Origin of the sequence: Nostoc sp., from assembly GCF_036917575.1 — a bacterium.
In the GTDB taxonomy this organism is placed as follows: Bacteria; Cyanobacteriota; Cyanobacteriia; order Cyanobacteriales; family Nostocaceae; genus Nostoc.
The window spans coordinates 1-57671 of record NZ_JBALDC010000038.1; the positions used below are offsets into that span (position 1 = coordinate 1).

Here is a 57671-nt window from a genome sequence, read left to right on the forward strand (position 1 = left end):
TTAATTTCAGCAATGCCCTCTGGATACGCGACTTTAACATAGTACGTAAATACTATAAAATTGCGATCGCGCTGTGCCAGTTGCGTAAGTCCTGAGTAGTGATGAGTGACATTGACAATTCCATCGCATCCTTTACTTAAGGCAGGTAGGCGCTGATTGGGCACAAGAGGCAGAGGGGAAAGACTTACTACTCTTTTTCTCCCCTGCTCTCTTATCCCCAATCCCGACTCACTCAGATAACCGCCAAATCTTAATAGTGTTATCTTCACTACCGCTAACAAGGGTTTTGCCATCAGGAGTGAAGGTAACAGATGTGACGGTGTTGGTGTGCCCGGCTAATGTGAGAATTTCTTCTCCTGTAGCTGTATTCCACAGTTTGATAGTGCGATCGCGGCTACCACTAGCAACAATTTTACTATCGGCACTGAAGGCTACGGATGTGACAGTGTTGCTATGTCCCGCTAATGTACGAAGTTCTCTTCCTGTAGCTAAATTCCAAAGTTTGATGGTGCGATCGCGACCAGCACTAGCTAAAATTCTACCATTTGGGCTAATAGCCACAGTTGTCACTGTTTGAGAATTTCCTTCTAGTGTGCGGATTGGGTATCCCTTTGTTAGATTCCAGATTTTGATCGTCTTGTCAAAACTGCCACTGGCCAGAATCACACCATCGGGACTAATAGCCACTGACCGCACCCAGAATGTATGCCCTGCTAGTGTCCGAATTTGCTCTCCTGTTGCCAAATCCCAGATTTTAATGGTGTTGTCATCACTACCAGTAACTAGAGTCTCGCTATCAGCACTGATGGCTAGGGCATGAACTGAGTCAGAATGCCCCATAAGAGTACGAATTTGTTTTCGCGTTGCCAGATTCCAGATTTTAATGGTGTTGTCATCACTGGCACTAACCAGAAGTTTGCCATCTGGACTAATTACTACAACATTCACCTGCTGAAAATGCCCGTTGAGTGAAGAGATTAGTTTTCCGGTTGCGAGATTCCAAAGTTTGATTGTGCGATCGCTGCCACTGCTGGCTACAGTTTTGCCATCGGGGCTGATGGCGACAGATAAAACTGAGTTTTCGTGTCCTTGGAGGGTGTTAGCTAAGGAAACCTTACTCAAGTTAATCTGACTCCAAATCGCGTCATTTTTACCAGGACTATTGTGTTGAATCAATCTAGAGACCAAACTGGTTTGAATCCGGCGAAAATTTTTATACCAAGATTCGCTGAATCCAAACAACAGAATGAAAGCACTGATTAAGATTAAAATTCTTAGTAAGGGATAACTTTTTGATAAAGATGGTGCTTTCGTTGGTGGTAATTTCCCAGATGACTTACCCGCAGGTGGCAGGGCCAGGAGTTGTTTTGGAGTCAAGTCTCTAAGGACTTCTTCGGCTGACTGGTAACGTTCATGGATATCTTTTTTCAAAAGCTTGTCGATGACAAAATCCAACTCAGGATTTAAGGGACTTTGCAAATACTCCCGCCAATTACTTACCCAGGCGTATCCAGATTCCATCCACAACTGAAACGGCGAATTTCCCGTTAGCAGATGAAAGCAGGTAGCTCCTACACCGAACAAGTCGCTGGCCGGGAAAGCTTTCCCATCTCTAATTTGTTCTAGGGGAGAATAACCATGCGAACCAATAGATGTGCCAGATTTCTGTTGAACTTTGGCGGTAAATTGTTTTGAAGAGCCAAAATCAATCAGACTTAATCGCCCATCATTTTTATTGCGAATAATATTTTCTGGCTTGATGTCTCGGTGAATAATTTTGCGATCGTGGATAAATTTTAGGATGGGTAGTAAATCTAGCAAAATAGATTGAATGTCTCTAGCGTTATAAACCTTGCGCTGTTGCAACTCCTTTAATAAATTTTCCCCATTGATAAACTGCTGCACCAAATATAGGCAGCCGTCTTGCTCAAAGTAAGCTATCAAAGTTGGAATTTGGGGATGTTCTCCAAGGTCTTGTAGTCGCTGCGCTTCCTCTGCAAACAACTCCATCGCCTTTTTTTGCGACCAAGTTCCTTGGAATTTTGGAGCTAACTGCTTGATAACACAGCGTTCATTGAGTTTATCTACATCTTCTGACAAATAGGTTCTGCCAAATCCCCCCTCATCTGAAAGGACTCGGATGACACGGAAGCGATTTCTTAAAAGTGACACCAGCGGGGTGTTGCAACTTTGGCAAAACTTCTTTCCATTAGGATTCAGGGGATTTGAGCAATCGGGATTTAAGCAGCAGATCATGATCTGACAGGCGCGACTGCATGACAACTTAGGCTAAGTTTGCCCCGAACTTTCCCTTAAGATAATTGACTCTCGCTTACTTGTGGTAGATAAACCCTTTTCTGGGGATTGGGGAATTACTTATATAATTAGCTTTTGTAAATAGTAGTCAGTCTTCCTCATCTGTGGAAAACTACGAGAGCCATGAGATTAATTATTCTATCGATTATATAATAATCTGAATAAAAATATTTTTTTGAACTTTTAAACCTAGTAATTTTGCTTGTATCTTCGCAAGCGATAACTGACTAAGTATTGAAGATAAATCCTGATTAATTAATGATTACTGACTATCAAATCTAGTTAAAATGCTTACTAAATTTGATTTGGGTATTTGGAATCGTCCATAATTAATTATTCCTTTGATACTTTAGCTAAAAAAAGCTGCAATTTACAGCAGATTTCAAGTTGGTAAAGTAAACAACAATTCATCTGTTACTCAGAGATAAAGCGTGTTTTACTCTTGTTAAGTAGCGGGGCGTAGCCCATTCTGAATTCTGCTGTATGTGCTATCTTGTTTCCTTGAATTTTGCTCTCCATTTCCGAATGGCACTAGCAGTTCTGGCTACAGGCGGTATATATACATCATAATTTTCCTGTTGTATAATTTCCTGCTGTGTAATTTTGTGTTGTGTAATTTCGTGTTGTGTAATACTTTTATTATTTAATTTTTGGGTAGTTAGACAGTTAGCCAAAGTAGGTGAATAACTTTCACTACTTAAAGCTCTTATCACTTCATCGGTAGTCTTAAACCGCTCCTCTAAGGTAACTTTCACCATTTTTCCTAAAATTTGGGCGAAACTATTGCTGATATTTACCTGTTTTTGCCAAAATATTTCACCAGTTTTTGGGTCGTAATCCAATTCTAAAGGACTTTTAGCAGTCAACATATAAATACAAGTTACACCCACTGCATAAATATCACTAGCATAAACTGGACGTAGAGAAAACTGTTCTGGTGGTGCAAATCCCCTAGTTCCGATAAAGTTGGTATTTGCCACTGGATTGATTGAGTTTTCACAAGCATCAACTAATTTCTCTTTCACTGCACCAAAATCAATCAGCACTATCCGCCCATCATATTCACACCGCAATAAATTTTGGGGCTTAATATCCCGATGAATCACATGATGTTTATGAAGATACTGTAATACAGGTAATAATTCCTGTAAAAACTGCTTAACTGAGGCTTCGCTTTTGGGCCCAGTTTGCCGTACTTCTCGCGCCAAAGTCAAACCTGGCACATATTCTTGAATTAAAAAGAACTCTCCATTCGCCTGAAAGTAGTCTAATAGCATGGGAATTTGCGAATGACTACCGAGTTGTCCCAAAGTTCTTGCTTCTTTTTCAAAGCGGATACATGCCTTTTGCCAACTTTGAGGAGTAGTTACTTTTGGACAAAGTTGTTTAATGACACACAGAGGATTCCCAGGTAATACGGCATTTTTGGCTAAAAATGTCACACCAAAACCACCTCTACCCAAAATTTGTAGTATTTCATAGCGATCGCGAAATAGCCGTTTAGAACCAGACATCTGACTCAACTGAGTCTGTTGTAAAATGCTCTGTTGAGAATTCGTTGTTTTTTGAGAAAAACGATTCATTAGTATAAAATATCTGCTCTTAAATGTCTCTAATTCTATGACAATTCTTTATTGACAACAGTAAGATTACTGAATCTTTGCCAAATCCTCATTACTCTTCAAAAAGTAAAAATAAATTTTTATAGAATTAGTCCTTTCACGGATGTGTAGCGGGCTAATTTGTCGTTTAGTAGAGGTGAAAATCTGTTACGTGAGTACTTGTACCCATTTGGTATGAAGATACACATAATAAAACCCCTCTGGTTTAGCAAAAGGGGAACGGCGTAGCCGGGGAGTAAAAATATATAGTTTTATGGTTTAGTACATTATAGGGATGCAAGGACTTGCATCCTGACGATAAAATGTTTTTTAACTATAAGTGCCATTCGCTGGTGGAGTTTGTGAAGAGAAAATATCTGTGAGATTCTCCTCAACCAATAAATCTGGTGTTTGCATAATAAATGGGAGTTCGGCTCCTACAAGGCCTCTTTTGATACGTTCTAAAGTCTCACTAAAAACAACAAACAGAGGATATATAGTATTAGCTCCCTCACTCAAAATATGACTGTGACGCAGAGGCATCAACCACTCATAATCATTGTCCAGATAAACTTGGGTTTGTCGCCAACGTCCTAACAAATCAGAAAAGTCTTCGTGAGCGCGATGAATAAAGACTAAAATTTCGGCTCCAGTTTTGATTTTCCACTCTGGATCGCACATCAAAATTGCTACATCACAGGGTAAGCAAATCGTTTGTAGGGTTGTTGTAGCAGTATTGCGAAGCCGGACAATTGGCAAAGGTATAGTGATGACACTTTCATCTGGACGGCGCAGACTGGGAATCATCTCCAAGTATGGCCGATATTGCTTTAGTAAGGCGATCGCAGCTAGATGACTGCTATACTCTGCCAAACTCGCTTCGTACTGAGATTTTTGCACAGTCATAGTTTATTAAACAGTGAGGAGTATAGACGCGATTAATCGCGTCTATACAGGAGTTAAGAATAAAATTAATCAGTTAGGAGTTAAAAGTTACGAATAAAAGTTTTAATTCCTAACTTGTAACTATTAACTATTAATCCTTTATCCCAGCTTTTCAAATACCGCAAACATAGGCAGATACATTGCTAGCAAAATAGTTCCAACCATTCCCCCTAGAACTACAATCATCACCGGTTCCAAAATACTGGTCATTGCTTTTACTGCTTGCTCAACTTCATCTTCATAGAAATCGGCAACTTTCATCAACATTGCATCTAATTCTCCAGTTTCTTCTCCGATACTAATCATCTGAATTGCCATAGCCGGAAAAACTGCATCTTTTTGTAAAGCAATGCTAATCATACCTCCTTGTTGAATCTCCATGCGGGCTGCGTCTATGGCATTGGCAATCACTTGGTTTCCTGATGTATCTCGGACAATTTCTAAGCAAGTTAAAATTGGTACACCTGAACGAGTCAAAGAACCAAAAGTCCGGCTAAAGCGGGCAACTGAAGATTTTTGAATTAAGTCACCAAATAACGGCATCTTCAGGGAAAGGCGATCAATTGTGATGCGGCCAACAGGAGTTTTACCATATTGTGTAAAGGCAAATTTTAGTCCTATAAGAGCAGCGAGAAGGACGAAAGCACCCGGACTTCTCAAAAATTTACTAGCATCCATCAAAAATTGCGTCAAAGGTGGTAACGAGATTCCAATTTGTGTAAAAATCGTGGCGAAAATTGGAATAAGAAAAATCGTCATACCCAGAAAGATTGCAACTGCGATAAAACCCACGACCGTTGGATAAGATAATGCTGATTTAATTTGGTTTTGTAAACGGGCAACATCTTCTAACAACTTAGCTAAACGATTTAATACTTCGTCTAGAACACCACCAACTTCGCCAGCTTGAATCATACTTACGTATAATCCATCAAAACAGTCAGGATGCTTCCGCATTGCCTCTGAAAGATTCATTCCGCTTTGAACATCGGTGCTAATTTCCACAAGGGCTTGTTTCAGTTTAGTATTACTACATTGGTCGGAAAGCACCCCCAGACTTCTAACGATCGCAACTCCCGCATTCATCAAAACGGCAAATTGACGCGAAAAAACGGCTTTGTCTTTCACAGAAACCTTAACTAAGGAATTCTGAAATTTTTTGAAGGCAACATCTGGCTGAAATCCTTGAGATTGCTTGAGTTCTTGAATTACAAAACCTTGATCTCTAAGATTAGTACGAGCTTGTACCAAGGATTCAGCAACAATTTTTTCTGTTCGGGATTTTCCTTGGGAATCGCGAACACGGGCAACGAAGTTTGGCATAAATAAATTCAAAATTCACGCATTCAAAATACTCAAGGGGATGAAATATTCTTCATCTCCCCTATCCCCAATTCTTTTAATGTGCTTTGGCAGCCACACCGGGTTTAGCACCTGCGGCAGCTTGTGGTGCAGAGTTACCAATGAGACGTTGAATTTCATCTGGCTTAGAAGTCTTAGACATAGCCGCTTCAAAGGAAATCGTTCCGGCTTTGTAAAAATCGGCTAAAACCTTTTCTAAAGTTTGCATTCCCAATTTGCCGCCAGTTTGAATTGCTGAGTAAATTTGAGATGTTTTACCTTCTCGAATCAAGTTGGAAATAGCAGGAGTGACAATCAAAATTTCTTGAGCCATTACCCGACCATATTCACTGGGTTTAGGGTTTTTCTTAGACACCAAGGTTTGACTAAATACCCCCACCAGTGAGTTAGACAATTGCACCCGCACTTGGGTTTGTCTTTCATGAGGGAAAACGTCAATAATCCGGTCAACAGTTTGAGCGGCGGAACTAGTGTGTAGCGTACCAAATACCAAGTGTCCTGTTTCCGCCGCAGAAATTGCCAAAGAAATCGTTTCCAAATCGCGCATTTCCCCTACCAGAATAATATCTGGATCTTCCCGCAGGGCTGCTTTCAAAGCATTAGCAAAGCTTTTAGTATCTTCTCCTAGTTGCCGTTGGTGAACCAAGCTTTTAATAGGTTCATAGACAAATTCAATTGGGTCTTCCACCGTTAAAATATGCTCTGCCTTAGTGCGGTTAATCAAGTCAATCATTGCCGCTAGGGTAGTTGTCTTCCCCGAACCTGTAGGGCCTGTCACCAGAATAAGTCCTCTGGGCTTATCGCACATTTCTCGTACAATATCTGGCAGACCTAATTTTTCAAAGTTAGGAATCTTAGAACTTAATGCTCGTAAGCAAGCAGCATAAGCACCACGCTCTTTATAGACATTGACCCGAAAACGAGCCAAACCTTTGACACCATAAGAACAATCCAACTCCCAGGTTTGCTCTAGGGTTTTACGCTGGGTATTGTTGAGCATACTAAAAATCAGCCTTTGACATTGATCGGCTGTCAATACATGCTCACCTATGGGGGTAAGTTTGCCACTGATGCGGAAGTAGGGAGGTAAACCTGCGGATAAATGCATATCCGAGCCACCCAATTCAATCAACTGCTCCATCAAGTCTTCAATCATCATTTCCATAGTTTTACTTCCTTTTAATGTTTTTTATTTGTCATTAGTCATTTGTCCTTTGTTTAAAGTTACTAAGCATCAACTAATGACCAATGACCAATGACTAATGACCAGTCTTAAAACCGAGGTGTCATACAGTAAGGACAATCCAGCCATTCTTGTTTCAATGTGGCATCGCAACTCCGACAGGTAAGACCAGTCTTGCGTTTGGCTTTTAACTCTGCTTCCAAGCCAGTATCAGTAAACGTTACTCGTTCTACTTCTTCTAGAGTGGTGGAACCTTCACGCACTAAATCCAAACTGTAAGCCAGCAAGGTTTTCATCCCCTCTTCTATTGCCACTTCCTTGATGCGTTCCGTGGGTGCATCTTCGTTGATCAGAGTTTGCAGGTTTTCGGTGACTCGCATGACTTCATAAACACCACAACGCCCTTTGTAGCCGACACCATTACATTTTGGGCAAAGCTGATTTTTGGCTTTGGCTTCAGCGATCGCATCTAATGTCAAGGTGTTAGCTTTATAGAAGGTGACTCCCACATCAGAAGAAGCTGATAGACCATAACGAGCCAGTTCCTCGGTTGTGGGAGTGTAGGGAATGCGACATTCAGAACATACACGCCGCACCAAACGTTGAGCTAATACACCAATTAGGGAACTAGAAACCATGAAAGGCTCAATCCCCATTTCTCCCAAACGAGCGATCGCTCCTGGGGCATCATTGGTATGTAAGGTAGTTAATACTAAGTGACCAGTCAAGGCAGCTTCAATTGCTGTTTTTGCCGTTTCCTTATCCCGCGTTTCACCCACCAGTAGCACATCTGGATCTTGCCGCAAGAAAGCCCGCAGAGCGGTAGCAAAATCTAACCCTTTTTCCCGAATCACTTGAACTTGAGTAATCCCTGGAAGACTGTACTCAATTGGGTCTTCCACAGTACTGATATTAATTCCGGGATCGTTTTTTTCTGAGAGTGCAGAATACAGCGAAGTTGTTTTCCCAGAACCAGTTGGCCCAGTCACCAAAATTAGTCCAAAGGGACGGCTGACCATATCCTTGACAATATCTAAAGTCTCTGGATCGGTAATTAACTTATTCAATCCCAGCTGGGTGGAGGAGTTATCTAAAATCCGCAGTACCACCTTTTCCCCGTAACGACTGGGTAAGGTATTCACCCGGAAGTCCACCTTACGTCCCTCAAACAGCCGCCGGATGCGTCCATCTTGGGGTAGACGGCGTTCAGCAATGTCTAGATTGGAGATGATTTTAAATCGGGCTGTCACCGCCGGAATGATTTTTTTCGGCATTGCGGGAAAAGCTTCACGCAGTACGCCATCTTTGCGAAAGCGAATGCGTAAGTTTTCTTCTTGGGGTTCGATATGAATGTCAGAAACGCCCTCATGTAAGGCTTTAGCTAGGATTCTATTAACTAGATTGATGACTGGAGCATCCTCTGCGCCCTTCATCGCTGCCCCTAAATCAGCCTCCATTTCTTCAGGAGCATCCGAAATATCGAGATTTCCGAGATTTTCTAAATCTTGACTAATATCTGTAGAGTTTTCTCGTTCTAGGTGCTTCTGCTTAACAGCCATTTCATCCAAATATTGGTTGATTAACTGCTGGTAGTCTTCCTGGGTAATCACCATGCGCTGTAACGCCAAGCCTTGGGGGCGCAAGATGCGGTTCAGGTCATCGGAAGCCTCTAAATTATCTGGAGCAACCATCGCCACTAAAACTGACGGCGGGGTTTGGTCTTCGTGTTTCGACAGTGGTACTAAGCGATGGCGACGGCAAATATCCACTGGGATGAGGGTTTCAATCAGGTTCCCCATCATCGTGTTGCCAACAGAATTGACTTCTGGATCGAGGAATTCAACTCCGTATAGTATTTTCAGTTCAAATAGCTGCTGTTTTTTATATTGCCTGAGCAACTCAGGTGATAGTTGTTGACCAGTGATTGACTCTAATACTTCTGTTAAGGGTCTGCCAGATTTGCGGCTTTCAATTAGTGCCTGCCTCATTTGTTCGGTATCGACATAGCCAGATTGCACTAGCTTGTTACCGAAGGGCGAAAACTCTGTTCTGGTAGTTAGAGCGGTACTGCGCCGTTGTGCTGACGAGTAAGTCATAAATGAGCAATTGAGTAGGGGAAACCTCTGCTTAAAGTATTCCCCTAGTGTGAGATAGAATTCTCATTTACTAAAAAAGTCCTGAGTCACCCAATTTCTAAGGAACCCAAGCTGCCTCTGGTTTAACAAAATTAAGTTGCACACGGCGTTAATTAGAAATCTCAGCTAATTGTCAAGTTTTTCCACATGAGGTAAAAAGTCAGGATTCAAAAAATTTGACTCAACACTCAACACTTAGCACTTTTGAAGGAATGACAATTTTTGATAAATGGTTAAATTTTAAGTAGTAATTCATTATAAAACTGACTCATGAATAAGATGAGTGGCGAATCATATTCAGCGCTACTCGTTCGGGTTACGGCCTTAATGGCGTCTGGGCTAACGTGTTCACCATTTGTCACAATAAGAGGACGGTACATCATTTTCAGAAACCTGTCGGCAACAAAATCAGCCTCAGTAGCAAGTCAGAAATGACGACGGTTGCAAGCTGTAGAGATACACTGCCATCAAAAGTATCTGGAATGAGTGGACAATGATGGATGAAAATAAACAGATAAACAATACAAGCCAGCAATTGGGTGAACCAATAGAGGTAAAGTAAGCAATGAAGAGTGACTTCCCAGCCCAAATTAATTTCAATGAATCTGGTAGCGAGGTGACAGAGCAAGTCACAGCCCAAACTAATGTATCGGGGGATACGGCTAATCTCAATCCAGAAAATAGCGTCGCCGCAAGTGAGAGAACTGGAGTGGAAACAGCAGCTTTGGCAGAACTGACTCAACAAATTGACTCTCTCAAAACGCAACTAGAAGAACGTAGTACTCAATATATGCGGATTGCCGCTGATTTTGAGAATTACCGGAAACGTACCAGCAAAGAAAAAGAAGAGTTAGAGACCCAGATTAAGCGGAACACCATTTTAGAATTGCTGCCAATAGTCGATAATTTTGAGCGGGCGCGATCGCACCTGAAACCGCAATCTGATGGCGAAATGACTATGCACAAAAGTTACCAAGGCGTTTACAAACAATTAGTAGATAGCCTGAAGCGCTTGGGTGTATCGCCAATGCGTCCCGAAGGTCAAGAATTCGATCCGAACCTGCACGAAGCAGTAATGCGCGAACCTACGGATGAACATCCTGAAGGAACAGTGTTAGAAGAGTTAGTGCGCGGATATTACTTGGGCGATCGCGTGCTACGTCATGCAATGGTTAAAGTAGCTGCTCCCAAAGAAGATACACCTTTTGCACCAGAAGATCAGTCGAGTTCAGCTAGCAGTTAAGCTGTAGTCGCTCGCCTCGCTGACCTCAAGTGCCTGGGTTATAGCAAGGACGAGCATCGCGTACCTAAAACTTGGACAAGGCTTTGGATAACTCTGTTGTGTTTCAACTTCTTTGTTGCTACCAGCAACAGGGGTTTCACAGACGTTATCCGCTAGCCTTTGTTTTTAATAAAAAAGTTAGTCCGCGATATATTACAGCAGAAATATTCAGTAAAAATACTGACAAATATGGGAAAAGTTATTGGGATCGACTTAGGCACTACTAACAGTTGCGTCGCAGTTTTGGAGGGTGGTCAACCACTTGTAATCTCCAATTCTGAAGGTGGACGAACTACTCCAAGTATTGTGGGATTTGGGAAAAGTGGCGATCGCTTGGTTGGTCAATTGGCAAAGCGCCAAGCCGTAACCAATGCTGAGAACACAATTTACAGTATTAAACGATTTATCGGGCGGCGTTGGGAAGACACCGAAGTAGAACGCGCTCGCGTCCCCTACAACTGTGTCAAAGGTCGAGACGAAACCGTTGATGTCCAAATTCGCTCAAAAAACTATACGCCCCAAGAATTATCTGCGATGATTCTGCAAAAGCTCAAGCAGGATGCGGAAAACTTCTTAGGTGAGGAGGTCACTCAAGCAGTGATCACCGTACCAGCATATTTCACAGATGCCCAAAGACAAGCAACTAAAGATGCTGGCACAATTGCTGGATTAGAAGTTTTGCGAATCATCAATGAGCCAACAGCTGCGGCTTTAGCTTTTGGATTAGAAAAGCAAGACCAAGAGCAGCTAATTTTAGTATTTGACTTGGGAGGCGGTACGTTTGATGTATCGATTTTGCAACTTGGGGATGGCGTTTTTGAAGTTAAGGCGACTTGTGGTAACAACCACTTAGGTGGAGACGATTTTGATAATGCGATCGTCCTTTGGATGATGGAACGCTTCCAGCAACAAGAGAAAATCGACCTTTCCCAAGACAAGATGGCATTGCAACGTCTGCGAGAAGCAGCGGAAAAGGCAAAAATTGAACTCTCCAGTATGGTGAATACCTCCATCAACTTGCCCTTCATCACTGCTGATGACACCGGGCCAAAGCATCTGGAGATGGAACTTAGCCGCTCGAAATTTGAAGAACTCGCTGCAAAATTAATTGAAGCGACCATTGAACCAATGATTCAAGCGCTTAAAGATGCGGATCTCAAACCACAATCCATAGATCGGATTATTTTGGTAGGTGGTTCTACCCGTATTCCCGCAGTCCAAAACGCGCTGATTAAGTTTTTCAACGGCAAAGCTCCCGATCGCTCTATCAACCCTGACGAAGCCGTAGCATTAGGAGCAGCTATTCAAGCAGGTGTGTTGGGTGGTGAAGTCGATAATCTTTTACTACTAGATGTCACCCCTCTGTCTTTGGGAATTGAAACTTTGGGTGAAGTGTTCACTAAAATCATTGAACGCAACACCACAATTCCTACAAGTCGGTCACAAGTTTTTTCCACCGCAGTGGATGGACAAACCTCGGTGGAAATTCATATCCTTCAAGGTGAACGGGCGATGTCACGAGATAACAAGAGTCTCGGCAAGTTTCTACTCGCAGGAATTCCCCCATCTCCCCGTGGTGTACCGCAAATTGAAGTATCTTTTGAAATCGATGTCAACGGCATTCTGAAAGTTTCTGCTCAAGATAAAGGTACAGGTAGAGAACAGAGTATCAGAATTACCAATACAGGTGGTTTGAGTAGCAACGAAGTCGAACGGATGCGTCAAGAGGCAGAACTTTTTGCCGAAGATGATAGAAGACGTAAAGAACTGGTTGAACTCAAAAACCAAGCAGATAATTTGTTGTTCAGTTATGAATCCACCATCAAGGATAATAGCAACTTTATCGGCGACCAGATGAAAACTTTGGCCAGTGAAAAAGTTGCACAACTCCAAGCTGCAATGACTGATTCCAGCATTTCCACAGTGGAATTTAAGCAGCGCTTAGATGACTTCCAACAAACCTTGTTTGCAATTGGTGCTGATGTCTACAATCGAGCTAACAGCCAAAGTGATGAGATTGAGGAGGCTTCATCTGGTAACTTTACTCCAGAAGTAGACTCACCAATGAATGGCACGCTAATACCACAATTCAACTTTGATTTTGACGAAGAAAGTACTGCTCAGGCTGATTATGAAGCGATAGATTAGGGGTTGGGGATTGGGGACTAGGAACTGGGGACTGGGAAAGAAGGAGGAAAAGAGCGAAAATGCCTCTGAACCCTTCTCCCTTACACCTCTAACCCTTTAGACACTGCCCACTCCCTATCTCCCTAAGTTGCAAATTTTTATTAAGATATTTTAATATATCTAAATATTTTAGATTTAGCGAAGTTTTACAAGACCCCAGCGGTTTGCTAGATTGTAGAAGCAAATTACTTTGGGCTAGGCAATGTGTAAGTTCAAAGCCAATCCAAAGCATAAGGGTGGTTTTCCACACCTAATGGTGCGGCTAGCCCCTCTGGTTGATGGGCGAGTTTTCCTCTCCTACGTAGCACAATTGTAAAATAGACAGCCGACTCGGCAGTGAGAAGTCTGAGCAAAGGCTTACAACCAGCTCTTAACTTCTATAGCTTTTGTCGTCTCCCACGAGGAAAGCACCTGTTGCTCAAGATTTGTCGGTGATTTTTGTAAAAGGTAAAGGGTAAAATCAGTTATTAACAAAAATTAATTTTATCTTCTGCCTGCCCTCCGGCAAGCCACCCTCTAAAGATAGTGTATTGCTCTTGCATATCTGTAGGCAAAACACTTAATCCATAGGGTAGCAAGTGACCGTGAATGACGTTCTACTGACCGAAGAGGGGGAAGGGGGAAAGGGTACAAGCCCCTGTTTTTAAACATGGAAAAGAAAAAAGATGTATTTCGAGACACATAGTGCGAGAAATGCAGCGTCCTTGTATCAAGCCCCTAACTTTAGTTATGGGGAACCCTAAGACCCCTTTCCCCTTATCCCCAGAGGGGGCCCCACCTTCCCCTTTAACCTTTTCCCTGCCCGAAGGGCTTTGACTTCTGCTTTCTTCCTCTAACTTTTACCTTTGCTATATGGCCCGCGACTACTATGAAATCCTGGGTGTCTCTCGTGACACTGACAAAGAAGAAATCAAACAAGCCTATCGCCGTCTAGCCCGGAAGTATCACCCAGATGTGAACAAAGAACCGGGGGCGGAGGATCGCTTTAAAGAAATTAACCGCGCTTATGAGGTACTCTCAGAACCCGAAACCCGCGCTCGTTACGATCGCTTTGGCCCAGAGGGTGTATCTGGTGCTGGCGCGGGCTTTCAAGATGTCGGCGATATGGGTGGTTTTGCCGATATCTTTGAAAGCATTTTCAGTGGCTTTGCTGGCGGTATGGGTAATCCCACGCAACAAAGACGGCGCAGTGGGCCAGCCAGGGGTGATGACCTGCGGCTAGACTTGAAGTTAGACTTTCGAGAAGCGATATTTGGCGGCGAAAAAGAAATTCGCATTTCTCATCTAGAAAATTGTGAAGTTTGTAGCGGTTCTGGTGCTAAACCTGGAACCCGCCCTCGGACTTGTTCGACTTGTAGCGGATCGGGTCAAGTACGCCGTGTGACCAGAACACCCTTTGGCAGTTTCACTCAAGTCTCGACTTGTCCCACCTGTAATGGCACAGGGATGGTAATTGAAGATAAATGTGATGCTTGTGATGGTAAGGGCGCAAATCAAGTCACTAAGAAACTCAAAATAACCATTCCAGCAGGGGTGGATAATGGCACTCGCTTGCGGATTTCTAATGAAGGCGATGCTGGTCAACGTAATGGCCCTGCTGGGGATTTGTACGTTTACTTGTTCGTGAATGAAGACGAGGAATTCCAACGCGATGGCATTAATATTCTTTCGGAAATCAAAGTTAGCTACCTGCAAGCGATTTTAGGTTGTCGGTTAGAGGTAGATACCGTAGATGGGCCAGTAGAACTGATAATTCCAGCAGGAACTCAGCCGAATACAGTAATGAAATTGGAAAATCGCGGCGTACCTCGCTTGGGTAATCCCGTAAGTCGTGGCGATCACATGCTGAACGTATTAATTGATATTCCCAATAAAGTTACCCCGGAGGAGAGGGAACTGTTGGAGAAGCTGGCTAAAATTAAGGGGGATCGAACTGGTAAAGGCGGTTTAGAAGGATTCTTGGGAAATTTATTTAAGTGATCATGACCTCTTCTGTTTTAACTCCCGATGCTCAACTTGATTTACGCGGCACCCCTTGCCCAATTAATTTTGTGCGGACAAAACTACGTCTAGAGAAAATGCCATTGGGAGGTTTGCTAGAAGTCTGGTTAGACCCAGGTGAGCCGATTGAGCAGGTTCCTGATAGTTTGGCAATGGTAGGTTATCAAGTAGAACAAATTACAGACTGCACTAGTTATTTTTCTCTATTAGTGCGCCGTCCAGTTGCTGGCCAATGACAGGGGAAATTTTTGCCGCAACTGGACAATTATTGGGTACGGTGGTGGCTGTACAGGCTAATTTTTACCGAGTACAGCTAGATCGAGAGGATGGGGAGCACAGAAGCAAGGGAGCAGAGGAGAAACTGAATTTAAATGCCTCTCTGCCCCCGTGCCCCTCTGCCCCCTTACCTTCTCTTTTGCTTTGTACTCGCCGAACACGCCTGAAAAAAATTGGACAACAGGTGATGGTAGGCGATCGCGTTGTGGTTGAAGAACCAGATTGGGCTGGAGGACGGGGTGCAATCGCTGATGTTCTACCCCGTCAAAGTGAGTTAGATCGTCCGGCGATCGCCAATGTCAACCAAATTCTATTGGTATTTGCTGTTGCCGATCCACCTTTGGAACCTTATCAGCTAAGTCGGTTTCTAATTAAAGCTGAGTCTACTAACTTAGATGTACTTTTATGTTTGAATAAAAGTGATTTAATTTCACCGTCGGAACAACAACAAGTTAGCGATCGCCTGCTCGGTTGGGGCTATCAGCCGATATTTATTAGTGTTAGAGATGGTATAAATACTGAGCAAGCAGCCAAATACCTGAGCAATAAAATTACTGTAATCGCTGGGCCTTCTGGTGTAGGGAAATCCAGCCTGATTAATACACTAATTGACTCTCTTGAACTGCGAGTTGGAGAAGTTTCTGGAAAACTAGCTCGTGGTCGTCATACTACTCGCCATATAGAATTATTTGAGTTACCTAGCGGTGGTTTACTGGCTGACACTCCCGGTTTTAATCAGCCGGATATGGATTGTATCCCAGAAGAATTAATTTATTATTTCCCAGAAGCAAGAAAGCGGTTAGCAGTTGCTAGGTGTCGGTTTAGTAATTGTCTGCATCGAGACGAGCCTGAGTGTGTGGTGCGGGGAGACTGGGAGCGATATGAACATTATTTAGAATTTTTGGACGCTGCGATCGCTCATCAAACACAACTGCACCAGCAAGCCGATCCAGAATCCACTATGAAGTTAAAAAGCAAAAGCAAAAGCAAAGGGCAGAGTCAATACGAACCCAAGCTAGAAAGTAAAAAATATCGCCGGATTTCCCGAAAGACTCAGTTACAAGACTTGCAGGAGTTATATCGGGATGAGGAATAAGGAATGCGATGTCTACGAAGAGTTGCACCTTTGCATTCATAATGCAAAGGTTGGTCACGATAGCATAGATACAAACAGAAAAAGTATCTTGTATGTCTCAGCCCATTGCTACCACCCCTAGTTTACAAGCTGTCACTGAGAGTATAATTTTCCCACCAGGTGATATCTATAGTGACGAACACCCTTTAGAATCTGATTTACACCGCGAACAAATTGATTTACTCATCCGCCTGATGAAATGGTGGTGGCGCGATCGTCAGGATTTTTATGCTACCGGCAACCTGACGATCTATTTCAGTCCCAACCAGAAAAAGTCAGAAGAATTTCGAGGCCCTGATTTCTTTGTGGTTTTAGATACAGAGAAAAAAGACCGCAAAAGCTGGGTTGTGTGGCAAGAAGATGGCAAATATCCCAATGTGATTATTGAGCTGTTATCTAATTCCACTGCCTCGGTTGATAAAGGTTTAAAAAAGCAAATTTACCAGAATACATTTCGCACTCCAGATTACTTTTGGTTTGACCCAAATAACTTAGAATTACAAGGATTTCACATAGTTGATGGGCAATATCAAGACCTTGTACCTACTGAGTTGGGTTGGTTGTGGAGTCAACAGTTAGGGCTGTATTTGGCAGTATATTTGGGCAAATTACGCTTTTTTACACCAGATGGACAGTTGGTGATGTTGCCAGAGGAAGAATCAAATCAACAATTAGAGCAAGCAAATCAACAATTAGAGCAAGAACGTCAACGGGCTGCAATATTGGCCGAACGCTTGCGAAATGCAGGTATTGACCCTGACCAAATACTCTGAAAAATAGAATTTTATCTCTAAACTAGGCATGGGAAAATAATGCTATGAGCCAAACAATATTTGATAAAGTCCGTTGGATAACCTCAGACTTAGAATTACGAAGCTGCCCAATTAAATACCAAGTGCAACCTTACTGGCTGATGACGAAATAACATCACCATTGTTACAAGTTTCAGCGTTCAAGTTCAGCGTTCTTTTGTATAATTCTGGCAATCGCTCATCAAACTCAACTTCACTAGAGAAGGCAAAATTAACAATTCAAAATTCAAAATTGTACCCTTACAGGGAAGCAAGCTACGCGTATCGTCTCAAATAAAAGAGAATTTCAGACGTGGATTTAAACCCTTTGACTGAGAGTCTCCGTACTGAGCTTGTCGAAGTGTCATGCCGAAGCTTTGATGGTTCTTGAGCCTGTCGAACGCAAACAGCATCCCGCAAGGAAGGAATGAAACTGAAAGTACGCGAAAGTGGCTCAAAAATAATTATTAAACTGCCAAAGCACAAAGATAACAAAAATACTGTAACTTAGAAACCCGATTTTTCTACTGCAATAAGCCAACCAACAACTAGAAGAGGAATGATAAGGGGCTGAAAGATTGGTACAAGGCTTTTAAATTCATTTAAAACTGCTACAAATCTACTTTACAATTCCCATAAAGTCTTAAAATATTGTTAATTTCAGCCAAACCTCTCGACCTTCAACTTACAAGTATCACCCCAAAATCACTATGGCTATCGGCTACGTCGCGCTTGTACTCCATGCACATCTGCCCTTCGTTCGTCACCCAGAAAGTGACTACGTGCTGGAGGAAGAATGGCTCTATGAAGCCATCACAGAAACCTACATCCCCTTATTAAAAGTATTTGAAGGCTTAAAGCGAGATGGTATCGACTTTAAAATCACCATGAGTATGACACCACCTCTGGTGTCGATGCTCCGCGATCCTCTACTTCAAGAACGCTATGAAGCACACTTAGCCCAACTAGAAGAACTTATACAACTAGAAGCAGAACATAATGTTAACAACGGGCATATTCGTTATTTAGCCGAATATTACACTACTGAGTTTAAGGAAACGCGTCAGCTATGGGAACGTTACGACGGTGACTTGGTGACAGCTTTTAAGAAGTTCCAAGACAGTAACAACCTAGAAATCATCACCTGCGGCGCGACTCACGGCTATTTGCCGTTGATGAAAATGTATCCCCAAGCGGTGTGGGCGCAAATTCAAGTAGCCTGCGAACATTACGAACAAACCTTTGGACAAGCACCCAGAGGCATTTGGTTGCCGGAATGTGCCTATTATGAAGGTTTAGAGCGGATGCTGGCTGATGCTGGGTTGCGCTACTTCCTCACTGATGGGCATGGCATCCTTTATGCTCGTCCCCGTCCCCGCTTTGGTACTTATGCCCCAATTTATACAGAAACTGGTGTTGCGGTCTTTGGTCGAGATCAGGAATCTTCCCAACAGGTATGGTCTTCTGAGGTAGGCTATCCTGGGGCGGCGGAATATCGAGAATTTTACAAAGATTTGGGCTGGGAAGCAGAATATGAGTACATCAAGCCCTACATTATGCCCAATGGTCAACGCAAAAACACGGGCATTAAATATCACAAAATTACTGGACGTGGTTTAGGACTGTCAGATAAGGCACTTTACGATCCTTATTGGGCTAGGGAAAAGACCGCAGAACACGCTGCTAACTTTATGTATAACCGAGAGCGGCAATCTGAGCATCTTTATGATCTAATGCAGCGCCCACCAATTATCGTTTCGCCTTATGACGCAGAGTTATTTGGACATTGGTGGTATGAAGGCCCTTGGTTCATCGATTACCTATTTCGCAAGTCGTGGTATGACCAAGGAACATATCGAATGACCCATTTAGCAGACTATTTGCGAGAGCAACCGACGCAGCAAGTCTGTCGTCCTTCGCAGTCGAGTTGGGGTTTCAAGGGTTTCCACGAGTATTGGTTGAATGAAACGAATGCATGGATTTATCCGCATTTACACAAAGCTGCTGAACGGATGATTGAAATCTCGGACTTGGAACCAGAAGATGAGTTGGGGTGGAAAGCCTTGAACCAAGCAGCGCGAGAATTGTTATTAGCACAATCTTCCGACTGGGCATTTATTATGCGGACGGGAACAATGGTCCCCTATGCTGTTAGACGGACGCGATCGCACCTGATGCGGTTTAATAAGCTCTATGAAGATGTTAAAGTTGGCAAAATTGATAGTGGTTGGCTAGAAAAAGTCGAATTAATGGATAATATCTTCCCCGAAATCAACTATCGCGTTTATCGTCCACTATCAGTCTGACAAAAAGTAATTAACAGCAGTAAGGTGGGCAATGCCCACCTTATATTAGTAGTGAATATTAGTACTGAAGTTTATCATTTACTCACTAGTACAGGCGTTCCGATTTTCACAAATTCATAGAGTTTACGCACATCCTTGTTATACATCCGAACGCAACCATGAGAAGCTGCTTGCCCAACAGATTTTACATTCGGAGTACCATGAAATCCAATTTCGTCCTTTCCATCCGTCCAAAATCCAATCCAACGTTCTCCTAGAGGATTATTTGAACTTGGAGCAACAATTTCTCTATTAGGAACGAAAGGGTTCTCCCAAGCTGGGTTTTGTACCATGTGAATAATTTTAAATTTGCCTGTAGGTGTTTCCCATCCAGGTTTACCAATAGCTACTGGGTAGCTGGCTTGTAAACTATCACCCCGATAAACGTAAAGTTTTCGTTCATTAAGTTTAAGTAGCAAATGGATTTCTTGCTCAGAAGTATTGGGAATTATTGGCTTTATGGGATGCTGGAATTTGAGTAATAATCGGCGCTTTCGCTCAGAGTAGTCAGGAATATTTGACTGTAATGGTAAAGGATTTGATTTAACTTGAGGAGAAACTTGAGAATAGTTTGGTTGACTAATAGTGACTTGCGCAGTGGCATACGATTGAAGCGAGATCAATACTGCTATTGTTGTTAAACTAAATTTGAAAGTACTACAAAAATACATACTACGTATCATTTTCTGTTGCATTAATTATTAATATTATGATTAATTTTAGTCACCAGTAAGAACTCAGAACTCAGGTATCAACTAGCTTAAAACTAGCTTTAAATCTGAATTCTGAATTCTCTATCTCCAAATTACTAAATATTGTAAATCAAAAAGTTCTACCCTCGTCCTCTAATTACAGGAGATGAAGGTGCTGGTTGGGAGTTTGGAGTTGAGCCTGAGTCTGGTGTTCGAGTTGGGGCTTGTGGGTTTTGTCTTTGTCTTTGTCTTTGTCTTGTACCTGGATTTGAATTAGGACTTGAAGGTTGTTTTGGTTTGACGGGGGTTTCGTCCGGGTTAGCCGGAGTTCGGTTTGGAGTTGCCGGAGTTCGGTTTGGAGTTGCTGGAGTTTGCTCTGGAGTTGCCGGCGTTTGCTCTGGAGTTGCTGGAGTTTGCTCTGGAGTCGCCGGAGTTTGCTCTGGAGTTGCCGGAGTTTGCTCTGGAGTTGCTGGAGTTTGCTCTGGAGTCGCCGGAATTTGGTTTTGAGTTGCTGGAGTTTGCTCTGGAGTTGCTGGAGTTTGCTCTGGAGTCGCTGGAGTTTGCTCTGGTGTTGCTGGAGTTTGGCTTGGTTGTTCCCGTTGTGCTAGAGTTACCTGTGGCAGAACAACTACACCAAAGCTGGCGAAGAAGAGTAACGAAGCAGTAGAAACAATGAATTTCAATTTTTTAGATGACTTTTGTTTCATTTTTTGTTAAGAAACCTGATTTACATTCAATATTAATATTTATCATTATTCAGCCCACTACACGTATTACATTAAGTTTTTCTATATATTACATGATAAATTGCTTCCTCGCAATTCTCCCTTCTGCCAAATCCCACTCTTAAAAGAGCCATTTGCGAATTGAAATATTCCTTGCCCATCACAGTGCCCAGCTTTAAAATTGCCTCGATACTCACGACCATCTTTCCATCTAATTTTTCCTAGCCCCTCAAATTTATCGTTGACAAATTGACCTACATAATCTCTATAAAAACTGGTGTTTGGGGAATATGAAAATATGCCACAACCATTGCGCTGATTATTCTTGAATTCTCCATCGTATCGACTACCATTCTTAAATATCATTACTCCCTTACCAAATAGTTTGTTATTTTTATCTCTAGCCCCATAATATTTAGTACCATCTGAAAACTTTATATCGGGTTTTCTAGTTGAGGAAAGTGAAGTTAGTTCCGAACTGCAAGGTAGTGAAAGAAATTCTTCAGTTTTTTGGGTTTTTTCAGTTTTTTCAGTTTTTTGAGGAGATTGCTGTTTGGGAAAATAAGATAATGCAAGCATCGCCACTATTCCTACTCCGACTACAGTTCCAGCTAAAACTTTCCCATTAAATCCAAATATCCGCCTGTTTGTTGATTTTGGTTTTACAGGAGAAACTGAATAAGTTGAAGCTATGACAGTAGTCCATGTTGAGGATGTCAGTGCTTGTAACGCCTCTGCTGCTGACTGGTAGCGTTGGCTAAAGTTGTAACGCACCATTTTTGTTAAGATATCAGCTAGGCGATCGCTGACATTTGTCCAATGACGCCAGATAATTTCGCCATTTGCATCCTCTGAAAATTCTTGAGGTATTCTACCTGTTAAAGCTTGAATAGCAAGAATCCCCACTGCAAAGATATCGCTAGACAATCTTGGCTTAGAACTAGCTTGTTCATTAGGCATATAACCATTGGAGCCAATGATAATAGTCGAAGTCACTAGACCTTGAGTGTTTTGTGCCAAACCTTTAATTTCTTTAACTGCTCCAAAGTCAATCAGCATAATCTTGCCATCATCGCGTCGGCGCATCAAGTTTTGCGGCTTGATATCTCGGTGGATAATATTCTGCTCATGTACCACTACTAAAACTTCAAGAATTTCCTGCAAGAGTTGAACTACTTGAGCCTCATTCCACGCCTGGTCAGGAATTATCTCTGTAGACAAGTTCTGTCCATCCACGAATTCTTGTACGAGATAAAATTCCCCATTTTCTTCAAAATGAGCGAATAATTTGGGTATTTGCTTGCTCAGGTTTCCTAAGCGGTATAAAACTTCTGCCTCTTTTTCAAATAATCGTCTGGCAATTGGTAAAACTCTTGCATCAGAGGTTTTTGGTTTTAAGTGTTTGACAACACACTTGGGCTTGTTAGGCAAATCTAAATCTTCAGCTAAATAGGTATCGCCGAACCCACCGCTTCCTAAAAGCTCTACAATTTTATAGTGGTTGCGGAGAACTGTATCTATCAGCATCCATCTTACCCCGTAGGATGTTGTTGGCTAGATTGTATCACTTTGGTAGCTTCTCCCCTGGAGAATGATTATTATTAGTATTTACTACTCAACAAGTGGGTTTGTAGCAGTGGCAGGCACCACAAGGATTGAGCGAAGGCGTTAAGAGTTGCGCCATCACCTAGAGAAAGATTTCTTTACTTTGTCTGATTGATTGTTGCTGTTCTTCTATTAGTTATTGCAATACACAGTTTGCTTGTGACCAAAAGCTGAGGTCTTCAGAGTGTATTTCCCCGATATGAATGACCTTTCCATAGAAGAGCTTGTGCTTGTTTCAAGCGTTTTTGTGAACCCCTAACTTTGTGAAGGTTTTCTTTCAAATGGAACCAACCAAGTACTTCTCGACATTGTACATCAGGCGCTAATTAGTCAATGATATTCCAAATGCGTTCGTGTCCATCACGAATACATTAGCGATCGCTTGAATATGTTCTTGAAGAGCTTGCTTTTATACTAGGGTCATTGATAAGTAAATACACTTATCTTACTTATATTATCCTGACTGATTTTCGCCCTCTTTGCAAAAAACTGGGATTCTCCCCCAGATATTCCTCTAATTCAATTTTCACGCAACTCCTTGACAAAATTCTCTGAAATAGCGCTATCACCATTTTTTGGTGCGAGAATTGTGCTGATATCTTGAGCTAATTTATTAGCTTTACTTATGTTGCAAAGTATAATATCCACGTTCAGGCGCCCACGCAGGGGGTTGGTTGCAACTGCTGGTTAGGGCGAGTTCTTATCGTTCAGCACCCATAAAACGCTACCAGTGCCACCCACGGAGGTTCTACGGGATCAACCGATCTGCGCGTAGTTGCTCGAACAGATCAAAAAACGACTCGTCTGTTTTCTGGTATATGGAGAAGCCGAGTTTGCGGCTCTTCGACATGTCGGTCATAACCTCAATCGGACGCCCAAGATCGAGATCGGTGTGCCATGCAGATGATAGACGGCTCAGATCCGGCTCGGCGAGGTCATGCTGCTTTGCGATCTCGCGCCAGACAGCACCTTCATTCGCCATTTCGGCTTCGAGCGGGTGGGTTGTGCCGTCGAAGCCGATGGGATCGATGCCGAACCAGTCAGCCACCCGCCCCCACAACCATATCCAGCGGAAGATGTCGCCATTGACGACGTTAAACGCCTCGTTGTGGGCCGCTTCGGTTTTCGCCGCCCAGACTAGGTGCTTCGCCAGCACCCGCGCGTCGGTCATGTCGGAGATGCCCTTCCACTGCGCTTCAGAACCTGGCCAGCGGAACGGGCGCCCGGTTTCCTTGCAGATCGCGGCATACACGGCCAGCGTCGTGCCGAGGTTCATCAAATTGCCGACCGCCTTTCCAATGACAGTGTGAGGGCGATGAATGCTCCAGGTGAAACCGTCACGCGCGGCGGCGGCATAGACCTCATCTTCCTGAGCATAATAGAAATTTTCGATGTCGAGTCGGGGATGCTCCTCGCGCAATGGAGTTTCTGGCAGCGATCCGCCTCTGGCGTATGCATCGAATGGCCCGAGATAGTGCTTGAGGCCAGTGACGAGGGCGACGTGCTGCACTGAGTCCTTCGGTGACAGAACATCCAGCAGATTGCGAACCATCGTGCCGTTGACCCTGACATTCTCGGCCTCGGTCGCATTACGCATCCACGTCGTGATGAAGATGTGCGTCGGGGCGATGTCTGACAGCGCAGTTTTCAGGCTAGCTAGATCGAGCAGATCGGCAGCAACAGGGCGTAACCCTTCCACCCCTTTTTTAAGATTTCGGGCCAACCCATAGGTCGTCCATCCATTCGCGATCAGTTCTCTCGCAAGATTGCTGCCGATGATACCGCTCGCGCCCACAACTAAGCCTGTCCTACCCATATCGTGTCTACCAGTAGGTAAATTTTCTATAGCAATCCTAAGCCCCAAACTTCCAGGCTTCGTATAACTAACGTTAAAAAAGACAGGCAAGATGCCTGTCCTACAAGTAATAATTTAGCAAAGAATTTAGAAATTCATTTCAGCAGCTTGAACTTTTTCAACCTGCTTCTTCTTCAGCACAAGCATAACTTGAGCCAACATTACAAGAGCGATAAACGCAATCATCCATTTGACTCTAGAGGCGTCTTGCAGTACGATTTCTGAATCTATTTGACCGAATCCACCGACGTTCGGGTTGCTAGTCAAAGCATCACCAGTCTTAACTGTTTGCCCTTCGGAAACAAGCAAGTCTGGCCCTACGGGAATCGTATCAACGACAACATTACCCGATTCAGGTTGGATGTTGACTAGATATTTAACGTTACCGTCTCCATCTTCCTCTTTGGCAATCTTAGTAATTGTGCCAGTAGCGGAAGCGTTGTAAACAGAGTTATTGCTCTTTTCACCTGTGGGATAAACTTGTCCGCGTCCCCGATTACCACCTACGTGAACTGAATATTTACCGAAGTGGATATTTTTGTCGGTTGCGGGGTTGGGAGAAAGAACTGGGAAGACGATTTCCTGATACTGTTCACCGGGTAAAGGGCCGACAATGACGACGTTATCTTTGTCTTCGCTGTAGGGTTGGTAGAAAGTGTCGCCAACTTCTTCTTTAAGTTCTTCGGAAAGACGATCTTCAGGAGCAATCTTAAAGCCTTCGGGTAGCATCAGTACTGCACCGACGTTCAAGCCAACCTTAGAACCATCGGCACCAACTTGCTGGGCGCTCAGATCGTAGGGGATTTTCACCACAGCTTTAAATACAGTGTCAGGTAGCACCGATTGGGGAACTTCCACTTCTGTAACCTTGGCGGCTAGGTGACAGTTGGCACAAACAATCCGCCCGGTTGGTTCGCGGGGGGTTTCGGGATAGGTTTGCTGTGCCCAAAAGGGATAGGCGGCAGCTGATTGAGGAAGGGCTAGATCGCTGGTGAAGTAAAATGTCACAGTGGCGATCGCTATGAGCAATGTTTTTACAATCGCTCTAGCAGTGCGAGTTAATCTCGCTGTTATGAAAACATTTCTCATCTCTATAAGGGCGACAATTGAATTAGTTATTGGGCATTGGGCATTGGGCATTGGGCATTGGGAACCAGCGCTATGGGCGGGTTTCCCGATTTGAGGCGACTGGCGTCATTGGGTATGGGTTATTTCTCCCTCACTCCCTCATCTTTCTCACTCCCTCATCTCCCTTATCCCTTACTCAGCACGGGCTAAACGCCCCGCTTCCGCTAACAGCACTCAGCACTCATAACTCAGCACTGATTAACTCCACCAAGGTGCATCACCTGTGCGGAAGTCGGTTTCAGTCCAAGGGGTTAAAACGATTTTGTCGTCGTTGACTTTGGTATGGGCTAAAGCCAGAGACAAAGGTGCTGGCCCCCGAACAACTTTACCAGTTTCGTCATACTGAGAACCATGACAAGGACACTTGAATTTGTTCTCAGCAACGTTCCAGGGGACGACACAACCTAAGTGGGTACAAATGGCGTTAATGCCATAATCTTTGATCGCCTCTTTACTGTCTACCACAATATAGGTAGGATCTCCCTTTAGTCCTTGAACTAGGTTGCGATCGCCTGCATTCCGGTTTTCTAGAAATTTAGCGACGCTAACATCGTTACCTAACTCGTCTTTTGCCGTTACACCGCCACCTGCGCCACCTGCTGCTGGTGGAATAAAGTACTTGACAACGGGATACAATGCACCCAGAGCTACTCCAGTGACAGTCCCAAAAGTGAGCAGATTCATGAACTGACGACGCCCCATATCGGGCACGTCTGCTGATTCAGAAAATTGAGCCATAATCTACGCGCTCTTTGTGTATTTTGTTAAGCATTTTGACAAAAGTACTAGTACTTGAGCAACTCTTGTCTAAGTCGAAATGCTAGCGCTCGCAACGATGCCATACTTCTTTGTTCCAAGATATATTTAGCATCTTTTCTGTTAGCATTACATTTCTTTATATCCTTATCATACTGGAGTCACGGAACTTAACATCATAACTAAATGTAAAATCTGATTGAGAAAAGCTATGACAGGACAAGAATTACACCAGATGTTGCTTGATAAGTGGGGATATTCTTATGATGTCCAGTTCCGGCGGGCACAGGGAAAGATATTTTTGCAAGTAATGTGGAAATATCTGGAGCAAGCTTCTTTTCCCTTGAGTGAGGTGGAGTACCAAGAACATCTCGATAGCATTGCCAATTATCTTCACGCCTTGGGCGGGTCAACACAGGTACAAACTTTTATTGCCCAAACCCGCGATCGCCCCCGGCTTGGCAAAGCTGTTAGCATTCCTCTCGATTTGGGCGAACGTTCTTCGGAATGGATATTATGACCTAGTATTGCATTAAGATTAATGAACTTATAAGTAATTACAGTATTTTTATCCAAAAGTACCACAGTATGTTATATAATTCTTTTGCCCACCGCTACATCTCTATCTGGCTGAATTAATACAACTTCCCCATTATCTAAAACAACTCCTAAGACTAAAACTTCCGATATAAAATCGGCAATTTGACGGGGTGAAAAGTTAGTAACAGCTAATATTAATCTGTTGATTAATTCCTCTTGCTTATAGTTTTTTGTAATTTGGGCACTAGATTTTTTGATGCCCAAATCGCCAAAATCTATCCACAATTTATAAGCTGGTTTTTTAGCTTTAGGAAACTCTTCAACTTTAATGACCTTGCCAACATGAATCTCGATTTTTTCAAAATCACTATAGTTAATCAACATTTGCTCAAAAACCAAGCATGAAAATCTTTTTACCTATTTCCTGTAACCTGTAACCTATATTATTTACCTGTAAGCTTCACCAATCCAACACCACCGAAATAAAGCGCTAAAACTGCTCCCGCTAAGAGACTTTGAGTCAGGGGGTCAGTAGAAGGCGTGAGGACGGCTCCTAAAACCACTGCTCCCATAATTACGTAACGCCAACCAGAAATCATCCGTTCTGACGAGACAATGTTCAAATTACCGAGCAACAGTTGGATGATCGGAATTTGAAATGCCAAACCAGTGCTAAATAACAATAGCAGGACAAATTCAAAATATTTATCAATTGACCAAAGTTGTTCAACTACATCTGCTCCGTAACTAATGAAAAATTTCAATGCTGCGGGGATCAGGAGTAAATAGGCAAATACTAAACCCGCCCCAAATAGTACACTCGAACCCAAAACCACAGGCCCCAGTAAGCGGCGTTCGCGGCGAGTCAGTCCTGGAAGCACAAACTGGATAATCTGGTAAAGAATGAAAGGACTAGTAAGTACGATGCCAGTGTAGGCGGCAACTTTCAAGGAGACAAAGAAATATTCTCCAGGTGCAAGTTGGAGAAATTTGACTCCTTGTGCTGGAACCTCAAGTAACTGGACAATCGGCTTAACGGCAAAGAAACAGCCAATAATGCCCACCGCTACAGCAATCAACGAATAGAAAATCCGTTGCCGCAACTCTTCTAGATGGTCGAAAAGGGACATTTCGACTTCACCAGGCAACTCATCAAGAGGATCGGTGTCTGAGTTGCCATATTCTTCTGAGTCCAGGTTAGGAACGTTTACAGTATCTACGTCTTGTGAAGGCGTCACGTCGCTTCGCTCCAAATTTAAAATTCAAAATTCACGCATTACAATCCCCTAAATTCATTTAAAATTTATTTATGGGCTTGTATCTTTTTTTATCGGTCATCGACCATTTTGGTGACTCAGCACTCTTCATTATTTTATCTGGGGAATGCAGCTACTAAGATATGTTTTTGAGTGCTGTGGGTTTTTGTCCTGTTTTTTGGGATTGCATCTGCATAAGTAAGTAGGAAGACATCTTGTAGGCAATGCCTAACCTAAAATAAAAAAGGGTGGAACCGATAATTTAGAAATCATGTCTCTGCGGTTAGTAGTCTGTCCTATTGATTTTGAGAAGTTTGTAGTAAGCACTTTAGTGTTTAGAGAATGAAGGACTAAAGTCCTGACTACGAACTGGTTTACCCATCAATTTAGACTTGACAGACCACTAGTAGCGCTGAGTAAATTGCCACAACATCAACATTTAATACTCAGTTTTAAAAATCCGGTTCATCAAGGTGGCATCTATACAGATGGTAATCGGAAATTGTTAGCTGAGGTTGGGTATGAACCGGATAATTTGCATTGCCCTCATGGCATTGCCTGTTTATTTATACAATGTTGAGCTAGGCAAGACTTCTAGTTGTGATGTGACAATTGTTAAAAACCATTTTCCCACAACACCTGCTTTAATTGCTTACAGTACAAATGCTCAGTCACGCATCTTGCCGTGGCAAATATCGGCTAGAGATGATCAAACCGAAGATTGCCTTCGTGCTGGCACTTGCAAAGATTGATACTAATTCATAATTCGTAATTCGTAATTACGGCAGCTTATCATCAAAGAAAATTAATGGTTGTAGAAAATCAACGTACAGTAGTGGTTACAGGAGCCTCAACAGGAATTGGTCAAGCGTGTGCTTTGCTTTTAGACCAATTGGGCTTCTTTGTTTTTGGTGGAGTGCGTCAAGATGCTGATGCTCAAACACTTAAACAGAAAGGGTCACAAAGGCTGATTCCGATTTTTTTAGATGTTACTGATGCTGAATCGATCGCAGCTGCGGTTGAGAAAGTAACAAATGCAGTTGGTGGTGCGGGGATTTTAGGTTTAGTGAATAATGCCGGAATTGCTGTACCTGGCCCGTTAGAATTATTAGCGATCGCTGATTTTCAATACCAGATGCAGGTTAATGTCACTGGACAATTAGCAGTGACACAAGCATTTCTTGGTCTTTTACGCCAAAGTCAAGGTCGAATTGTCAATATGGGTTCCATTGCTGGTAGAAGTCCTACGCCATTTTTGGGTGCTTACAATGCTTCTAAATTCGCTTTGGAAGCACTTACTGATGTGATGCGGATGGAGTTACGACCTTGGGGAATCTCGGTTTCAATTGTTGAACCTGGTTCTATTGCTACCCCAATCTGGGACAAGTCCCTGAGTCAATCTGAAGTAGCACAGCAGGATCTACCCGAAACGGCACACAATCTCTATGGTCAAGCGATGAATATTGTCCGCAAAAAAATGCAGATTATCGCATCTAGAGGAATTTCTGCGGATATTGTGGCTCAAGTTGTTGTCCATGCGCTGACTGCAAAACAACCCAAGACACGCTACCTTGTTGGACAAGATGCCAAAATCGGAGCGCTGATAAAGCATATTTTGCCTGACAAGCTACATGACAAGATAATTTTATACTTAATGGGTTTGTAGATTACTTCCTGAGCATTTTTAAGGATTTTTCGCCCTGACTTCAGGGTAAATTCTTCCTTGTGTCAATACTGTTCAGTTAAGCAAAATAAAGGGTAAAACGAAGAAGAAAGTGTTCCCGGTCTATATGATAATGTTTGCAAATTCATCTAAACCGCAATTTATAGGGGAAGGCGCTTTCTTTGGCTTTCTTGAGAAGAATGCAATTTTGTTGCTGCTGAGTGCTATACCCAATATGCCAACTAGCAGGGTTCCCAAAACAGTTGTCGGTTCAGGAACCGTAGATGCTTTAATCTGATTCGTACTTGAATCGAATAATTGACTATAGTCTGCTGTAGTATTTTGGTAGAGATAAGAGGTCGCTCCCGGAGAGATGAAAATACGACCTGGAGCCTCAACATTGCTGAGAAAAACATCACCTATGCTATTACCAGTACCAACATCAAAAGCCCCAAACAAATTACCTGTAGTCGTGTCAAAGTTAAACTCGAAAAACTGATTGCTTGATACACCATTAACAACTTCGTTGTTAGTTTCAATCAACTCCTGTGATGGATTGAAAAAAGAAACATTGAGTGACTGCAAGGCTTTTGTAGCTCCCGCACCACTTTCGGAAATTATGGCTGGGGTAGTGGTTTCATCGTAGCTGAACGAGCCAGAAGCCGAATAACCAGCATCACCTTTCCAGTTAAATGTTAAGTCAGCAGCTTGAGCCAGATTAGTAGAAGCAATGATAGAAGTCGCACAGAGTGCCAAACTAGACGCTACCTGCACTGCGGCTAGGCTGAAAAAGCTTTTCATGGATTAAATAGCCTCCTATTGACAAATTACTGCAAGTGAGTGTACTCGTGTGCCACGGTGGCAACTCGTTCTGAATCACGGGTTTTCTAAGCATCTTCTGCTACTTGCACTTTGATAAGAGCAGCAAAAGACGTTTTGGGGTGTTTTATCCCTTCCCCTTTAACATGCACCCTAATCTTCACAAGCGTAATTTTGGCTTGACAGACTATTAGTTGCAACTGAGTAAACCAGAATTTAATTGCTACTAACACCATATTTGCTTTTTGATTTTTCTAAAATCTGCCTGAAGATAGATGAGTTGATGCGGTAAAAATTCAACCTTAATCCTTTCTAAATTTATTTTCTGGATTTTTAACAATACAGCATTTTACGATACCTACGGTGGGCTACATTTACGCACCTGCGGCCTCATCGATGCCCTGTGGCGTGTCCTAATGAGTGAGATTGCAACGATGGCGGTGATGGTGGATGCCAAAAATGAGCAGGTGCGGTCTTTTTCTGAATATAGCCGTAGTCACATAGGTTAGGACATTTTAAAAGAGTGAAAGCTAGGAACAGTAATAGTTTTACCTCCTGCCTTCTGCCTTCTGCCTCCTGCTATATCAGGGATTTACTGTGTTTCCCGGCCAGCCTAAACACCTGTATCTGCCAATGGCGACGATCGCTAGACAGTTCAGTTGAACCTTTCTAATTTTTGCAAACTGAAACATTCAGAACCGCTATATATTCAATAGCACTACAAAATTGTACTTAACAGTACCTTTTTTGAGGTTGGATATTTTTAATATTCATAAGAGGAACTTATTTCAAATTCAAGATTCTTGCTATTTATACTTATAATAGTATTTTTGCTTACTTAAAATTAAATCAGCATTGCTATGTGTTATGTCCAATCTCAGATATGAACGATTATCCGAAATGCTGTTAATTTAGTTAGTAGTTTAATTGAAATGTTCTTAGATTAAGGGAGAAATTCCTTAAAATCAATATATTTATATTTATTCAGCAGATTTTGTCATCCCTATTCCTAAGTGAACTCGATTAGTTATGCTCCTAGATTTAGAAAGATTTTATCAGGCTTGCAATCCCAGCAGACCTCTAATTATAGGAAACCCTAGCGATCGCAGGTACTATATCGATTTTGCTGCGGTGCGGGGTGGCAAAATCATTGAAGCTTTGCAGCGCACGATCGCTAGAATATCGCCAGATATACCAACCTGTCAACTATTTACAGGACATCTCGGTTGTGGAAAATCAACAGAGTTGTTGCGCTTGAAAGCTGAATTGGAAGCGCAGCAATTTCATGTAGTTTACTTTGAGTCTACCCATGTCTTAGAAATGGCGGATGTGGATGTGACTGATATTTTGTTAGCGATCGCTGGACAGGTAAGTGAAAGCTTAGAAGCAATGAAAATTAGGCTTAAATCTAGATACTTTACTAAGTTGTTTGGTGAACTTGTTGATTTTCTGCAAACGCCAATTGACCTTGGGGTAGAAGCAGAATTGTCTGTGGGGATTGCCAAAATTACCGCGAAAACGAAAGAAAGTCCGCAATTACGGCGGCGGTTAAGAGATTATCTCGAACCGCGAACCGCAAATATTTTACAGTCAATTAATCAAGAATTACTAGAACGTGCCAACAAAGAATTGAAAACCAGGGGTAAAAAAGGACTGGTGGTAATTGTTGATAACTTGGATCGAGTCGCAATTCGACCTTTACCATCGGGGCGATCGCTGCCAGAATATTTATTTATTCAGCGTGGCGAACAGTTACGCAAACTGAATTGTCATGTAGTCTACACTATCCCCCTAGCCTTGACTTTCTCCAACGATAGCGCCGAACTTCAGCATCGTTTGGGGGGAGGAGTCGCACCAAAAGTTTTACCGATGATACCTGTGCGTTTGCGCTCTGGCGAGATTTTTCCCCAAGGGCTAGCAATGATGCGGCAAATGGTGCTAGCTAGAGCTTTCCCAGACATTTTACCTAGCGATCGGTTAGGCTTAATTACAGAGGTGTTTGATAGTCTGGAAACCTTAGATCGATTGTGCTTGATAAGTGGTGGTCATGTACGCGATTTACTAGGTTTACTGTTTGACTGTCTGCGAGAACAAGATCCACCCTTTGACCGGGAATGTGTTGAATTGGTAATCCGAAGACAGCGTGATTACCGAACCAACGCTATCGACCCCCATGAGTGGGAACTAATCTTTCAGGTGGTGCAACAGCAACGAGTTAGAGGTGATATAGAATACCATACCCTTTTGCGAAGTCTATTTGTATTTGAATACCGCGATCATCAGGGAGCTTGGTTTGCCGTTAACCCAGTTTTAGCGGAGACAGAAAAATTTAAATCATGGTTGAACGACACGCACAAGTAGATATCAGAGCAGCTAACGAGCGAGCTTTACGAAGTTTGGGGAGAGCAATTACCCTTTCTAGCGGTCAATTTTCCCTGGTTTTGGTGTGCTGCAATTATCGAGTTTTGCAAGAACTTATGCTGCAACGACTCGAAGAACTTTCTTCAGGAGTACACTACATTCAAAAGGTAGTTCTGCCGCATAATGCCAGAAGTCTTTACACAAGTATTCATTTACAACTGCTAACCGAAGCTAATCCGCCATCGGCGTTGATGATTTTGGGTTTAGAGTCAGTAGATGGACTCGACGATTTACTGAGGTCTATCAATCATATTCGGGATGAATTTCGCAAACGCCACCCATTTCCAATGATTTTGTGGGTGAACGAGGAAATATTGCAAAAGGTAGTCCGTTTAGCACCAGATTTTGCAAGTTGGGCGGCGACACCGATTCGGTTTGAAATGACAACTCAATCACTGCTGCAATTTCTGCAACAGGAAACAGACTCTTTATTTGCCACAGTGTTAGCAAACGATGCTGCACAACACCAACCTCCTCAAGTTGCAAAGCATTATTCTACTGTCGAGCAAGTCTGGGAACATAGCTATGAACTCCACTTTGCGATTAAAGAGTTGCACAATCGTGGTATTACCTTAGAGCCAGAATTACACGCTAGTTTAGAATTTGTTTTTGGTCTAGATAATTATATTAGCGATCGCATCAATATAGGTTTAAGCCATTTTCAGCAAAGCTTGCAGGTTTGGCAAAAGTTGGCACAGACAGAAGAGGGAGCAGGGGGAGTAGGGGGAGATGAGGGGGTATTTTCTTCGTCTACGCCTCCTAATCGTCCATCTCCTCTATTGCTGCGACAGGGAATTTTGTTGTTTTATATTGGGTTGTGTTATTGCCGTTTTGCAGAGCAAAATCAAATCGAAAATCGCCGCCATTGGTACACTGCTAAATCTTATTTTCAGCAGTGCTTGAATATTTTGCAGGTGGCTGGGCGTTTAGATATAGTTGCTGGATTTATTAATCAACTTGCTGAGGTTTTGCAATATCTGCAAGAATGGGAAGAATTGCAGACTGTTGCTAAAAAGTCTCTGGAGTTACATCAAACTTATGGTACTCAAATCCAACTAGCTTGTGACTACGGTTTTCTGGCACAAGTGGCTGTACAGCAGTCGCGGTGGGTACAGGCGAGTATCTTAGCACACGTATCACTGCTGAAACTAGGTGAAGCGCAAAAGCAGAATGACCCTTATAACTGCTTATTTCCGTTACTGCTGGCGCAAATTTACTATTTAGTTTTGGCGAAAGCACAGCGAAATTTAGGCGAGTTAGAAGTCGCTCGTGAATACTTAGATAAGGCAACAAAAGAACTGCCAGCAGCCTTAGAAAGCAGTGCCCATCAATACGATGCCCATCGTTATATTCGCTTATTGCGGAGACTGCGATCGCTCTACTTTGAAGAAGGGCGATATCTCGAAGCCTATTACATTCGCCAGAAACGGCGTTCTGTTGAACAGCAGTATGGTTTTCGGGCTTTTATTGGTGCGGGGCGCTTGCAACCTCAAAGACAGGCGACAAACCCAGCATTAATGTCACCTTCTGGAAGTAGTAGCATTGCTTTAGAAATTGCGGCTTCTGGTCGAGAGCGTGATATTAATAACTTAATTGGCAGAATTAGCCGCGCCGATCAAAAATTGACGGTGATTCACGGTCAATCGGGGGTGGGTAAGAGTTCTACCGTCACGGCGGGTTTAGTTCCAGCACTGCAAAATCGAGCCATTGGCGATCAAATAGCCGTGCCTGTGGTACTGCAAGTTTATACCGATTGGGCACGGGAATTAGGAAAATCTTTAAGTGAAGCGATGTCTAGTGACACATCCCTGGCGATTTACGCTGATATTAAGCCAGAAGCAGGCATTGAATCAGAGGCTTTGCCTTACCCTGGCACACCGTTGACTATCGGTAGCATTTTACAACAACTCCAAGAAAATGCCGATCGCCATTTAATCACAGTTTTAATTTTTGACCAATTTGAAGAATTTTTCTTTGGTTATAGCGATCGCAATCAAAAACAAGAGTTTGATAAATTTATTAGCGATTGTCTGAATATACCTTTTGTTAAAGTCATCCTTTCCTTGCGAGAAGATTATTTACATCGGTTATTAGACTTTAAACATCTCTCGGCACTGGAAGCGATTAATAATAATATTCTCGATAAGCATATTCGCTATCAGTTAAATAATTTTTCACCAGAATATGCCAAAGCAATTATCCGCAAATTGACAGAGCGATCGCAATTTAATTTAGAACCCGCTTTAATTGATGCTTTAATCGAAGATTTGTCAACAGAGTTTGGAGAAGTCCGCCCGATTGAATTACAAGTTGTGGGAGCGCAAATTCAAGATGAGCGCATTACTACATTAGAAGAATATCAGCCATATAGACCGAACAAACTAATCGAACGATATATTAAGGAACTAATTAAAGACTGCGGCCCAGAAAATGAACGAGCCGCTTTACTCGTCTTATACTTATTAACAGATGAAAGCAACAACCGACCTTTTAAAACTCGTGCTGAGTTAGCAGCGCAGCTAGGAGAGTTAGAAGATGCTGACAAATTAGATTTAGTATTAGAAATTTTAGTGCGTTCCGGTTTAGTAGTTCTCTTTCCAGATGTACCAGAACGCTATCAACTGATTCACGATTATTTAGTAGACTTGATTCGCTACATGCAACAACAAGAATCGAGCTTACAGGTACAACTCAATCAATTGCGCTATAAAGTAGAACAAAGTAAAGCTGAGATTGAGCGACTTAAAAGCGAACTTAGTGAAAATAAGCAGCGTTCTAAATTGGTAGCTTCTCATCCCCAACAGGGATTAGACTTATTAACAGAATTGCGAGAATTACACAAGCGGGAAGAATTAAGTCAGTTAGAAATTGAGCAATTACGAGCTGAACTTAAAGAAAAAGAATTAACAGCTAAACTTGCAGAAAGTCAAAAGAAACAAAGACTTAGTGAAGCTCAATTAAATCGTTCCTTGAAAATTGCCCTAACCGCTTCCGTTCTCGCCATCTTCGGATTAAGTGTTTCCATAGTGACAGCAGTAGATAGCGAAATTAAAACCCTCAGTGCATCCAGTGAAGCCCTCTTTGCCTCACAAAAAGGTATTGATGCTTTAAAAGAAGCTTTAAAGGCAGGGAGAAAATTACAACAAACAGTCTGGGTAGATTCCAATACAAGAGAACAAGTACAGACGGCGCTTTATCAAGCAGTTTCAGGGGTAAGAGAATATAACCGCTTGGACGGGCATTTATCTGGCGTCAATAGTGCTACATTCAGCCTCGATCGCTCTTTAATTGCCTCAGCTAGTGCGGATACTACAATCAAACTCTGGCATCCCGATGGTAGCTTAGTCAAAACTTTGTCGGGACATGAAGATGTAGTTAATAGCGTCAGTTTCAGCCCAGATAGTCAAATCATTGCTTCCGCCAGTCAAGACAAGACAGTAAAACTTTGGAGTCAAGAAGGTCAATTGCTTGCTACCTTATTAGGACATCAGGGTGTGGTGAATAGTGCTAGTTTCAGCCCAGATGGCCAGATTATTGCTTCGGCGAGTACAGACAAAACAGTGAAACTGTGGAGTCGCGATGGTAAGCTGCTCAAAACTTTGCAGGGACATAATGGTGCAGTCTTGAGTGTCGCTTGGTCAAATGATGGTCAAACCTTAGCTTCCGGGAGTGCTGACAAGACAGTGAAACTGTGGAGTCGGGATGGTAAGCTGCTCAAAACCTTACAGGGACATGAGGATGCAGTCAAAAGTGTAGCTTGGTCGCCCGATGGGAAAGCGATCGCATCTGCTAGTTTAGATCAGACAATCAAACTGTGGAATCTGGAGGGAAAGCTACTGCGAACCTTATCAGGTCATAGTGCTGGAGTTACTAGCGTCAGTTTTAGCCGTGATGGTAACACGATCGCTTCCGCAAGTACTGATGAGACAATCAAACTTTGGAGTTCTGAAGGTGTGTTGCTGGGAACTCTGAAGGGACATAATAATTGGGTTAACAGTGTCAGCTTCAGTCCAGATGGTCGCACCCTTGCTTCCGCGAGTCGGGACAAAACTATTAAACTTTGGCATTGGGATGATGTGTTACTGCGAAAACCCAAAGCTGATAATGATGACTGGATAACTAGCATCAGTTTTAGCCCAGGCGATCGCACCTTAGCAGCAGCAAGCCGAGACAAAACTGTAAAACTTTTCAGTCGTGATGGTAAACTACTTCGTACATTCACGGGGCATCAGGGTCAAGTTTGGGGTGTAGCTTGGTCGCCCGATGGTAAAGTAATTGCCTCCGCTAGTAAAGATAAAACAGTCAAGCTTTGGAGTCGTGACGGTAAACTGCTCAACACCTTACAAGGTCATAATGATACCGTTTTGGGTGTAGCTTGGTCGCCTGATAGTCAAGTAATTGCCTCCGCTAGTAAAGATAAAACAGTAAAACTTTGGAGTCGCAACGGTAAACTGCTCAATACTTTACAGGATCATCAAGAAGCGGTGAATTGGGTCAGCTTTAGCCCTGATGGCAAGTTGCTAGCTTCAGCCAGTGATGATAAAACCGTGAAAATCTGGAGTGTAGAGGGTAAATTACTATATACATTAACTGGTCATAGCCGCCGGGTGAATGGGGTTGCTTGGTCGCCCGATAGTCAAAGCATTGCTTCAGTTAGTATTGATAGCACAGTGAAGATTTGGAGTCGAGATGGTAATTTGCTAGATAATCTCACGGGCGATGGCGATAGTTTTATCAGTGTCAGTTTTAGCCCCGATGGTAAGACTCTAGCAGCTAGCAGCGATGACAAAGTGAGGATTTGGAACCGAGCAGGGACGTTGCTGATTGCTTTGAAAGGTGATAAAGATGAGTTAACCAGCGTCAGTTTCAGCCATGACAGCAAGACTTTGGCTGCTGGTAGTGGCAATGGTACAGTAATTTTCCGAAATTTGGCAGATATCCAACTGGATAAATTACTGGCACGGGGCTGTAATTTGCTACACGATTATTTGCAAACTAACCAAAAAGTAATGAAAAGCGATCGCGCTTTATGTTCTGGTAGGTGATGCAGAAGAATTATGAAAGGCTACATACAGAATTTGGGTTTAATCATTACATAGAGTTGAATCAATTCTATTTCCATATTTATCAATTTTTGATCTATACAATTGGGCATAAAGTAAGAAATAATTAAGCAACGAGATTTTCTAACTCGCTTTAAAGCCCTGCTGGCAAAGGCTTTTTTGAGCCTCGACCGTTTACCTTTATTTTGCGACCTTACCTATTTATGATTCCTACCGATATGACGGCACAATAAGACACATGTTAAACTTATGTAAAGTAGTTTGACTAAACCCTTAATATCTGATGCTTAAAATTGCAAAGTTTAGTATTATTTCCAGGTAAAAATATTGCTAAAATAACTAATTTAGTTTTTATGAAAAATTGATGAATATAAGATAAAGATACTGTATCTGTATTAGGAAAAATGTGCTACCTATGTATATTCTTAAATAAGACTTTAATTCAACAAAAATCAAGATATAAACTTCTGAATCTCTTTAGTTCTTGTTAAGCATAAAATATCAAAAACCTGGAGATTTTGATGTTATTGGAGCAAAAACTTGACCAAATTTACATTTTTGGCTCTGGAAAAGGAGGATTGAGAAAGACTGGGTATCAAACAGCAAACTTAAACAGCAAGTAATCTTGCTTATTTATACTATGCGTTTGCTTATTTTGAGATATCAAGGGTGATTAAAGCCTTAATGCAAAAGGAAAACGGTTATTTTTAAGTAATCCGTTAATTTTTAGTAAAATTTATAACCATCACATAAGGGTTCTAGAGACAATTATTTAAGGCACAGAGGTAGCATAAATCATAAAATGGCAAAAACTCTATGCTAGAGAAAAATGCTTGAATCAATAGAATACCTGGATTACAAGTACTATGGAGCTTAATTGAATCTTGCAGATTAAAAATGAGAGAATGTACAGTTTATAGACTTTTAGTACTCATCTAAAGTAGATTTTTATCAAGAATTTAGATAAAGTTTTAAACCTATATATTACACATATAAATTTAAGTCTAGATTACCTAGATTAAGCTTATTTAGTAAATAAAATAGAATAATTTATAATAAATTAAAAGATATTTAAATCTCTATGGAGTACATATTCACTATGAATTATAAAAATTCACCTAAGAAACCTTTCAGGAACCAAAACTATAGTGGACAGGATTTAAGAGGAAAAAAGTTTTTTATTGGTCAGGATATTCAAGGATCAAACTTCTCTGATGCAAACCTTCAGGGAGTAGATTTTAGTAGTGCAAAAATTCGAGGAGCGAATTTTTGCGGAGCAAATCTTCGAGGAGCAAAGTTCAACTATGTCTCAAGTATATCAGTAGAGACCGACACCTCATTAGATGAAGTAGATTTTACTAATGCTAAGATTCAAGGAACAGACTTTACTGAAGCTGTACTTCAAAACGCCAACTTTACTGAAGCGAAAGCAGGTCTAAGTCTCTATTGGCGTTTGATTGTATTTCTCTTTTCATTTATATTATGCTTATTTTCAGCATTTCCAGCAGCGATCATCAGTACATTCTCACTACACTTTCTTCGTGGCTCCCATCGAAGACCTTCTTTTTTATTTTTAATGCTTACTGGACTTGTGTCAGTTGTTATTACCGTAGCTATACGCACACTTCTAATTATCTCTGCTCCCAATTATGCAACAATTATACATGTAATTCTGGGAATCATTGCAATTATAATGACGCTGTTTGGTGCGGCAATAACAATGGTAATGAATGATTTTGAAGATGATCTTAGCAGTATTCTTTCAGCTACATTACCACTATTATTTTTACTTGTAGTTCTCATAGGGCTGATTATATTTACAGAAACTCTCAAACCTCTTGAAGAGCTTGTATTTCGTAAAACATACTTCCAATCTATTGTTTTGTCTAATAAGACCAACGGCGCATTGCTTGCAGGAGTGTTTGGAGCGCTCATTGGCGCACCTATTGGTTGTTGGTTCTCTGGATCTGCTATTGCTGAAGATAAAAAAGTTTTTTATTGGCTTTGGAAAATTTACATTTGGTTTGTTACTTACAAAGGAACTCTCTTCAATGAGGCAGATATAACTGACGCTATTTTTGCTTCAGCAACACTTAAGGGCGCAAACTTCAAAGGTGCAAAAGTTATAAGAACCCGATGGAAAGGCGTTAAACATCTAGAATTTACTTATACTGGTAATAACTATCTCAAATACCCAAAAATTCGACAGTTAGCCACAACATTAGTTGTGGGAGAAAAAACAAAAGACAGAAAATTTGACGGTCTGAATCTCGAAGGTATTTATTTAGAAAAGGCAACATTATCATGCACTAACTTTAGTGGGGCAAATCTTAATCATGCGAATCTGCGCTACGCTATTTTGCTGGAAGCAGACCTAACACAAGCAAAACTAAATAATGCAGATTTAACTGGAGCTAGCTTAACTGGAGCTTGTATAGACAATTGGACTACTGATCAAACAACAATCTTAAATGAGGTGATATGCGAATATATATATCTGGAAAAATTACCTGGTAATATGAGTGGTTGGCGTCGCTCCCCTCCCCAACCAAACAATTTTGAGCCTGGATATTTCGAGAATTTTTATCGAAAAGATAATGTAATTTACTTACCTATAAGTAAGAACGATGATCGACAAGCTTTAGAAGATGCCTTCTCACATTTGGTTAAGCAAAATCCAGGCATACGCAATGCCTTAACAGAAATCAAGATGATAGGTGATAATAATGTTCTAGTTACAATCCGAGTCCCCAAAAACACCGATAAGGGTAAGATTGAGCAGGAGTTTGAACAGACAAAACAAGAAGGGAAACAGAAACATCAGCTACATTCAGAATTGGAAAAACGTTACAATGAGCCATTCTTTCAGTTTATCTTAGATTTAATTAAGGAAGTTATGTCTAGTACTCCACAATTCTTTGCTCCTAATTCAAACATTAACATTGCCAACATGGCAGGAAAGGTTAAGGGTTCACAGAACTCTACTCTGCATATCAATTCACAAGAACACAGGCAGACTCTTGCTGAAGCCGCATCTGAAATCCAAAACCTCCTTAAGCAATTGGAACAGAGCAATCCTACTGCTACTGATGCTGAAAAAGTAGCTTATGTTAATGAGAAAACTGCTCCCACTCTTAAAAGTCGTGTACTTAGTGCATTACAAGGAGGTAGTGAAGCTGCAATTGAAGAGTTTTTAAGCAATCCTTATATCAATGTAGGCAAAGCTATTGTCAAGGGGTGGATAAAGCCAGAATAGGTTATCGGCATTGCACCGAAATATGTGTAATTTATTGCAAGATAGTCTGAAAACGCTTATTTTGTTCATGGTTGAGAATTTGCTACAACAAAATCAAAAAAATCGTGTTCAGTAAGGAAAAATCAAGCCTTTTGAGGACATCTTACAGTTTTGACAAACATATTAGTAAAATGCCTATTCTTCGCAACAGCATGACGCTAGGCGCGATCGCTCCTGACACCAACCAAAGGTGCGTAGGCGTAGCCCATCGGAGATATTGCTTTCTGTCTCAGCTAGTGTCGGAGCCGTCAGTTTAACTAAAAATCATTGCTGAAATAATCGAGTCTGCATGGCAAAGATATAAATGCTGAAGAAGAAGCAGGACGGACAGGCTGACAGGTACAACAAACCTACATATATCAGCTACTTACCTTGCACCTCTACCTTTTTTATGCAATATGAAGTTGCTCAAACTAAACTACAGAGGGATGTTAGGTGATACGCTCATCTTATAGCTTGTTCAATAGTGTTAGCTAACTGTGGAGAATATACTCATGAATTTATTATTTATGCAAGCAGCAGCACCAGCTATAGATGCTGCTCCTCATTTTCCTGTTGCTTTTACCTTGGTGTATGTCGTTGGTTTTGTTGCTGCTGTTAGCATTGGCTCAATAGCTTGGTACAACTCGAAACGCCCCGCAGGTTGGGAAAGCAAAGAACGTCCTGATTTTGTGCCTAAAGTTGATAAAGAAGAAACTCCAGGTGTGGGTGAACCTAAGTAATAAGCAGTGATCAGTGCTGAGTTTAATAATCAAACTTACAGCAGTTTTCATTTATTTTGAACCACATTTACATTATCTAAAACCCTTGTAGAGACGTAGCACTGCTGCGTCTCTACAATTGTCTATTAACTCTGCAAAGAGGTTACATTCATATCGTCGTTCAATCTGCGAATTAGACGGGATAACTCGCGAATGATATTCACCGCAATTTCGGGAGTTTCTTCGATCGCATCGTATAGTTGCTCTTGCGTCAGTTCTAAAAATTCACAAGGCTCCAAAGTGGTTGCACTGGCGGATCGAGGTTGAGTATCGAATACTGCCATCTCACCAAAATATTTTCCCTGTTCCACCTGTGCTAACTGTTTATTCCCAATGTGAACTTTAACTCGACCGGATACGACAATATAGAGCGATCGCCCTTCTTCTCCCTGTCGAAAAATCGTGTAATTAGCTGGGAATGACAATTCGTTCATCACTGAAGTGAGCCGTACAATAAAATCATCCCGCAATTCCTTAAAAATCGGGACTCGCCGGACAAATAATAAACGGTCAACACTGGTTAGCATAATTACAAGTTAAAAATCCAACATTACTGAACATCTCAAAACTGAAGTCAGAGGGCGATTAGTCATATTACCGATGTTGAATGCTAGCCGTCAAGAATATCCCAGGCTTTACCATCTGACAATGGGTGTGGTCAATAAGAGCGATGCCTACGGCGGTAAACTATGCATAGAAGTTTCTCAAACAATAGCTCAGTATTCAATACTACTCGCTTTGGGCATTTTGAACTCAGAATTTAGTTTCGGGAAAAGGTTGAAAGTTTTTTCTTTTCCTTTTCTTGCGATCGGTGTTAATGGGTAGAAAGCCCAAAACATATAGTCAAATTGTCAATCACTTTTATTTATCATTTTAAAAAACAAGAGTATTTGCTCTTATTTGGCTGAAAGCCATAATATTGACTCCATGAGCTCCCAAGGTACCTTGCTGAGAAAAAAATCACCAATTTGATTAAAAGCGTAGTTTACCGACGTAGGCATCGCCTCTAAAAATTGGGGAATTGGCTGATTAATAATGAATATCGATCGGTGTCGTTAGGAAAACAGTCACAAAATCTCCTAATCTGCCCTCACATTGAGAAGCAGAGAGGACTAAGACAAACAGCATTGAATTACTGAGAGCAACAATTATGACCTGGCTAATTAGTACATTATTGATTGGAATCTCTGTCGCTTTTGCAACTACCTTTGACGACAACTTATATTTAACGGCTTTCTTCGGAAAAGTCAATCGTAGCTTTCGTCCTAAGCATATTGTTCTTGGTGAATTTCTGGGATTTACTACCTTAGTATGTGCTAGCCTCCCTGGCTTCTTCGGCGGTCTGATTATTCCCAGCACTTGGATTGGTTTGCTGGGTTTGCTTCCCATCGCCATTGGTATCAGTAATTTCATCAGTCGAGAAGAGGAAGGAGAGACAGTGCAAGCGGTATCACTTGACTTAAACTCTCCTGTAAAATCTGGACGCCAAAAGAAATCACTATTAGCAACCATCCGCGATCCTCAAACCTACCGCGTTTCTGCTGTCACTATTGCCAATGGAGGAAACAACATTGGAATTTATGTACCGTTGTTTGCTAGTAGCAATCTTCCAAGTTTGGGCGTAATTGTTTGTGTTTGCTATTGCACTGTTGGGGCGTGGTGCTTACTCTCTTACAACCTGACTCGTAATCCTCTGATAACTCCTGTTTTAACTCGCTACGGTCGAAAAATCTTCCCCTTTGTCTTAATTTACTTGGGACTCTCTATCTTAATTAAAAGTGAAACATATCGACTTTTACCTAGTCTGGCAATGCTTGGAAATTAGGTATGACACCGCAATTTTTGATGGGTGCTATGTCCCTGATATCAGCAAAAAAATCAGCGATGTTTCCCATCTATAAATTTTTAATCACTTAAATTTATCAATGTAAATAACAATAATATTTGCTTTTATCAATCAAGATATTTAAAGTGAGAAGTAAGCACATTATCGATGGCTCTTATAAAAGCAAGCCCACCAATAGGAATCAGATTATGAAGGAACTAATGAATCAATCAAACTCTAAAAAATTAACTCAGTGGCTCGTAACAGCAGTATTTCTAGTAGTTGTCGCGGGATTTACTCTGCTTATCCAGCCCAGCGCTAGAGCGCAAACACTAACACCATACATACCTACAGAATCTGAACTAGCTCCAGTTGAATTGCCAATGGAGCCTGTAACACCACCAGTAATATCTCCAGTTGTACCGCCAATAGTATCTGTAGCAGAAAACGTTAGACATTTATTACAAACCAATGAATGTGTAGGCTGTAACCTAGCTGGGGCAATGTTAAAGGACGTAAATCTGCAAGCAGCAAACTTGGAGGATGCTAACTTACAAAATGCAGACTTAGAAAGAGCTAACTTGCAGCAAACAAACTTACAAAGGGTTAACTTTCAAGGAGCAGATTTAGGCAAGGTAAACCTTTGGGGAGCAAACCTGGTAGGAGCAAACCTTTTTGATGCAGACCTAGAGAAAGCCAATCTCTTGGGAGCAAATTTGCAAACCGCTAACCTACAAAACGCAGATTTGGAAGATACAAATCTAACAAATGCAAACATCCAGGGAGCTAATCTGATGGGCGTTGATTTGGAAGATGCAATCAGACCAGAAGGATTCGCTATTCAGTAACATCTTTTGTAGGGGCGCAAGGCCTTGCACCCCTACCGCGTGGTCTATTTACCTGAAAATTCCTGTAAACTAAACTTCTTTGTGCAAAAATTTAATAACAAATATCAAAAGCCTGTATTCATTGCTGAATCAGGTTTTAGTTTTTAGTATACTTTGCAGCTTTTAAAAAATCCATTGCCGCTTTTTTTGCATACTTTTAGTTCGTAGCCAAGCTTGCAACTTATTAATCGTGTCGCTATGAGAAGTGATTTCTCGCACTGAATTTTAAATAGTTGCGATCGCTCCCTCACCATCTCAAAAACCCGAATTTAGCATTAGCCACAGCGCTTTTGAAGTAATTAAACTACATTACTCGCCACTTGCCTAAAATTGTTAGAGTAAAGAGAGTTATGAGGACGCAAATATGACTGACAAAAATCGTTCTCAATGGGATTTAGGCAGGTTTATCGAAACCCTGACTTACTTTGAGGTGATTCCTTTTTTTAACTGGGTACAGCAGTTAATCCAAGGTCGTCCTAAGGATAATCAATATAAACCCAATGGGGGAAGAAATATGGGTGTAATATTAGTAGCAGGTGCAACAGGTGGTGTCGGTAAACGAGTCGTGCAGCGATCGCTCCAACAAGGTTATAAAGTTCGCGCCTTAGTTCGGGACATTGACAAAGCGCGGTCAATTCTTGGTAATGATATAGATTTAATAGTTGCGGATATCACGCAACCAGAAACTTTAACTTCTTTAGTTTTGTCTGATATCCAAGCTGTAATTTGTTGCACAGCAGTACGCGTACAACCAGTTGAGGGAGACACAGCAGATAGAGCTAAATATTATCAAGGTGTTAAATTTTACCAGCCAGAAATTGTTGGTGATACTCCTGAAAATGTAGAATATCAAGGAGTCAAAAATTTAGTCGAAGCCGCAGCAAAATATCTACCCCAAGCGAAGGAAAAACTAATATTTGATTTCACCAAGCCATCAGCAGAATTAAAAGATAACTGGGGAGCGTTGGATGATGTCGTCATGGGTGGTGTGAGTGCCAGTAATATCCAATTAGTAGAAAATACAGCTTTATTTGCGGGTAATGTCTCCACTGCTAACTCTGGCGGATTTGCTTCTATCAGAACTAAGAATTTTGATCCACCCTTCAACTTATCTAGTTACGAAGGTATAAAATTGCGTGTCAAAGGTGACGGTCAGCGTTATAAAATATTTCTACGGACAGATACAAAATGGGATGGTATTGGCTATAGCTATTCTTTCGATACTGTAGCTAATACTTGGATAGATATTCACATTCCCTTTGCAGATTTAATTCCCGTATTTCGGGCAAAACTTGTTAAAGATGCACCGCCACTTGAAGAAAATAGAATTTGCTCATTCCAGCTGATGTTGAGCAAATTTGAACATGATGGCGCTTTAAATCCGAAATTTTCCCCAGGTGGTTTTGCTTTGCAGTTGGAATCAATTAAAGCTTATGGGGGGACGACTTTACCCCAATTTATCCTTGTGAGTTCAGCAGGTGTGACTCGTCCCGGCCGCCCTGGCATCAATTTAGATGAAGAACCCCCAGCAGTGAAATTAAATGACCAATTGGGAGGAATTTTAACTTGGAAGTTGAAGGGAGAAGATAGTTTAAGAGAAAGCGGAATTCCTTATACAATTATTAGACCTTGTGCTTTAACTGAAGACATAGGTGGTAAGGAATTAATATTTGAGCAAGGTGACAATATTAGAGGCAAAATCAGCCGTGAGGATGTAGCAGAATTGTGTGTGCAAGCGTTAAAAATAAAAACAGCATCTAACGTTACATTTGAGCTTAAACAGGGAGAAAATGCTGTCAAATATATCGATTGGCAGAGTTTATTTTCTAACTTACAACCGGATAAAAGATGAAATAGTCACAGACTAAAAGTCTGTAACTATCCCAATCAAGTTTGGTTAGATAGACTGTTCTAACAAGTCAGCTATTAATATGAAAAAAATCAAGGTGCTAATAATCGCCGGGATTTTAGTAACAATTATCTGGGGCAGTTTTTTTTCTACAACTGCCTCATCACAGCAAGTAGAGTCCCGCATCAATAACTTAGAAGCGGACTTAAATCGTGTTGAGTCGCGGTTAAATCAGCTAGAGTCTCAGCTAGGTAGAACCAGTCAGTCTCCATCCTCAAGAACAAGACTTACCCCACGACAGTCAACTGGTTCTAGAGGGAACTTATCACAGCAAGATCCGATGTTTGATCGGCTTGCAACTTTGGTGATTGAATTGAAGCAACAAGTTAATAAATTAGAGGAGCGAGTTGCTAAATTAGAATCACGCTAAATATTTAATCAAATTTCAATTTTTGGAGAAGTTCAGTGTTAATGGGTGATGTTGCCAAAATTTGATGCTTAATACCTCCCCAAATACTTCCAGTGCGGATACGATGGAAAACTAATATTTCAGGAATTTTACTAGAGATTAAAACTTGTGGTGGTGCGAGTTGACCGATGGTTCGCGCTCTCTTGTAATGATATGATTCTGATAGAGCCAAATCCAGTTGTTGAGCAATAATTTCTGGGGTTTCTTTTGCCGAATCTAATAATAGAATATAGTGTGGAGGATCGGCAATCGGCATCAAGCTTTTAAAATTAGTTCCTTGCAAATTCAAGAGAGTCAGAGCATTATTGACAAAGGTTTCTTGCAACTTTTCGCCCACTAAATCGCTAATGGCTTGATGTCGTCCGAGAAATTCTAAACAAGGAGTGCGGCGATAGTAATGAGTTACCCGGATGCGATCGCCAATTCGATAACGATACAAACCCCCTTTCTGCGATACAATAATCGTGTATTCCTTGCCAATGCTGAGTTGATGTAAACCGTACAGGGAACCAATTTCATCCTCGAACTCGAAAAAAACTTCATCAAGAATCGGCACACATCCCCCAGCAACAATCAACGGAATCGTCATTGGGGCTTCGGTTGCTAGTAGTCCTTTACCTTGAATTAAGACACCTGGAAATTGCGATAGCGAGGCGCTGCTGCTAAAAGCAGAACGCAATCCTTGAGCTTGATCTGCTGCATTGGCACTATCCCAGCAAGAAATCAGCTTTAAATTTGGCCAGAGTTGCATCCAGGGAATATTACTTTCGCTGAGGAGTTGCAGCCGATTAGATGAAATTCGATTGTGTAATTCTTCTTGCAATAAATCCTGATTTTCTTGAATATATTTTAAATGTACTTGCAGAAAGCTCGGACTCCAAATAGAAATAATTTCTAGTTTTTCAGCCTCTAATAATGCCAAAGCTAGTTGATGTTTAAATAAGTTCGCATCATCCAACTGATTAAGTTTCTTTGGCATCACCAACCAAGGACGTAAAAACCAACGCAACCAGCCATCTAAGTAATCTAAATCGTTCTGTAAAGCTTGGCTATCAGCTATATTTAACTGCGGCGAGATACAAGCATAAATCTTGCCTGTGTTAAATTTTGGGCCATGTACAATCAAATCATGCGCCCATACACAAAACATCTGATTAAACGATCGCCGCAAAGATTGAGTATAAGGAATCCATTTTACCGCCCCACTACTACCAGAGGTTTTTTCATAGAACAAAATCGGTTCTGGTGTCAGGTAAATTTGCTGCTGTTTGTGATTTAAGTAGGGTTCGAGTGCATCATAATCTACGATTGGTACACGCTGCCAATCGTCTATAGAATGAATCCCCAAAGTTTTACCATACTCACTGTTGATTAGGCGATCGCAAATCTCCCTTTTTACAGATGTCTGCATTAATTCTGGGTTATCCAAAGCTTGATGAAATCGCCTCGCCGTTGGTGCGAGGATTTGCCCAAAAAGCTGAATAATCGGACGCATTATTATACCTTTTGATTAGGATAAAGGTTGGTGGCTGCTGGTAAATAAGAACCATCGCCAATAACTACACCAGGAGCAAGATGAGATCCGGCTCCGACAAAAACATTGCTGCCAATCTTGACTTTTTTGACATACAACATTAAATTTTGTTTGCGGGGTTTAATGATATGAGAATAGATACCAGTACGATGCCCGATAACGACGCGATCGCCAATTTCTAACAAACTGCGATCGGCAATTTCTAAACCTGGTGTCCAGTAAACATCTCGCCCTACTTTAGCACCCCACAATCGCAACCAACAGGAAAATACCCCCGGAATCAGTCTTAGCAGTGCTTCTAAGGCGGGAATAGTAATATAAATTACCTGGATTTGATGACTACCCCACCAGGGACTATATTCTTTACCTTGTAGATAACTAATACCCTCCCGCACAGGATAAACCCATTCATGCAAGCGGTAAACTAGCACTGGTAGCCCATAAATAGAAAGAAACACCGCCAGAATGCTGAAGATGTTGGGTGAATAGGCGAGGTAGACTATTGTTGCACCTGTTATGATTAATAGGATAGTAGGAAAAAATAAAAGAATTTTACTTATAACTGTCATTAAAAAGGAAATAAAAGTTTTTGGAACAAGTTTAATGAGCTAGGAATTCCGATTATAGATGGCATATTGTTGCTTTCATAATATGTTCCATGTAACTTATCCCAAATTTTCAGATTAGCTCCATAATTATGATTGTGGATTTCACGGCAATGATGCCAAGCATGATCTTGTGGTAAGATTAACCAAGGAGACAAAAATTGATAAAGCTTGGTATTTACAGGAATTATCAAGTGGCTATGTCGCCATAAATCCAAGGCAGAAGTTAGACTTACTCCAAGAACATAACCTGTGGGGTCGGCTAACAGATACAAAAACAAAGTGTGTATCCATAAATAAACAATTAGCAAACTTGTCCAGAGTGTATTTCGGGAAGTTCCTAATACATCCATCTGAGTAACAGTATGATGGACTTGATGAACCTTCCAGAACAATTTAGTATGTAATAACCGATGATTCCAATAATATAAATAATCAACCACAACAAAACTGATAATAAAAGTTGGAATGAATGATACTTTTAAATATCCTTGTTGAGTGGGTAATAAATATTGATAAAGCCAATAAACTAAACTAGCTTGTAGTAATGGAATCAAAATTCCTTGAATCGTTAATCCTGTACCATCAAGCAACCAATCTTCAGGACTTTTAACTTTAAGTTGAGTTTGTCCAACCTGATTGGTAATAGTCCAAGCAACTAATCCGATAAAAGAACCAAAAATTATTAGTTGTGAAAAACTTTGTATTTCCACTTCTGATTACTCACACTGATATTGATTAATTATGAATTACATTATGTCTGCTTGATTACTTTATGACTTACGTAAAAACTCTCTAATATCAAGTTTGGTTGATTAGTTATAATTACCGTAATCTATGCAGAAATCGGAAAACCCTCTTTCCCCCTGCTCCCTGCTAAGAACAAGAACTGCGGTCTTAATCATAAGTCTTTCACTGAACACGATATAAGACTCTTACAGCAGTTTTCTTGTACATGAGGTACAAAGTCACTGGTTTTGAGGCAGGAGGCAGGAGGGAGAAGGCAGGAGGGAGAAGAATCATTTGATTTGTAAATCCTTGATTATGTACCTCATTTAGTTGCAAACTGCTGTATTTCTTTTCTGTTAGACGCTGCGCGAACGTGTCCTACCCTTGTCCTTCAAAGACGCTACGCGAATGGGAAGCCACATTGTGTCTATGCGTCCTTCTCCCAAGGGGAAACACAGACGCATAGCTTATACCAATTCAAAATTCAAAATTCAAAATTCAAAATTAAGAATCCAGACAGGACAAGGTTTTGGAGATGTGTATCTGTCGCATTCTTTTTTCAAATTGGTATTGCTTCTCCATAAGCGTATACGGTTCGTTTTTCCGTTACCCGTGCGTAAGTCCTGTACTTAATTTAACTCGAAGAACCCCACCCCGCCAAAGCTACGCACGACGGGGTATGCCTACGGGGTGTTAGGGACTTTTGCAAGAAGTCTATTGAAAGGATAGGTCGTATTTGCCTCCACGCTCCAGGGCGAGTTTGTAAGCAGGTCGCTCATGAATGCGCTCGACAAATTCTTTAAGCTTTGGTCGGTTCTTGACCCCTTCGGAGAGCGTATCGACTATTTCTAGAGGAAAGCTCATTTGGATATCGGCGGCAGTAAATTCATTGCCCGTAAACCACGTATTTTTACGGAGTTCATCTTCTATATAGTCAAAGTGAAGTTTGATCTGGGGCGCAACGAATCCGCTAACCACGCTGCTGTCCCCTGCTCCAAAATTGTTCAATATCACCTGCATCACCAACGGTAGCATTGCAGAGCCTTCGGCGTAATGCAGCCAATACTTGTAGCGTAGATGCTCTGGCGTACCGACTGCTGGGACTAGCCGACCATTACCGTAGCGATCGACTATGTATTCGATAATTGCACCCGACTCAGCAATCGTCAAATCTGCATCTGTGATTACTGGTGACTTACCGAGGGGATGGATTTGGCGCAGCGATTCTGGTGCCATCATCGTCTTGGCATCGCGTTCATAGAACTTGATCTCGTATTCTATACCTAATTCTTCAAGCAGCCACAGCACACGCTGCGATCGCGAGTTGTTAAGATGATGCACAACTATCATACAACTTCCTCTTTTGGTAGCTGATTGTTATCTGACTATTACCTAATTTCCAACTATACTATTAGACTTTTTTAGCCTAACTCTCCTAATTGGCTGGTTTTATTGTTTCTAATTGGTATAAGTTTGAGTTAGTCGGTTGGAGAAACTGGTGCATCTGCTTTTGCAAAAAGTGATGATAGACACACAGCCAAGAATCGAAATAGTTGCAGCATAAAAACCTAATTTGTTTCATTTATGGCTTTAGTCATTGCTGGGGAACGTAGTGGGGTGGGTAAGACAACAGTCACACTCACCCTTTTAGCATCTTTACGCCGTCGCGATCGCCAGGTGCAATCTTTTAAGGTAGGGCCAGACTACATCGATCCGATGTTTCATCAACACGTAACTGGTCGTGCTTGTCGCAATTTAGACCCAGTATTGACTTCCGAAGCCTACATTCAGCAATGTTTTGCCCGTCATAGTCAACTGAGTGAATATACCCTCGTGGAAGGGGTAATGGGGTTGTTTGATGGAGTGAAAGGGAGTGAGGAGGGAGCAGGGGAGCAGACGGGCAGAGGAGCAGAGGAGGAGAACAATGCCCAATGCCCAATGCCCCATGCCCAATCCCCCACTGATTTTGCAAGTACGGCACACATCGCGCGGCTGTTAGATTTGCCTGTGGTGTTGGTGATTGATTGCAGTCGTTTATCTGGTTCTGTAGCTGCGATCGCTCACGGCTATAAATCTTTTGATCCCCGAATTAAAATAGCTGGGGTAATATTAAATCGCGTCGGCAGCGATCGCCACCTTTCTCTCCTCAAAGATTCCCTAGAACCCTTACAATTACCTATTCTCGGCGTAATGCGCCGTCAAGATAACATCACAATTCCCGATCGCCACTTGGGTTTAGTACCCACAGCCGAACTTCCCGAACTCAATGCTTTAATTGATCGCCTCGCTGATTTAGGAGATACTTGCTTCGATTGGCAACGCTTATTACCTTTGTTAAAATCAGAATCCTTTTCTTTTTCTACTTCATCCTCCTTATCTTCGTCATTCCCAGTTAGGATTGCAGTAGCCCGCGATCGCGCTTTTAATTTTTATTACCAAGACAATCTCGATTTGCTGCAACAGCTTGGTGCAGAATTGGTTTTCTGGAGTCCCTTAGAAGATGCTGGTATACCAAAAGATATCCAGGGAATATATTTTGGCGGTGGTTTCCCAGAAGTTTTTGCCCAGCAATTAGCAGAAAACTCTAGCGTTCGTGATGCAGTGAAAACGGCAATACTTAAAGGAATGCCTACAGTGGCCGAATGCGGAGGATTGATGTACTTGTGCGAGCAAATTATCGATTTTGAGGGTAAATCTTGGTCAATGGCGGGAGTGCTACCAACATCTGCCGTGATGGGTGGACGTTTAACTTTGGGCTATCGTCGTGCTGTAGCTTTGCAAGATAATTTGTTAGTTAAGGCAAATACAACTGTTTACGGACATGAGTTTCATCGTTCCCATTTAACTTTAACTCCCACTTGGCCCCTATTTAAAACTTCTCGCTATGATTGCGAGGAAAATATGGGATGCGAAGGATGGGGTTTTCCTGCAAATATTTATGCTTCTTATGTTCATCTGCATTGGGGAGAAAGTAGAGAAATTCCCCAGCAGTTTCTTAAAGAATGTCTGAAAGTAAGTAAAACGGTGTAAATATTTATAGTTGGCAGAAGGCAGGAGAGAAGAAGGTTTTAGCCTGATTTATCCTATTAACATAGTTGTGTGTGACTAACCAAGACCTGAGAGATTTATCTGGCTGTAACGGCTTGTTAATGCGTTTCCTTATTCGGTAAATAGCTATAAAAACCACCCAAAGACGTGCGGACGTTTCCGGGGAGATGAGGATGAAGAGGACGCGGTGAATTTTTTCACCGCGTCCTCTTTGATCAGCTTATGACTCAATGTTAGTTTTGCACTTCAACCCAACGGCGATAGAGCTTTTGAATTTGTTTGAGAAGCGTAGTAGGAGCTGATTGAGTTGACTCATTCGGCTTCGCTATGTCCTGCAATTGCGTCAGGAGTCTGGCTTCTTCGACGGCAACTTCACCATCGCTATAAATTAAGCCACTGATGGCTTCAATCAAATTTTCACAGTCTTCAAGACTAGGGCGATCGCCTAAATACTCCCGCACCCAGTCGTAGCATTCTTTTGGCTGTACAGGAACTAATTCGTACAACCAAGGCTTAATTTCTGGGTCGTTAGCTAAACCTTTGGCTTGAGCTATTTCGCGGAGATATTGCCTTTCTTCTGGCTGGATTCTGCCATCGATCCAGGCTGCTCCAATCAGAATTTTAACTAAATTTTTCACATTGTCAGGGGGAACCATTGCTGCCTCCTCTGGTAGATTCAGGCCTCTACCAAATCGTACAATCCCAAACAGTATTCATTCGGAATTATTGTTTTTTCTTAAGCGCACCATAAAAAAACCATCTATGTCCTGTCGATGGGGCCAAAGTTTAAACCAACCTTGAGGTGTACTATCAGTAAAATCAGGTAACTCAACGCCACTGTCAGACTCAATTTGCCAATCAGGTGACTCAGCTAAAAACGCCGAAATTATTTCTTCATTTTCCGCTGGATGCAATGTACAGGTGGCATAAACTAATACCCCACCAGGTTTGACAAAAGTTGATGTATGTGTTATTAACTCTCGTTGCAATACCGAAAGTTCTTGGACAGATGCTGGTGTCTGTCGCCAACGCGCATCAGCATGACGGTGCATGGTTCCCAAACCAGAACATGGAGCATCAAGTAATACCCGATCTGCGGTGTTTTGAAATTGGTTGAGGTGGCGGCTGTCGCCAGTGCAAATTTGAATAGATTGTAAATTCAGCCGTTTGGAATTTTCTTGGAGTTTGCGAAGACGAGAAGGAGTGCGATCGCAAGCCCAAATTTTTCCTTTATCTGCCATTAACTCGGCGATGTGGGTTGTTTTTCCCCCTGGCGCTGCACAGACATCAATTACCACTTCACCTGGTTGGGGGTCAAGCAAATGACCTACCAATTGAGCGCTAGCATCTTGTACAGTCCACCAACCTTCTTTAAAACCCGGTAGTTTTTGAATTGACCCAGTATTACCAATAAATCGTAAAGCTTGGGGTAAATGAGGAATCCGTCTTACCAAAACACCAACAGATTGCAAAGCCGCCTCAACTTCCTTGATGGAAGTGCGAAGTGGGTTGATGCGTAAGTCAATTGTTGGTGATTGGTTCATCCATTCACACAGTTTTTCTGTGTCGGCTAAACCCAATTGTTCTAACCAAACTTGAACAATCCAGTCAGGAAAACTATGTAAAATGCCCAAGCGTTCCACAGGATTTTCTGGAAGTTCTAACGGATCGAAATGGGGAATTGGGGACTGGGAACTGGGAATTGGGGACTGGGGAAGTAACAAAGAATCTTTCTCCTCTGCCCCTCTGCCCTCCTGCTCGTTTGTTCCCCCTGCTTTTCTGAGATACTGGCGTAATAGACCATTAACAAAACCTGTAAGTCCAGAAAAACCGTTTTCTTTAGCGAGTTGGACTGTGGTATTAACAGCAGCTGAGGCGGGAATACGCTCTTGATAACGCAGTTGGTAAAAGCCCAGATGTAAGATGGTGCGGAGGTCTGGTGGTTGTTGATGAGATTTCTTTTTAGCGAGTTGATCAATAAGAGTATCGAGGGTGCGTTGCCTTCTGACGCTCCCATAAACCAATTCTGTCAGTAAGCGGCGATCGCTATCAGGCAAACTGACTTTTTGCAACACTCTATCTAGGGCAACATCAGCATAAGCCCCCTTATGAACATCTCGTAGGGTGATAAAAGCTAATTGACGGGGGTTTGTCATGAAAACACGATTCAGGAGTCAAGAGGCTTTTGTATTCTAACTCCCAACTCTTTACTAATTCGTAATTCGTAATTCGTAATTATCAGGTTGAATTGCCCCTTATTTATAGGTGGTTTCGTTACAATCCGGGTCTAAATCCCCGTTTATAACTATCTTTAATTACGAATGACGAATTAGAAATTATGAATTATTGCATATACGGGTCTACAGTAGCAATTTCAAGCTCACACGCTCTAGAAACCTGTTCTGCTGGTAATTTTCCAAAGATGATTAATGGTAAAGAAGCAGGGTTAGCTATCAGTTCTTTTGCTAATAAAAACCCAGTTATTGTCCAAGTTTGATATTTCCTAGCTTGTTTCCCAATTAGTCGCCCTTTTTTCCCATCGTAATATTCTGGCCATTCATCTGTACTAAGGCGTCCTTGAGCAGTTTCAATAGCCTTTTGTGCAAGATTTTTTCTATTAGTTTTTATAGCCGCCGCCGCCAACATCCACATTAAAACTGGCCAACTACCAGCATTATGATACGACCAAGGTATATTTTTGGGGTCACATCCAGTCACAATTCTGTATTCTTCATGTTCCAAAGCTGGGAAACAAATTTTCATTGGCATATCTCCTACCAAATCATCCCATCGTTCTTCAATTAAAGTCATAATCGCTTGTGACTGTTCTTCTGTCGCTAAGTCGGAAATAATTGCCATTAAATTTCCGAGTGAAAAGAAGCGAGTATCTAGCTGCGACGGGCCAACATTACCCGCTAGATAACCACCTTTTTTTGGTAGCCACTTATCTAATTCATAATAGGGAAGAGAATCTACATATATGTTGAACAGATTAACAGCAGCCTTGCCATATTCTTCACTTTTGAAGCGATAAATTGCATTCAGACGATTAATATCTATCCAATAATGCTGGCGAATATGAGCACATAAAAGAGGCAATCGGTTATCAATGGCTTCAACAATATCGGAATTACCTTGACAAATTAGCAGTTCGCGAGATGCACGCAATGCTGTGTAAAAGAGGACTTGCAATTCTAAAGGATGCCCATAAATGCCCATACGACGGTCAATCATACAAGCGCCATCTGGAACCAACAGCGTTGGATACATATCAAAACGATTTGCCAAACAGATTTCCATGATTAACCTGATACCATTTTGGAATTCAGGCTGATAGGCAAGGGAAAAATCTTCTGTGGCGACTATATAAGCGCGCAATAAAATGATCCACCATAAGCAAGAATCTACAGGTGTAACTCTAGCGATCGCATGTTCGCCAAAGTCTGCTTCTAAATATTCTTGCCCATTGTCTGATACCACTTTAAAGCTAGCTGGTATTAATCCTCGTCCTGGCTTATAGGCATCTAATGCCTTTTCTTTAGGCTGTAACTTTAAAGTTTCTTCTAAGAAATTACGAACAATATCGGTTCTACCTTTTAGTAGAAAAATTAAAGCAGAAGAAACAAAATCTCGGACAAAGCACTGATCGTAATTGAGCGCTTCTACAGAGGCATCATAAGCGGCTACTGTCCCAACAGGGCGACCTTGATAATAGAGAATTGATTTTTCTAGTGCTACCCATGCTTCTTCCACTTCTTTTAAATTCTCAATAGTTTCCAATTCGTTTAGGTGCATCGCCAGAATAACTCCGTAAGGATTGTGAATTTGTGGTAGATGCGTCTTCATTTATTATTTTTGCCATTCTCAGCATAACAAAAATGATTCTTGGAATAGCAAATATAACTTGGAGAAAAAATCATCGACTAACAATAAATAAACTTACTGATATCTATGCAACTTTATTGTTAGTTAATTGTTTGTAATCTATTACTATTTTGGTGAATTATAGTTGTTGTTTTCCACCGCAAGTAGTAATATGATCTTTAAAAACAGTCATATAAAATATATTTCTAGATTATTTATTGTTCCGTTGTCTGTGCAGAATCTTTATTTTACTAAACAAAAACATATTTCCAGTGTTGTTTAGGAATTGTGTGAAGTTAAAACTGGTTACAGTGTATTTACTTGAGCATAATTAGTTTTTGACACTAATTAAGTTAGATTATTCCCCTATTATCTAATAATTTATAACGTTTTTTCAGAATATGCAAGATGAATTCTCAAAATTATATAATATGTCAATACTCTTCAAGGGTTAAATATCTTACCCTGCTGAGAGATGAAATAAGGCGTTTATGGGAGTATGGCCAAAAATAATGAAGAGTGCTAAATCGAAAAACCGCCTACAATGGACAGGACATATACCAAGTACATAAGTATCGAGTATTAGCAAAGTTATATTTATGACTGTTCCTTCATTTATTAAGTTAGAGATATTCAATACCAGTACATTTGGAATACAAGCAGACTTTTTATCAACAATCAACTAAAATCAGCAAGATGGTAAACACACTTTGGAGGTTAGTT

At 41.6% G+C, this 57671-nt stretch carries 44 protein-coding genes and 3 pseudogenes; 21 read left to right on the top strand and 26 right to left on the bottom strand.

The genetic code is table 11. From position 1 onward, the window contains the following. The 7 genes and pseudogenes from V7K79_RS08375 to V7K79_RS08405 all read right to left on the bottom strand — a co-directional run. On the bottom strand, positions 1 to 269 hold a 269-nt coding region (locus tag V7K79_RS08375), incomplete at its 3' end, for a hypothetical protein (protein ID WP_335046505.1). After that, positions 229 to 2256: a serine/threonine-protein kinase gene (locus V7K79_RS08380; RefSeq protein ID WP_335046508.1), complete on the bottom strand. Its 2028-nt coding sequence runs from the start codon at positions 2254 to 2256 to the stop codon at positions 229 to 231. The genes V7K79_RS08380 and V7K79_RS08375, both read right to left, overlap by 41 nt. A gap of 548 nt (positions 2257 to 2804) precedes the next feature. Beyond that, positions 2805 to 3899: a serine/threonine-protein kinase gene (locus V7K79_RS08385; protein WP_335046511.1), complete on the bottom strand. Its 1095-nt coding sequence runs from the start codon at positions 3897 to 3899 to the stop codon at positions 2805 to 2807. Positions 3900 to 4247: 348 nt separating this feature from the next. Next, positions 4248 to 4823, bottom strand: a complete 576-nt coding sequence (locus V7K79_RS08390) for a hypothetical protein (protein WP_335046514.1) — start codon at positions 4821 to 4823, stop codon at positions 4248 to 4250. 138 nt (positions 4824 to 4961) lie between these two features. After that, positions 4962 to 6185 (bottom strand): type II secretion system F family protein, encoded by a 1224-nt coding sequence (locus V7K79_RS08395; protein ID WP_335046516.1) that lies wholly within the window; start codon positions 6183 to 6185, stop codon positions 4962 to 4964. Positions 6186 to 6261: 76 nt separating this feature from the next. After that, positions 6262 to 7392, bottom strand: a pseudogene (locus tag V7K79_RS08400) (type IV pilus twitching motility protein PilT); the annotation flags it as partial. 104 nt (positions 7393 to 7496) lie between these two features. After that, positions 7497 to 9503, bottom strand: coding sequence for a GspE/PulE family protein (locus V7K79_RS08405; protein WP_335046520.1), 2007 nt, complete (start codon positions 9501 to 9503; stop codon positions 7497 to 7499). Positions 9504 to 10035: 532 nt separating this feature from the next. On the opposite strand from V7K79_RS08405, the pseudogene grpE reads away from it, so the two are divergent. Then, a pseudogene (grpE, locus tag V7K79_RS08410) lies at positions 10036 to 10785 on the top strand (nucleotide exchange factor GrpE). Between the two features lie 228 nt (positions 10786 to 11013). Further along, positions 11014 to 12972: a molecular chaperone DnaK gene (gene dnaK / locus V7K79_RS08415; protein ID WP_335046522.1), complete on the top strand. Its 1959-nt coding sequence runs from the start codon at positions 11014 to 11016 to the stop codon at positions 12970 to 12972. 251 nt (positions 12973 to 13223) lie between these two features. On the opposite strand, the gene V7K79_RS08420 is transcribed toward dnaK, so the two are convergent. Next, on the bottom strand, positions 13224 to 13364 hold the full coding sequence (locus tag V7K79_RS08420) for a hypothetical protein (RefSeq protein ID WP_335046524.1): 141 nt from the start codon (positions 13362 to 13364) through the stop codon (positions 13224 to 13226). Positions 13365 to 13863: 499 nt separating this feature from the next. On the opposite strand from V7K79_RS08420, the gene dnaJ reads away from it, so the two are divergent. The 5 genes from dnaJ (at position 13864) to V7K79_RS08445 (ending at position 19520) form a co-directional block, all read left to right on the top strand. Then, on the top strand, positions 13864 to 14991 hold the full coding sequence (gene dnaJ, locus V7K79_RS08425) for a molecular chaperone DnaJ (protein ID WP_335046527.1): 1128 nt from the start codon (positions 13864 to 13866) through the stop codon (positions 14989 to 14991). After that, positions 14991 to 15248, top strand: coding sequence for a sulfurtransferase TusA family protein (locus tag V7K79_RS08430; protein WP_335046621.1), 258 nt, complete (start codon positions 14991 to 14993; stop codon positions 15246 to 15248). The genes dnaJ and V7K79_RS08430 overlap by 1 nt, the downstream gene beginning before the upstream one ends. Further along, positions 15245 to 16384 (top strand): small ribosomal subunit biogenesis GTPase RsgA, encoded by a 1140-nt coding sequence (gene rsgA / locus V7K79_RS08435; protein WP_335046529.1) that lies wholly within the window; start codon positions 15245 to 15247, stop codon positions 16382 to 16384. Before V7K79_RS08430 ends, rsgA begins: the two co-directional genes overlap by 4 nt. Positions 16385 to 16476: 92 nt before the next feature. Next, on the top strand, positions 16477 to 17196 hold the full coding sequence (locus V7K79_RS08440; protein ID WP_335046531.1) for a Uma2 family endonuclease: 720 nt from the start codon (positions 16477 to 16479) through the stop codon (positions 17194 to 17196). 728 nt (positions 17197 to 17924) lie between these two features. Beyond that, positions 17925 to 19520, top strand: a complete 1596-nt coding sequence (locus V7K79_RS08445; RefSeq protein WP_335046533.1) for a glycoside hydrolase family 57 protein — start codon at positions 17925 to 17927, stop codon at positions 19518 to 19520. A 74-nt stretch (positions 19521 to 19594) separates the two neighbouring features. Here V7K79_RS08445 and V7K79_RS08450 read toward each other — a convergent pair whose 3' ends face one another. The 7 genes and pseudogenes from V7K79_RS08450 to petC form a co-directional block, all read right to left on the bottom strand. Further along, positions 19595 to 20182: a L,D-transpeptidase gene (locus V7K79_RS08450; RefSeq protein ID WP_335046534.1), complete on the bottom strand. Its 588-nt coding sequence runs from the start codon at positions 20180 to 20182 to the stop codon at positions 19595 to 19597. A gap of 209 nt (positions 20183 to 20391) precedes the next feature. Beyond that, the gene (locus V7K79_RS08455; RefSeq protein ID WP_335046535.1) at positions 20392 to 20958 is read right to left on the bottom strand and encodes a hypothetical protein; all 567 of its coding nucleotides are present in this window, start codon (positions 20956 to 20958) and stop codon (positions 20392 to 20394) included. An 81-nt stretch (positions 20959 to 21039) separates the two neighbouring features. Next, the gene (locus V7K79_RS08460) at positions 21040 to 22503 is read right to left on the bottom strand and encodes a protein kinase domain-containing protein (RefSeq protein ID WP_335046537.1); all 1464 of its coding nucleotides are present in this window, start codon (positions 22501 to 22503) and stop codon (positions 21040 to 21042) included. 284 nt (positions 22504 to 22787) lie between these two features. Then, positions 22788 to 22952, bottom strand: a pseudogene (locus V7K79_RS29960) (ISKra4 family transposase); the annotation flags it as partial. Positions 22953 to 23329: 377 nt separating this feature from the next. Further along, a complete protein-coding gene (locus V7K79_RS08470; RefSeq protein WP_335046538.1) occupies positions 23330 to 24376 on the bottom strand; it encodes an SDR family oxidoreductase in 1047 nt (348 codons plus the stop codon). 147 nt (positions 24377 to 24523) lie between these two features. Beyond that, complete coding sequence (gene petA / locus V7K79_RS08475) at positions 24524 to 25525, bottom strand: cytochrome f (RefSeq protein WP_335046623.1); 1002 nt, start codon at positions 25523 to 25525, stop codon at positions 24524 to 24526. 237 nt (positions 25526 to 25762) lie between these two features. Then, positions 25763 to 26302 (bottom strand): cytochrome b6-f complex iron-sulfur subunit, encoded by a 540-nt coding sequence (gene petC / locus V7K79_RS08480; RefSeq protein ID WP_335046540.1) that lies wholly within the window; start codon positions 26300 to 26302, stop codon positions 25763 to 25765. 229 nt (positions 26303 to 26531) lie between these two features. On the opposite strand from petC, the gene V7K79_RS08485 reads away from it, so the two are divergent. Beyond that, positions 26532 to 26840, top strand: a complete 309-nt coding sequence (locus V7K79_RS08485; RefSeq protein WP_335046542.1) for a DUF3067 family protein — start codon at positions 26532 to 26534, stop codon at positions 26838 to 26840. Between the two features lie 71 nt (positions 26841 to 26911). Here V7K79_RS08485 and V7K79_RS08490 read toward each other — a convergent pair whose 3' ends face one another. Together V7K79_RS08490 and tatC are read right to left on the bottom strand one after the other, a co-directional pair. Then, positions 26912 to 27244 carry a tRNA-binding protein gene (locus tag V7K79_RS08490; protein ID WP_335046544.1) on the bottom strand — a complete coding sequence of 111 codons (333 nt, stop codon included), beginning with the start codon at positions 27242 to 27244 and terminating at the stop codon, positions 26912 to 26914. Between the two features lie 59 nt (positions 27245 to 27303). Continuing rightward, entirely contained in the window at positions 27304 to 28098 is a 795-nt protein-coding gene (tatC, locus tag V7K79_RS08495) for a twin-arginine translocase subunit TatC (RefSeq protein ID WP_335046547.1), read from the bottom strand. 539 nt (positions 28099 to 28637) lie between these two features. Between tatC and V7K79_RS08500 the strand changes: the two genes are divergently transcribed. Then, positions 28638 to 28868, top strand: coding sequence for a hypothetical protein (locus V7K79_RS08500; RefSeq protein WP_335046549.1), 231 nt, complete (start codon positions 28638 to 28640; stop codon positions 28866 to 28868). A 56-nt stretch (positions 28869 to 28924) separates the two neighbouring features. Next, positions 28925 to 29782: an SDR family oxidoreductase gene (locus V7K79_RS08505; RefSeq protein ID WP_335046551.1), complete on the top strand. Its 858-nt coding sequence runs from the start codon at positions 28925 to 28927 to the stop codon at positions 29780 to 29782. 120 nt (positions 29783 to 29902) lie between these two features. Here the strand turns inward: V7K79_RS08505 and V7K79_RS08510 are convergent, their stop codons facing one another. Beyond that, the gene (locus tag V7K79_RS08510) at positions 29903 to 30580 is read right to left on the bottom strand and encodes a PEP-CTERM sorting domain-containing protein (protein ID WP_335046553.1); all 678 of its coding nucleotides are present in this window, start codon (positions 30578 to 30580) and stop codon (positions 29903 to 29905) included. 1047 nt (positions 30581 to 31627) lie between these two features. Between V7K79_RS08510 and V7K79_RS08515 the strand changes: the two genes are divergently transcribed. The 5 genes from V7K79_RS08515 (at position 31628) to psb35 (ending at position 42099) form a co-directional block, all read left to right on the top strand. Next, positions 31628 to 32959, top strand: coding sequence for a P-loop NTPase fold protein (locus V7K79_RS08515; protein ID WP_335046555.1), 1332 nt, complete (start codon positions 31628 to 31630; stop codon positions 32957 to 32959). Then, the gene (locus V7K79_RS08520) at positions 32935 to 38064 is read left to right on the top strand and encodes an nSTAND1 domain-containing NTPase (RefSeq protein ID WP_335046557.1); all 5130 of its coding nucleotides are present in this window, start codon (positions 32935 to 32937) and stop codon (positions 38062 to 38064) included. The genes V7K79_RS08515 and V7K79_RS08520 overlap by 25 nt, the downstream gene beginning before the upstream one ends. A gap of 1117 nt (positions 38065 to 39181) precedes the next feature. Next, positions 39182 to 41338, top strand: a complete 2157-nt coding sequence (locus V7K79_RS08525) for a pentapeptide repeat-containing protein (RefSeq protein ID WP_335046559.1) — start codon at positions 39182 to 39184, stop codon at positions 41336 to 41338. A gap of 170 nt (positions 41339 to 41508) precedes the next feature. Beyond that, on the top strand, positions 41509 to 41634 hold the full coding sequence (locus tag V7K79_RS08530; protein WP_335046561.1) for a hypothetical protein: 126 nt from the start codon (positions 41509 to 41511) through the stop codon (positions 41632 to 41634). Positions 41635 to 41871: 237 nt separating this feature from the next. After that, positions 41872 to 42099 (top strand): photosystem II assembly protein Psb35, encoded by a 228-nt coding sequence (gene psb35, locus V7K79_RS08535; protein ID WP_335046563.1) that lies wholly within the window; start codon positions 41872 to 41874, stop codon positions 42097 to 42099. A 125-nt stretch (positions 42100 to 42224) separates the two neighbouring features. On the opposite strand, the gene V7K79_RS08540 is transcribed toward psb35, so the two are convergent. Next, positions 42225 to 42665, bottom strand: a complete 441-nt coding sequence (locus tag V7K79_RS08540) for a Crp/Fnr family transcriptional regulator (RefSeq protein ID WP_335046565.1) — start codon at positions 42663 to 42665, stop codon at positions 42225 to 42227. Between the two features lie 73 nt (positions 42666 to 42738). Here V7K79_RS08540 and V7K79_RS08545 point away from each other — a divergent pair, with 73 nt between their 5' ends. The 5 genes from V7K79_RS08545 to V7K79_RS08565 all read left to right on the top strand — a co-directional run bounded on the left by V7K79_RS08545 (position 42739) and on the right by V7K79_RS08565 (position 47129). After that, complete coding sequence (locus V7K79_RS08545; protein ID WP_335046567.1) at positions 42739 to 42963, top strand: hypothetical protein; 225 nt, start codon at positions 42739 to 42741, stop codon at positions 42961 to 42963. Positions 42964 to 43288: 325 nt separating this feature from the next. Continuing rightward, entirely contained in the window at positions 43289 to 43963 is a 675-nt protein-coding gene (locus V7K79_RS08550) for a cadmium resistance transporter (RefSeq protein WP_335046569.1), read from the top strand. 221 nt (positions 43964 to 44184) lie between these two features. Next, positions 44185 to 44811, top strand: coding sequence for a pentapeptide repeat-containing protein (locus tag V7K79_RS08555; RefSeq protein WP_335046625.1), 627 nt, complete (start codon positions 44185 to 44187; stop codon positions 44809 to 44811). 403 nt (positions 44812 to 45214) lie between these two features. Beyond that, positions 45215 to 46702, top strand: coding sequence for a CIA30 family protein (locus V7K79_RS08560; protein ID WP_335046571.1), 1488 nt, complete (start codon positions 45215 to 45217; stop codon positions 46700 to 46702). Between the two features lie 79 nt (positions 46703 to 46781). Then, complete coding sequence (locus V7K79_RS08565) at positions 46782 to 47129, top strand: hypothetical protein (protein ID WP_335046573.1); 348 nt, start codon at positions 46782 to 46784, stop codon at positions 47127 to 47129. A 4-nt stretch (positions 47130 to 47133) separates the two neighbouring features. Here V7K79_RS08565 and V7K79_RS08570 read toward each other — a convergent pair whose 3' ends face one another. The 4 genes from V7K79_RS08570 to V7K79_RS08585 form a co-directional block, all read right to left on the bottom strand. Beyond that, complete coding sequence (locus V7K79_RS08570; protein ID WP_335046574.1) at positions 47134 to 48663, bottom strand: GH3 family domain-containing protein; 1530 nt, start codon at positions 48661 to 48663, stop codon at positions 47134 to 47136. 2 nt (positions 48664 to 48665) lie between these two features. Further along, the gene (locus tag V7K79_RS08575; protein ID WP_335046576.1) at positions 48666 to 49271 is read right to left on the bottom strand and encodes a DapH/DapD/GlmU-related protein; all 606 of its coding nucleotides are present in this window, start codon (positions 49269 to 49271) and stop codon (positions 48666 to 48668) included. Next, positions 49271 to 50020, bottom strand: a complete 750-nt coding sequence (locus V7K79_RS08580; protein ID WP_335046578.1) for a sterol desaturase family protein — start codon at positions 50018 to 50020, stop codon at positions 49271 to 49273. Before V7K79_RS08580 ends, V7K79_RS08575 begins: the two co-directional genes overlap by 1 nt. Positions 50021 to 50750: 730 nt before the next feature. Next, positions 50751 to 51386, bottom strand: coding sequence for a glutathione S-transferase family protein (locus V7K79_RS08585; protein ID WP_335046580.1), 636 nt, complete (start codon positions 51384 to 51386; stop codon positions 50751 to 50753). A 234-nt stretch (positions 51387 to 51620) separates the two neighbouring features. On the opposite strand from V7K79_RS08585, the gene V7K79_RS08590 reads away from it, so the two are divergent. Next, on the top strand, positions 51621 to 53066 hold the full coding sequence (locus V7K79_RS08590; protein WP_335046582.1) for a cobyrinate a,c-diamide synthase: 1446 nt from the start codon (positions 51621 to 51623) through the stop codon (positions 53064 to 53066). A gap of 251 nt (positions 53067 to 53317) precedes the next feature. Here V7K79_RS08590 and V7K79_RS08595 read toward each other — a convergent pair whose 3' ends face one another. The 3 genes from V7K79_RS08595 to V7K79_RS08605 all read right to left on the bottom strand — a co-directional run bounded on the left by V7K79_RS08595 (position 53318) and on the right by V7K79_RS08605 (position 56879). Further along, positions 53318 to 53740 carry a tellurite resistance TerB family protein gene (locus V7K79_RS08595; RefSeq protein WP_335046584.1) on the bottom strand — a complete coding sequence of 141 codons (423 nt, stop codon included), beginning with the start codon at positions 53738 to 53740 and terminating at the stop codon, positions 53318 to 53320. A 57-nt stretch (positions 53741 to 53797) separates the two neighbouring features. Continuing rightward, positions 53798 to 55240, bottom strand: coding sequence for a 16S rRNA (cytosine(967)-C(5))-methyltransferase (locus V7K79_RS08600; RefSeq protein WP_335046586.1), 1443 nt, complete (start codon positions 55238 to 55240; stop codon positions 53798 to 53800). Positions 55241 to 55427: 187 nt separating this feature from the next. Next, complete coding sequence (locus V7K79_RS08605; protein ID WP_335046627.1) at positions 55428 to 56879, bottom strand: glycoside hydrolase 100 family protein; 1452 nt, start codon at positions 56877 to 56879, stop codon at positions 55428 to 55430. Between the last annotated feature and the right edge of the window lie 792 nt (positions 56880 to 57671).

What these genes read in the sequence shown, in the direction of transcription:
- V7K79_RS08570 (WP_335046574.1), bottom strand. Translation starts at nt 48,663, where the DNA reads ATGCGTCCGATTATTCAGCTTTTTGGGCAAATCCTCGCACCAACGGCG.
- psb35 (WP_335046563.1), top strand. Translation starts at nt 41,872, where the DNA reads ATGAATTTATTATTTATGCAAGCAGCAGCACCAGCTATAGATGCTGCT.
- V7K79_RS08440 (WP_335046531.1), top strand. Translation starts at nt 16,477, where the DNA reads ATGTCTCAGCCCATTGCTACCACCCCTAGTTTACAAGCTGTCACTGAG.
- V7K79_RS08505 (WP_335046551.1), top strand. Translation starts at nt 28,925, where the DNA reads ATGGTTGTAGAAAATCAACGTACAGTAGTGGTTACAGGAGCCTCAACA.
- V7K79_RS08560 (WP_335046571.1), top strand. Translation starts at nt 45,215, where the DNA reads ATGACTGACAAAAATCGTTCTCAATGGGATTTAGGCAGGTTTATCGAA.
- V7K79_RS08380 (WP_335046508.1), bottom strand. Translation starts at nt 2,256, where the DNA reads ATGATCTGCTGCTTAAATCCCGATTGCTCAAATCCCCTGAATCCTAAT.
- petC (WP_335046540.1), bottom strand. Translation starts at nt 26,302, where the DNA reads ATGGCTCAATTTTCTGAATCAGCAGACGTGCCCGATATGGGGCGTCGT.
- V7K79_RS08445 (WP_335046533.1), top strand. Translation starts at nt 17,925, where the DNA reads ATGGCTATCGGCTACGTCGCGCTTGTACTCCATGCACATCTGCCCTTC.
- V7K79_RS08455 (WP_335046535.1), bottom strand. Translation starts at nt 20,958, where the DNA reads ATGAAACAAAAGTCATCTAAAAAATTGAAATTCATTGTTTCTACTGCT.
- V7K79_RS08405 (WP_335046520.1), bottom strand. Translation starts at nt 9,503, where the DNA reads ATGACTTACTCGTCAGCACAACGGCGCAGTACCGCTCTAACTACCAGA.
- V7K79_RS08515 (WP_335046555.1), top strand. Translation starts at nt 31,628, where the DNA reads ATGCTCCTAGATTTAGAAAGATTTTATCAGGCTTGCAATCCCAGCAGA.
- V7K79_RS08595 (WP_335046584.1), bottom strand. Translation starts at nt 53,740, where the DNA reads ATGGTTCCCCCTGACAATGTGAAAAATTTAGTTAAAATTCTGATTGGA.
- V7K79_RS08540 (WP_335046565.1), bottom strand. Translation starts at nt 42,665, where the DNA reads ATGCTAACCAGTGTTGACCGTTTATTATTTGTCCGGCGAGTCCCGATT.
- V7K79_RS08530 (WP_335046561.1), top strand. Translation starts at nt 41,509, where the DNA reads ATGCCTATTCTTCGCAACAGCATGACGCTAGGCGCGATCGCTCCTGAC.
- V7K79_RS08550 (WP_335046569.1), top strand. Translation starts at nt 43,289, where the DNA reads ATGACCTGGCTAATTAGTACATTATTGATTGGAATCTCTGTCGCTTTT.
- V7K79_RS08565 (WP_335046573.1), top strand. Translation starts at nt 46,782, where the DNA reads ATGAAAAAAATCAAGGTGCTAATAATCGCCGGGATTTTAGTAACAATT.
- V7K79_RS08520 (WP_335046557.1), top strand. Translation starts at nt 32,935, where the DNA reads ATGGTTGAACGACACGCACAAGTAGATATCAGAGCAGCTAACGAGCGA.
- V7K79_RS08390 (WP_335046514.1), bottom strand. Translation starts at nt 4,823, where the DNA reads ATGACTGTGCAAAAATCTCAGTACGAAGCGAGTTTGGCAGAGTATAGC.
- V7K79_RS08385 (WP_335046511.1), bottom strand. Translation starts at nt 3,899, where the DNA reads ATGAATCGTTTTTCTCAAAAAACAACGAATTCTCAACAGAGCATTTTA.
- V7K79_RS08460 (WP_335046537.1), bottom strand. Translation starts at nt 22,503, where the DNA reads ATGCTGATAGATACAGTTCTCCGCAACCACTATAAAATTGTAGAGCTT.
- V7K79_RS08500 (WP_335046549.1), top strand. Translation starts at nt 28,638, where the DNA reads ATGAACCGGATAATTTGCATTGCCCTCATGGCATTGCCTGTTTATTTA.
- dnaJ (WP_335046527.1), top strand. Translation starts at nt 13,864, where the DNA reads ATGGCCCGCGACTACTATGAAATCCTGGGTGTCTCTCGTGACACTGAC.
- V7K79_RS08605 (WP_335046627.1), bottom strand. Translation starts at nt 56,879, where the DNA reads ATGCACCTAAACGAATTGGAAACTATTGAGAATTTAAAAGAAGTGGAA.
- V7K79_RS08525 (WP_335046559.1), top strand. Translation starts at nt 39,182, where the DNA reads ATGAATTATAAAAATTCACCTAAGAAACCTTTCAGGAACCAAAACTAT.
- V7K79_RS08600 (WP_335046586.1), bottom strand. Translation starts at nt 55,240, where the DNA reads ATGACAAACCCCCGTCAATTAGCTTTTATCACCCTACGAGATGTTCAT.
- V7K79_RS08485 (WP_335046542.1), top strand. Translation starts at nt 26,532, where the DNA reads ATGACAGGACAAGAATTACACCAGATGTTGCTTGATAAGTGGGGATAT.
- rsgA (WP_335046529.1), top strand. Translation starts at nt 15,245, where the DNA reads ATGACAGGGGAAATTTTTGCCGCAACTGGACAATTATTGGGTACGGTG.
- V7K79_RS08490 (WP_335046544.1), bottom strand. Translation starts at nt 27,244, where the DNA reads ATGTTGATTAACTATAGTGATTTTGAAAAAATCGAGATTCATGTTGGC.
- V7K79_RS08555 (WP_335046625.1), top strand. Translation starts at nt 44,185, where the DNA reads ATGAATCAATCAAACTCTAAAAAATTAACTCAGTGGCTCGTAACAGCA.
- dnaK (WP_335046522.1), top strand. Translation starts at nt 11,014, where the DNA reads ATGGGAAAAGTTATTGGGATCGACTTAGGCACTACTAACAGTTGCGTC.
- V7K79_RS08510 (WP_335046553.1), bottom strand. Translation starts at nt 30,580, where the DNA reads ATGAAAAGCTTTTTCAGCCTAGCCGCAGTGCAGGTAGCGTCTAGTTTG.
- petA (WP_335046623.1), bottom strand. Translation starts at nt 25,525, where the DNA reads ATGAGAAATGTTTTCATAACAGCGAGATTAACTCGCACTGCTAGAGCG.
- V7K79_RS08395 (WP_335046516.1), bottom strand. Translation starts at nt 6,185, where the DNA reads ATGCCAAACTTCGTTGCCCGTGTTCGCGATTCCCAAGGAAAATCCCGA.
- V7K79_RS08590 (WP_335046582.1), top strand. Translation starts at nt 51,621, where the DNA reads ATGGCTTTAGTCATTGCTGGGGAACGTAGTGGGGTGGGTAAGACAACA.
- V7K79_RS08575 (WP_335046576.1), bottom strand. Translation starts at nt 49,271, where the DNA reads ATGACAGTTATAAGTAAAATTCTTTTATTTTTTCCTACTATCCTATTA.
- V7K79_RS08585 (WP_335046580.1), bottom strand. Translation starts at nt 51,386, where the DNA reads ATGATAGTTGTGCATCATCTTAACAACTCGCGATCGCAGCGTGTGCTG.
- V7K79_RS08545 (WP_335046567.1), top strand. Translation starts at nt 42,739, where the DNA reads ATGTTGAATGCTAGCCGTCAAGAATATCCCAGGCTTTACCATCTGACA.